At 61.6% G+C, this 57671-nt stretch carries 48 protein-coding genes and 4 pseudogenes (2 of these 52 cut by a window edge); 22 read left to right on the plus strand and 30 right to left on the minus strand.

Going from position 1 to position 57671, the window contains the following annotated elements; genetic code table 11:
* The 3 genes from SINAR_RS0110820 to SINAR_RS01000000133375 form a co-directional block, all read right to left on the minus strand.
* Positions 1-48 carry the 5' portion of an amino acid ABC transporter permease gene (locus tag SINAR_RS0110820; RefSeq protein WP_033057340.1) on the minus strand. It extends 609 nt beyond the left edge of the window, so only the first 48 of its 657 coding nucleotides appear in the window; it begins with the start codon at positions 46-48; its stop codon lies off the left edge, out of view.
* Positions 49-159: 111 nt separating this feature from the next.
* Positions 160-906, minus strand: a complete 747-nt coding sequence (locus SINAR_RS0110825; protein ID WP_033057252.1) for an ABC transporter substrate-binding protein — start codon at positions 904-906, stop codon at positions 160-162.
* A 58-nt stretch (positions 907-964) separates the two neighbouring features.
* A complete protein-coding gene (locus SINAR_RS01000000133375) occupies positions 965-2254 on the minus strand; it encodes an NAD(P)/FAD-dependent oxidoreductase (RefSeq protein ID WP_209439302.1) in 1290 nt (429 codons plus the stop codon).
* A 687-nt stretch (positions 2255-2941) separates the two neighbouring features.
* Between SINAR_RS01000000133375 and SINAR_RS0110835 the strand changes: the two genes are divergently transcribed.
* Positions 2942-3922, plus strand: coding sequence for an AraC family transcriptional regulator (locus SINAR_RS0110835; RefSeq protein ID WP_027999123.1), 981 nt, complete (start codon positions 2942-2944; stop codon positions 3920-3922).
* Between the two features lie 59 nt (positions 3923-3981).
* Positions 3982-5190, plus strand: a complete 1209-nt coding sequence (locus SINAR_RS0110840) for an MFS transporter (RefSeq protein ID WP_027999124.1) — start codon at positions 3982-3984, stop codon at positions 5188-5190.
* A 236-nt stretch (positions 5191-5426) separates the two neighbouring features.
* On the opposite strand, the gene SINAR_RS0110845 is transcribed toward SINAR_RS0110840, so the two are convergent.
* Positions 5427-6074, minus strand: coding sequence for a TetR/AcrR family transcriptional regulator (locus SINAR_RS0110845; RefSeq protein WP_013851159.1), 648 nt, complete (start codon positions 6072-6074; stop codon positions 5427-5429).
* A 200-nt stretch (positions 6075-6274) separates the two neighbouring features.
* On the opposite strand from SINAR_RS0110845, the gene SINAR_RS0110850 reads away from it, so the two are divergent.
* Positions 6275-7168 (plus strand): NAD(P)/FAD-dependent oxidoreductase, encoded by an 894-nt coding sequence (locus SINAR_RS0110850; protein ID WP_027999125.1) that lies wholly within the window; start codon positions 6275-6277, stop codon positions 7166-7168.
* Between the two features lie 21 nt (positions 7169-7189).
* Positions 7190-7663, plus strand: coding sequence for a methyltransferase family protein (locus tag SINAR_RS0110855; protein WP_013851161.1), 474 nt, complete (start codon positions 7190-7192; stop codon positions 7661-7663).
* Between the two features lie 206 nt (positions 7664-7869).
* On the opposite strand, the gene SINAR_RS0110865 is transcribed toward SINAR_RS0110855, so the two are convergent.
* Positions 7870-8781: an agmatinase gene (locus SINAR_RS0110865; protein WP_027999126.1), complete on the minus strand. Its 912-nt coding sequence runs from the start codon at positions 8779-8781 to the stop codon at positions 7870-7872.
* A 282-nt stretch (positions 8782-9063) separates the two neighbouring features.
* Between SINAR_RS0110865 and SINAR_RS0110870 the strand changes: the two genes are divergently transcribed.
* The 3 genes and pseudogenes from SINAR_RS0110870 to SINAR_RS01000000133380 all read left to right on the plus strand — a co-directional run.
* Positions 9064-9564, plus strand: a complete 501-nt coding sequence (locus SINAR_RS0110870; RefSeq protein ID WP_027999127.1) for a VOC family protein — start codon at positions 9064-9066, stop codon at positions 9562-9564.
* Between the two features lie 250 nt (positions 9565-9814).
* Positions 9815-10168 (plus strand): cupin domain-containing protein, encoded by a 354-nt coding sequence (locus SINAR_RS0110875; protein ID WP_027999128.1) that lies wholly within the window; start codon positions 9815-9817, stop codon positions 10166-10168.
* A 205-nt stretch (positions 10169-10373) separates the two neighbouring features.
* Positions 10374-10719, plus strand: a pseudogene (locus SINAR_RS01000000133380) (substrate-binding domain-containing protein); the annotation flags it as partial.
* Here the strand turns inward: SINAR_RS01000000133380 and SINAR_RS0110885 are convergent.
* The 6 genes from SINAR_RS0110885 to SINAR_RS01000000133385 all read right to left on the minus strand — a co-directional run bounded on the left by SINAR_RS0110885 (position 10710) and on the right by SINAR_RS01000000133385 (position 17363).
* The gene (locus tag SINAR_RS0110885) at positions 10710-11480 is read right to left on the minus strand and encodes a fumarylacetoacetate hydrolase family protein (protein ID WP_027999130.1); all 771 of its coding nucleotides are present in this window, start codon (positions 11478-11480) and stop codon (positions 10710-10712) included. The pseudogene SINAR_RS01000000133380 and the gene SINAR_RS0110885 sit on opposite strands and share 10 nt — an antisense overlap.
* A 26-nt stretch (positions 11481-11506) precedes the next feature.
* Complete coding sequence (locus tag SINAR_RS0110890; RefSeq protein ID WP_027999131.1) at positions 11507-12916, minus strand: amidase; 1410 nt, start codon at positions 12914-12916, stop codon at positions 11507-11509.
* Positions 12917-12964: 48 nt separating this feature from the next.
* The gene (locus SINAR_RS0110895) at positions 12965-14257 is read right to left on the minus strand and encodes a TRAP transporter large permease (RefSeq protein ID WP_027999132.1); all 1293 of its coding nucleotides are present in this window, start codon (positions 14255-14257) and stop codon (positions 12965-12967) included.
* Complete coding sequence (locus tag SINAR_RS0110900) at positions 14254-14949, minus strand: TRAP transporter small permease subunit (RefSeq protein WP_234710596.1); 696 nt, start codon at positions 14947-14949, stop codon at positions 14254-14256. The genes SINAR_RS0110895 and SINAR_RS0110900 overlap by 4 nt, the downstream gene beginning before the upstream one ends.
* Complete coding sequence (locus SINAR_RS0110905) at positions 14910-15974, minus strand: TRAP transporter substrate-binding protein (protein ID WP_336884849.1); 1065 nt, start codon at positions 15972-15974, stop codon at positions 14910-14912. Before SINAR_RS0110905 ends, SINAR_RS0110900 begins: the two co-directional genes overlap by 40 nt.
* A gap of 84 nt (positions 15975-16058) precedes the next feature.
* Positions 16059-17363: a pyridoxal-phosphate-dependent aminotransferase family protein gene (locus tag SINAR_RS01000000133385; protein ID WP_209439303.1), complete on the minus strand. Its 1305-nt coding sequence runs from the start codon at positions 17361-17363 to the stop codon at positions 16059-16061.
* A gap of 89 nt (positions 17364-17452) precedes the next feature.
* Between SINAR_RS01000000133385 and SINAR_RS0110915 the strand changes: the two genes are divergently transcribed.
* A complete protein-coding gene (locus SINAR_RS0110915; RefSeq protein ID WP_033057257.1) occupies positions 17453-18130 on the plus strand; it encodes a GntR family transcriptional regulator in 678 nt (225 codons plus the stop codon).
* 374 nt (positions 18131-18504) lie between these two features.
* Here SINAR_RS0110915 and SINAR_RS0110920 read toward each other — a convergent pair whose 3' ends face one another.
* From SINAR_RS0110920 to SINAR_RS0110930, 3 genes are all read right to left on the minus strand, one after another.
* Complete coding sequence (locus SINAR_RS0110920) at positions 18505-19530, minus strand: type I asparaginase (protein ID WP_027999136.1); 1026 nt, start codon at positions 19528-19530, stop codon at positions 18505-18507.
* Positions 19527-20930, minus strand: coding sequence for an aspartate ammonia-lyase (locus SINAR_RS0110925; protein ID WP_027999137.1), 1404 nt, complete (start codon positions 20928-20930; stop codon positions 19527-19529). The genes SINAR_RS0110920 and SINAR_RS0110925 overlap by 4 nt, the downstream gene beginning before the upstream one ends.
* A gap of 76 nt (positions 20931-21006) precedes the next feature.
* A complete protein-coding gene (locus SINAR_RS0110930; protein ID WP_027999138.1) occupies positions 21007-22470 on the minus strand; it encodes an alanine/glycine:cation symporter family protein in 1464 nt (487 codons plus the stop codon).
* Positions 22471-22672: 202 nt separating this feature from the next.
* Between SINAR_RS0110930 and SINAR_RS1000000137775 the strand changes: the two are divergent.
* Positions 22673-22843, plus strand: a pseudogene (locus SINAR_RS1000000137775) (helix-turn-helix domain-containing protein); the annotation flags it as partial.
* Positions 22844-22870: 27 nt separating this feature from the next.
* The gene (locus SINAR_RS0110935) at positions 22871-23488 is read left to right on the plus strand and encodes an XRE family transcriptional regulator (protein ID WP_234710602.1); all 618 of its coding nucleotides are present in this window, start codon (positions 22871-22873) and stop codon (positions 23486-23488) included.
* Positions 23489-23623: 135 nt separating this feature from the next.
* Here SINAR_RS0110935 and SINAR_RS0110940 read toward each other — a convergent pair whose 3' ends face one another.
* Positions 23624-24844, minus strand: coding sequence for a cytochrome P450 (locus SINAR_RS0110940; protein ID WP_027999140.1), 1221 nt, complete (start codon positions 24842-24844; stop codon positions 23624-23626).
* Positions 24845-25395: 551 nt separating this feature from the next.
* Here SINAR_RS0110940 and chrA point away from each other — a divergent pair.
* Together chrA and SINAR_RS0110955 are read left to right on the plus strand one after the other, a co-directional pair.
* The gene (gene chrA, locus SINAR_RS0110950) at positions 25396-26619 is read left to right on the plus strand and encodes a chromate efflux transporter (protein WP_033057258.1); all 1224 of its coding nucleotides are present in this window, start codon (positions 25396-25398) and stop codon (positions 26617-26619) included.
* 12 nt (positions 26620-26631) lie between these two features.
* Positions 26632-27390, plus strand: a complete 759-nt coding sequence (locus SINAR_RS0110955; protein WP_027999142.1) for a TSUP family transporter — start codon at positions 26632-26634, stop codon at positions 27388-27390.
* Positions 27391-27579: 189 nt separating this feature from the next.
* Here the strand turns inward: SINAR_RS0110955 and SINAR_RS0110960 are convergent, their stop codons facing one another.
* A complete protein-coding gene (locus SINAR_RS0110960) occupies positions 27580-29475 on the minus strand; it encodes a PhoX family protein (protein WP_027999143.1) in 1896 nt (631 codons plus the stop codon).
* Between the two features lie 381 nt (positions 29476-29856).
* On the opposite strand from SINAR_RS0110960, the gene SINAR_RS01000000133395 reads away from it, so the two are divergent.
* Positions 29857-32043, plus strand: a complete 2187-nt coding sequence (locus tag SINAR_RS01000000133395) for a putative bifunctional diguanylate cyclase/phosphodiesterase (protein ID WP_033057262.1) — start codon at positions 29857-29859, stop codon at positions 32041-32043.
* A 183-nt stretch (positions 32044-32226) separates the two neighbouring features.
* Here SINAR_RS01000000133395 and SINAR_RS0110970 read toward each other — a convergent pair whose 3' ends face one another.
* Positions 32227-32865, minus strand: a complete 639-nt coding sequence (locus tag SINAR_RS0110970; RefSeq protein ID WP_027999144.1) for a DUF1326 domain-containing protein — start codon at positions 32863-32865, stop codon at positions 32227-32229.
* 282 nt (positions 32866-33147) lie between these two features.
* Entirely contained in the window at positions 33148-33675 is a 528-nt protein-coding gene (locus SINAR_RS01000000133400) for a MarR family transcriptional regulator (RefSeq protein ID WP_050577486.1), read from the minus strand.
* Between the two features lie 529 nt (positions 33676-34204).
* On the opposite strand from SINAR_RS01000000133400, the pseudogene SINAR_RS01000000133405 reads away from it, so the two are divergent.
* Positions 34205-37475, plus strand: a pseudogene (locus tag SINAR_RS01000000133405) (adenylate/guanylate cyclase domain-containing protein).
* A gap of 359 nt (positions 37476-37834) precedes the next feature.
* Here SINAR_RS01000000133405 and SINAR_RS0110985 read toward each other — a convergent pair.
* The 8 genes from SINAR_RS0110985 to SINAR_RS0111020 form a co-directional block, all read right to left on the minus strand.
* Positions 37835-38491, minus strand: a complete 657-nt coding sequence (locus SINAR_RS0110985; RefSeq protein WP_027999145.1) for a redoxin domain-containing protein — start codon at positions 38489-38491, stop codon at positions 37835-37837.
* A 258-nt stretch (positions 38492-38749) separates the two neighbouring features.
* Complete coding sequence (locus tag SINAR_RS0110990; RefSeq protein WP_027999146.1) at positions 38750-39796, minus strand: ABC transporter ATP-binding protein; 1047 nt, start codon at positions 39794-39796, stop codon at positions 38750-38752.
* A gap of 23 nt (positions 39797-39819) precedes the next feature.
* Positions 39820-41535: a beta-fructofuranosidase gene (locus tag SINAR_RS0110995; RefSeq protein ID WP_027999147.1), complete on the minus strand. Its 1716-nt coding sequence runs from the start codon at positions 41533-41535 to the stop codon at positions 39820-39822.
* 3 nt (positions 41536-41538) lie between these two features.
* Positions 41539-42432 carry a carbohydrate ABC transporter permease gene (locus tag SINAR_RS0111000; protein ID WP_027999148.1) on the minus strand — a complete coding sequence of 298 codons (894 nt, stop codon included), beginning with the start codon at positions 42430-42432 and terminating at the stop codon, positions 41539-41541.
* Positions 42425-43366, minus strand: a complete 942-nt coding sequence (locus tag SINAR_RS0111005; RefSeq protein WP_027999149.1) for a carbohydrate ABC transporter permease — start codon at positions 43364-43366, stop codon at positions 42425-42427. The genes SINAR_RS0111000 and SINAR_RS0111005 overlap by 8 nt, the downstream gene beginning before the upstream one ends.
* 82 nt (positions 43367-43448) lie before the next feature.
* A complete protein-coding gene (locus tag SINAR_RS0111010; RefSeq protein ID WP_027999150.1) occupies positions 43449-44732 on the minus strand; it encodes an ABC transporter substrate-binding protein in 1284 nt (427 codons plus the stop codon).
* Positions 44733-44772: 40 nt separating this feature from the next.
* Complete coding sequence (locus SINAR_RS0111015; protein ID WP_027999151.1) at positions 44773-45777, minus strand: LacI family DNA-binding transcriptional regulator; 1005 nt, start codon at positions 45775-45777, stop codon at positions 44773-44775.
* A 366-nt stretch (positions 45778-46143) separates the two neighbouring features.
* Positions 46144-47205, minus strand: coding sequence for an endonuclease/exonuclease/phosphatase family protein (locus SINAR_RS0111020; RefSeq protein ID WP_027999152.1), 1062 nt, complete (start codon positions 47203-47205; stop codon positions 46144-46146).
* Positions 47206-47850: 645 nt separating this feature from the next.
* On the opposite strand from SINAR_RS0111020, the gene SINAR_RS0111030 reads away from it, so the two are divergent.
* From SINAR_RS0111030 to SINAR_RS0111045, 3 genes are all read left to right on the plus strand, one after another.
* Positions 47851-48336, plus strand: coding sequence for a GNAT family N-acetyltransferase (locus tag SINAR_RS0111030; RefSeq protein WP_027999153.1), 486 nt, complete (start codon positions 47851-47853; stop codon positions 48334-48336).
* Between the two features lie 398 nt (positions 48337-48734).
* On the plus strand, positions 48735-49214 hold the full coding sequence (locus SINAR_RS0111035) for a GNAT family N-acetyltransferase (protein WP_027999154.1): 480 nt from the start codon (positions 48735-48737) through the stop codon (positions 49212-49214).
* A 361-nt stretch (positions 49215-49575) separates the two neighbouring features.
* Positions 49576-50205: a LysE family translocator gene (locus tag SINAR_RS0111045; protein WP_027999156.1), complete on the plus strand. Its 630-nt coding sequence runs from the start codon at positions 49576-49578 to the stop codon at positions 50203-50205.
* 90 nt (positions 50206-50295) lie between these two features.
* Here the strand turns inward: SINAR_RS0111045 and SINAR_RS1000000137155 are convergent, their stop codons facing one another.
* Positions 50296-50466 (minus strand): hypothetical protein, encoded by a 171-nt coding sequence (locus SINAR_RS1000000137155; RefSeq protein WP_158500192.1) that lies wholly within the window; start codon positions 50464-50466, stop codon positions 50296-50298.
* Between the two features lie 54 nt (positions 50467-50520).
* Between SINAR_RS1000000137155 and SINAR_RS0111050 the strand changes: the two genes are divergently transcribed.
* On the plus strand, positions 50521-51213 hold the full coding sequence (locus tag SINAR_RS0111050; protein WP_027999157.1) for a redoxin domain-containing protein: 693 nt from the start codon (positions 50521-50523) through the stop codon (positions 51211-51213).
* On the opposite strand, the pseudogene SINAR_RS1000000136605 reads toward SINAR_RS0111050, so the two are convergent.
* Together SINAR_RS1000000136605 and SINAR_RS0111055 are read right to left on the minus strand one after the other, a co-directional pair.
* Positions 51213-51350 (minus strand): annotated as a pseudogene (locus tag SINAR_RS1000000136605) (electron transfer flavoprotein subunit alpha/FixB family protein); the annotation flags it as partial. The gene SINAR_RS0111050 and the pseudogene SINAR_RS1000000136605 overlap by 1 nt on opposite strands.
* Positions 51351-51435: 85 nt before the next feature.
* Positions 51436-54411: an NAD(P)-dependent oxidoreductase gene (locus SINAR_RS0111055; protein WP_027999158.1), complete on the minus strand. Its 2976-nt coding sequence runs from the start codon at positions 54409-54411 to the stop codon at positions 51436-51438.
* Between the two features lie 117 nt (positions 54412-54528).
* Between SINAR_RS0111055 and SINAR_RS1000000138280 the strand changes: the two genes are divergently transcribed.
* The 4 genes from SINAR_RS1000000138280 to SINAR_RS0111070 all read left to right on the plus strand — a co-directional run bounded on the left by SINAR_RS1000000138280 (position 54529) and on the right by SINAR_RS0111070 (position 57200).
* Positions 54529-55206, plus strand: a complete 678-nt coding sequence (locus SINAR_RS1000000138280; protein WP_336884850.1) for an MFS transporter — start codon at positions 54529-54531, stop codon at positions 55204-55206.
* Positions 55118-55930: an MFS transporter gene (locus SINAR_RS01000000133410; protein ID WP_336884851.1), complete on the plus strand. Its 813-nt coding sequence runs from the start codon at positions 55118-55120 to the stop codon at positions 55928-55930. Before SINAR_RS1000000138280 ends, SINAR_RS01000000133410 begins: the two co-directional genes overlap by 89 nt.
* On the plus strand, positions 55911-56081 hold the full coding sequence (locus SINAR_RS1000000137160) for a hypothetical protein (RefSeq protein WP_158500193.1): 171 nt from the start codon (positions 55911-55913) through the stop codon (positions 56079-56081). The genes SINAR_RS01000000133410 and SINAR_RS1000000137160 overlap by 20 nt, the downstream gene beginning before the upstream one ends.
* A 405-nt stretch (positions 56082-56486) precedes the next feature.
* A complete protein-coding gene (locus tag SINAR_RS0111070) occupies positions 56487-57200 on the plus strand; it encodes a DNA helicase (protein ID WP_027999159.1) in 714 nt (237 codons plus the stop codon).
* Between the two features lie 128 nt (positions 57201-57328).
* Here SINAR_RS0111070 and sucD read toward each other — a convergent pair whose 3' ends face one another.
* A protein-coding gene (gene sucD, locus SINAR_RS0111075) for a succinate--CoA ligase subunit alpha (RefSeq protein WP_027999160.1) crosses the window boundary here: on the minus strand, positions 57329-57671 show its 3' end. 557 nt of this gene lie beyond the right edge of the window; 343 of the gene's 900 nt are visible here — the last part of the coding sequence; the start codon falls outside the window, past its right edge; it ends in the stop codon at positions 57329-57331.

Here is a 57671-nt window from a genome sequence, read left to right on the forward strand (position 1 = left end):
GAGCAGAAGCGGCAGATATTCCGCCGCGCGGGTGGCGAAGGTATTCATGAAGAGCTCCATAATCGAAGCAAGCGGCCGACCGACTCGGGAAACCGGACAATTTTCGGCAGAAAAGAGTGGTTGAGCGGAACTGCGACGATCCGCCCAAGCCGCTCAGGGTCAGATGCCGTACTTGGCGAAGATTTTCTTCAGTTCGCCACCCTCCTTCAGCTTGGCGATCGAGGCATTGATCTTCTGCAGGAGTTCGGTGTTCTCCTTCGGCACGGCAAGCGCCACGTCGCCGGACTTCAGCGGCTTGTAGCCTTCGACCAGGCGGACGCCGAGAGCCGGGTTCTTGGCGATCTGATAGGCGACGATCGGCTGATCGCCGAAGCCCGCCTTGATACGACCGAGCTTCACGTCGCGCATGATGTCGGCGATGCTGTCATAGAGCTTGACCTCGCTGAACATGCCGAGCGACTTGAGCGAATCCGCGAAGGTCGTGCCGATCTGTGCTCCGACCGTCTCGCCCTTCAGCGCCTCGATCGTGTAGTTCTCGGGATTATCCGCCGCGACGAACATGGCATCGCCGTAGGAGTAGACGGTGTCGCTGAAGTTTACGACTTTCCGGCGTTCATCAGTTGCGAGCATGCCCGCCGAGACAATGTCGATCTTGCCGGCATTGAGGCTCGGGATGAGGGCCGAGAAGGCCGTGACCTCGAACTGTGCCTCGAGACCGTTATCGGCGGCGATGGCGTTGGCAATGTCGACCATGGCCCCGGTGACCTGCTGGCTCGAGGTGTCGACGAAGGTGAACGGCACGCCGGTGGTGGTCACGCCCACCTTCATCGCGTCGGCAGCGACAGCCGGTCCAGAAAATGCGAGTGCGAGGCCAAAGGCGCCGATCGCCAGTTTCTTGATAAGCATAGGTATTCCCCTTTCTTGGTCTTGCTTAGGTTCGTTAAGTTTTAGGAGTGCGATCGCCTCACTTTGCGGAGGTTTGCCGCTTGTCCTTGGCCTGCAGCCAGCGGTAGGCGATCCGCTGCCCGAGCCTCAGGAAGGGCGGGAGCGGATAACGTGCGGGTTCGCGGATCAGAAACGAGGCTTGTGTGTCGAACGGCCTTCCGGCCGCCAGCAGGGCCAGCTTGGTGCCGACATGGAGCGAGAAGGAAACGCCGCTGCCGGCATAGCCGCCGCCCCAAAAGACCTCCGACAGGCCGGGAACGCGATAGACGAAGGGGAGCGAATTGCGGCTCACCGCCACCCAGCCGCCCCACCAGTAGTCTATGGCGATGCCTTCGAGTGCCGGAAACTTCCGGACCATGGCATTCGTAAGGTACTGGCGATGTTTCGGGTTTCCCGCGTCGCTGCCGGCGATCGCGCTGCGTCCGCCGAAGAGCATGCGGCCGTCCGGCAGACGGCGATAATAGAAAAGCAGGCTGCGCGTATCGAACATGCAATTGCCCGAGGGGAGGCTCGCCGCGATCTGCTCGGGCGTCATCGGTTCCGTGACGATGATCTGTGAATGTACGGGCAGCACCCGCGCCGAGAGGCGAGGATGGAGCTTGGACGACGTATAGCCATTGGTGGCAACGACCACCTTACGGGCCCTGACTGTTCCGGTGGGCGTGACCAGCCGATGAACGCCGCCTTCGCTCTGCCAGCCGATGACAGGTGAATTCGTATGAACGGCGACGCCGTGCGAACGTGCCATTACATGGATGCCGCGGGCGAGCTTCAAGGGATTCATCGAAAAGCCGTCGGGAAAATGAAGCGCGCCAAAGGCTTCGGCGCCTCGATGGGCACCCTTGAGTTCGCCGGCAGGGACAAAACGCGCAGGGTAGCCGAAGGTCTCGTTGTAGAGGGCGGCCTCACCCTCGAGGCCAGATGCATGCGCCGCGAAAGCGGCGACTTTGTAAACGCCGTCCGGCTGCACGTCGCAATCGATGTTGCCCTCCGCGATCAATCGCCGAACCGTACCGAGCGCCGCACGCATCTCGCCGAAATATGCGCGCGCCACATCCTTTCCGTAGGTGTTGATCAGCGTAGTGGCGGGAACGCGGCCGCCGGAAATGCGGGCGAAACTGCCATTTCGGCCGCTGCATCCCCAAGCGGAGGAGCGGGCCTCCAGTACGATAGGCTTCATGCCATGGTCGCGGACGAGCGAGAGGGCGGCGGAGAGCCCGGTGTAGCCGGCGCCGATAACGGCCACATCCGCATCTGCGTCGCCCTCGAGCGGGCCATCATCCTCCGGTCCCGGACCACTTACTGCCATCCAATAGGAATCCGGATCGGGCTGTTTTGCGTTTGGATAGGCATGGACCAGAGGATCGTACACCAGATTCGTCCAAATTATATCGCGATGCGATTTATTAACATCGATTTCCTCCAGTCTATACAGTCAATATGATACCTGTCAATCGGTAAGCGACACCTCCGCGGCGTCACAAGGGGTCGTGAGCGTTCGGGGGATTACTCGTGGCGAAGTGCGGATCGGGGCCGGGGGCAGCACGCGCTTCGGGTGCTGCAGACCATCCAGCGCTGGTTTGGAGTGGCCATCCGATGAATCCTTCGATGGGCATGGAGGTAGTTATCACCGCTGCCCAAAAGGAATTTGAATCGCTTGATGCATCGACATTTGTGCGGCAATAAGATCTACGCGACTTCGCCGGATAAGCGACTCAATTAATGCGGAGTTGCATCTGCCGGACGGCGTCTTGCCTTCCGAGTGCTTCTTTGTTCCGTTGGGAGCAGGGCTTCTGACGGAGGTACGTGCCATCGGCCATCCCCGCTGTCTGCCCATGCGGCCAAAACGCACGGCACGTCCGCGCGTCAGCTAGGAAGAGACATTGGACTTCCACAAAGGCAGGGGCAGGTGCCCATTGCCAATGATGGCGCCGAAGGCGGCCATGGCACAGATGCCTTACTTGCATGCCGGACGCCTGGCATATAAATTGGCCCAATGTCTGATCATTCATCCCAATCTCCGGCACATATTCCTACGGACGCACTCAGCGAAGTTCTACAGGACTTTCGCCTGAGTGGGGTCAACTACGGCCGTTGTGAGCTACGCCATCCATGGAGCATCGCCTTTCCGCAGCAACAGTTGCTTCGTTTTCATTTCGTCAGTGAGGGGCCATGCTGGGTCCATACCGAAGCCCAGGGATGGCAGGAGTTACGAGACGGCGATCTGGTGCTGTTGCCACAAGGTGTCGAACACCGACTGGCCAGCAAGCCTGATGTCGTCGGAGACTCGCTTAAGAGCTGTCACGTCACCAAGTTGGGGGGCAATGTCTGCGAAGTGGTGCATGAAGGAACAGGAGCGACGAGCACCCTGTTCTGCGGTTCCATGGCTTTGGGTGCGAATGCCCTCAACCCTTTGATCGCTCTGATGCCACCGATCATCAAGGGCTGTGATGTTGCTGGCAATGATCCGATCGTCGGCCCCCTCCTCGCCGCCATGACGGCAGAGGCGTCGCAGCCCCAGATAGGCAGCGCAACGGTCTTGTCACGCATGGCGGACGTACTCGTCGCGCGGCTTATTCGCTGCTGGGTCAATTGCAGCGGAGCCTCGACCAGCGGCTGGCTCGCCGCGATCCGTGATCCTCATATCGGTCGTGCGCTGGCAGCCATGCACCGAGATCCCGGCCATGACTGGACGCTTGAGACCCTCGCTGGCGTGGCAGGTCAATCGCGCTCGATCTTCGCGGAACGCTTCAGCGCCATTTTGGGGGAAGGCGCGGCACGCTATCTCACCCGTCTGCGCATGCAGCTTGCACGAGAGCTACTCGGTCAAAAAATGTCGGTTGCCGAGGTCGCTTCTCAACTGGGCTATGAATCTGAAGCTTCTTTCGCTCGCGCCTTCAAACGCATCACCAGCGTTTCACCTGGCGTTGTGCGCCGCACCATTTCCGGACGAACGGACATGGAATTCGGACTTTAGGGCACATATCATCCTGAAAGACTCCGCTATGAAGACCTCCAAACCTCGGAGGTACTTCAATGACGGATACGACATCACAGCTTGACGGCCCCGCGATTAGCCTCGATTCTGCCGTTCCGAGTGAATGGAGCCCCACTACCTGGCTTGCCGTCATTTCAATGGCAGCCACAAGCTTCGCGCTGGTGTCAGCTGAATTCCTGCCGGCAGGCCTGTTGACGCCAATGGCGCGTGACCTTGGCATCAGCGAGGGAACTGCCGGTCAGGTTGTCACCGCCACCGCGTCCGTTGGCGCGGTGACGGCCTTGTTGAGCAATGTTCTCATCGGCAAACTGAACCGGAAGACTGTTCTGGTTGGCCTAAGTGCCTTGGCTATCGGCTCCAATCTTCTGGCCGCGCTCGCGACCGATTTTTGGCTATTGTTGTTGGGCCGAGCCGGGCTGGGCGTGGCGCTAAGTGGTTTCTGGGCGCTTTCAGTTGCCGTCGTGGCGAGATTGGTTGGCACCAATGCGACAGGTCGGGGCATGGCTATAGTCACCCTCGGCGTCTCTCTTGCCACCATCGCTGCACCATCGATGGGTGCTTTGATCAGCGATTGGCTCGGCTGGCGTGCCGCCACAGGCATGACGGCAGGGCTCGCAGCGGTTGCGATGCTGCTGCAGATACTCAGCTTGCCGACACTACCCGCAAGCACAAGCAACAGTCTTTCTGACGTCTTCCGGCTGACGAAACGGCGCACTGTTCAACTCGGAATGCTTGCCATCCTCTTGCTCATGACCGGACATTTTGCCGGCTCGGTCTACGTGCGACCCTTCCTCGAACAAGTGACGCTCCTCGACACGGGGCCGATTGCCTTGGCGCTCCTCGGGTTTGGCATCGCCGCTGTGATCGGAAATGTCGCCGGCGGCCGACTGGCAGACGCCAATATCCGATTGGCACTCGCTGTCACCGGCGTATTGATGGCGTTTGCGGCGCTTGCTCTCGTACTCTGGGGTGCACATAGCGGCATCGCCTTTGCCCTGGTTACACTTTGGGGTTTGGCTTTTGGGATGGCTCCGGTGGTATTGCCTACTAACTTGTCCCGGGGCGCAGGGGATGCCTTGGAGGCTGCTGGCAGCTTGATGGTCGTTTCATTCCAGGTCGCCATCAGCATGGGTGCGGTCTTCGGCGGCTACATCGTCGATCACCACGGCGCTTCCGGGCCGTTGATCATGACCGCCGCCTTGGCGGCATCGACCATCGTCCTGGCGCTGCTGCAGCCCCGAAGCTGACTCTCAGGACCGCAGCGAAGGTGAGCGGAAGGCGCGGCAGTTTGCGCCTTCATTTCCGCCATTCAGACCACCGTTGCAGCTTCCCGAAAGCTGACGGTCTGCTAAGCCGGCACTAAGGCCTCGAATGGGGTGGTAGCGGTTACGCCGCCTGTCACAGGTCCTGGAACACCGCCCAAGGCGTTGATGTCAATGCGGGCATCCAAAATATCAAGTACTCCTTCGCGGCCTCGTCTAGGCTATCCGCCCGCGTGGTCGCTGCCACCGTGCGCGGCGATGAACATGGCGACGGCCGACCGGCAATAGGATTCGATCTCGTTATCGTCCTCTGCTCTCGCCTCATCGAAGCGTGCGACAATCAGGAGATCGGAGCCTTTGAAAAGTGCGGCAAACAAGCGGGCGGACCGGAGAGGATCGGGCACGTTCAAAGCCGCCTTCGCGTCCAACTGACGCAACAGGGCCTCGATTTGGGCGGTGATATGGGCGGGGCCGGCTTCGTAATGGACCTTGCTCAACGACTTTTGGTTCGGCGTGTCGGCCATGACCATGGCTTCGACGTTGCGGACGTCCGGGCGCAACAGCGTGCGAAGCAGCGATGATCCCACCGCCATGAGCTGATCTTCGGCCGAGCCGTCGACGCCTTCAAAAAGGGCCTGTGGTATTAACTGCTGGCAGCGGGCCGCAAAGGCCGCTCCAAACAGCGCCTCTTTGTTCTCGAAGTGCCTGTAGATGCTGAGCTTGGATATCTTCGCTCGCTGGGCGACCTTGTCCAATGTCGTCGCTTGAAAGCCCAATTCCGCAAAGAGTTCGCCCGCGGCGTCGACTATGGTTTGGCCGAGCGCCTCGTTGGCGGGCCGGCCTCTCCTGCCTCGACTATTTTCGCTCACGATAATTACAGTCCTTGACAGTATCGTTATTCGTGAATTACGATACTACGCAGTCTCGGAAATTCCAAGAGGTGATTTTATCGTGTCCTCCAGATCAGGTTTGCCTTGGCCGCAAGGCGATATCCAATGCGCATCGCTGGACGATATTGCGCGCCAGGCACAGCCTAAGTCCCTCCATCCGCAATACGGAGCCCATCACCATGGATGACGTCATCATCGTCGGCGGCAGCTTTGCCGGTCTCGCCGCCGCCCTGCAGCTCGGCCGTGCCCGTCGGAAGGTCACCGTTCTCGATACAGGCCTGCCGCGCAACCGCTTCGCCGGCCACTCGCATGGCCTGCTCGGCCACGATCACAAGCCACCGCCGGATATCCTGGCCGAGGCGCGGCGGCAGTTGGCGCGTTATCCTGCGATCAATTTGGTCAATGCCCGGGCCGACAGCGTTTCCGGCGCTCTCGACGATTTCTCTGTCGTCACTGGCGGTGGCGAACGCCTTGCGGCGCGCCGCCTGATCCTGAGCTATGGCATCACCGACCAGATGCCCGATGTGCCGGGCTTTGCCGAAAGCTGGGGCACGTCCATCGTGCCCTGTCCCTATTGCGATGGCTTTGAAGTCGCCGACCAGCATTGGGGCCTCGTCTGGTCCGGCCCGCAGTCACACAACCAGGTCAGGCTGTTCCACGATTGGACCGACAGGTTGACGGTCTTCGCCGATGGTCACGACATTCCGCCCGATACCCGGGCCGATCTGGAGCGTCGCAACACACCCATCGTCGACGGCCGGATCACTGAAATCACCCGTCATGGGGGCCATAACCCCACCCTCAAGCTCAATGTCGGCCCCGATGTAGCCGTCGACATCCTGTTCGCGCAGCCGCGCAACAAGCCGTCCGCAAGCCTGCATGAATCACTGGGTCTCGCCACGGTCGATACGCCCCTCGGCATCGTCCTCAAGGTCGACGAGCGCCGCGAAACCAGCATGCCCGGCATCTACGCCGCCGGCGACCTCGCCAACCCCCTCATGGCCTCGGTCACCACGGCATCATGGCAAGGCGCGATGGCGGGTATCTTCGCCCAGCAGTCGATGCTGGTTTGAGAGCACAGATTGGAGATGAGCATGGCCGTCGAACCGGACAGCGCGGGTGTGCGCTTCCCTCCGCCCTTCGTCTATCTGGGAGCGCTGCTGTTGGGGCTTGCGGCGGAGCGGTTCGTCACCCTGCGCTCTTTCGGCATCGACTGGCGGTTGCTGGTCGCGACGGGCGCGCTGCTGTTCGTTGCCGGCGCGGCGATGATGCTTTTGGCGGCGGGGCTGTTCCGACGGCTGGGCACCAACATTCCGCCGTCGCAGCCAACGACCCTCATCGCAACGACCGGTCCTTATCGGTGGACCCGCAATCCCATGTATCTCGGCATGGCGCTTATCTATGCCGGGCTTGCGATCGGCTTCGACGGGCCGATCGCCTTCGCCTTGCTCCCGTTGGTGCTGATCGCGATCCAGACGCAGGTGATTGCCCGCGAGGAGCGCTATCTCGAAGCGAAGTTCGGCGACGACTACCGCCGCTACAAGGCCGAGGTTCGCCGCTGGCTCTGACTATTTGGTCACCGCTTGCCGCCACAAATGAGCCGTCGACGCACCGCACGCCGATGTCTGCTTTCGAGAAGGCAACCAAGAGCGGACAGACCGCCACCGGCCCCAAACACGTCATCCGGCAATCGGCCTGGCGACGACCGCGTAGTCCGCATAATCGCCGATCGAGACGATAACCGCGGCCACGGCATCCGTGGGCCACCCAGCTTTCAAGTCTGCCGCACGACGGTGCCGATCACATTAACAAGAAGGCGTGAGGCCGTGAGGGCGGACAGCCCGTCAATGTCGGCTGGCGGATAGAACTCGACCAGGTCGAAGCCTACGATTTTGGCTCGTCTGCCGAGACCTGCAATCAGATCAATCACCTGTGTGTAAGTGAGACCACCAGGCGTCCGTGCCGCCACGCCGGGCATGATGCCAGGATCGAGACCATCACAATCCAAGGTAACGATGACTTGCGCCCCTTGCGGAATCTCTCGAAGGGCACATTCAACACCCAGGGTGTGAACGTCACGTGAGGTGACGAAGCGGCTGCCATATCTCCGCGCCGCTTCAATTTCAGTTAATCGTGCGCTACCGACACTGCGCAGGCCAACCTGTACAATCCCGGCGACGTGCGGCATTTCGCTTGCCCGGCGCATCGGGCTCGAATAGCCGTAACTTTCGCCATCTAATTCGTCCCTCCAGTCAATATGGGCATCGATCTGTAGAATCCAGACTGGCCCATGATCGGAAAACCCCGCAAAAAATGGGATAGGCACAGAATCATCGCCGCCGATCAAAATCGGTACGGCAGGCATTGAAAGGACTTCGCGCGTCTTCATCTCGATACGTTCGCGATTGCCCACATTGTCCAAAATGGTGGTCTCTATATCGCCGATGTCGATGCAGGAGATCGGCTTGCCGTCAAACAGCGGCCCACCGAGATCAAAGTCCCAATGCTGGATCAGCGATGCGTCTTCCTGACTGGCAGCGCGGATAGCATCTGCAGCTAAAGCATAAGCGCTGCTATCCTTTCCAGGATAGGTACTGCCGTGGGCGGCCCCGAAGATCACCGCAACAGGTTTTTGGTCGTCGGCGGCTTGATAGGGAAAGCTGAGAAAACGCGGCGACACAGTCATTCCTGATCGATCCTCCTACTCAACCAAAGCTTCCGAAGCGGTTTCTTCACATCCCGGAGAGTACGGATAATGGAGGCTGGCGCAATGGCCGCTTCGTCCGCATCTCGACCGTTCGCGCTGGCCGCGGCGCGCGAATGCCTATCACCGATCTCTGACCTGGGGGCGTTGACCCGGTACGGTATTCCCTTCTTGAGTCAGAAATTGAAATCAGCCGTTGACCTCAACGTAACTTGAGGAAGCATCGTCATGTTCGTGAAGATGATTCGAGAGAGCACAATGAGCATGACGGCAGGACCTTACCCACCACAGAACGTCGGAACTGCAATCACGGGCGTCTACGAAACACACCTGCCGGTGCGCGACCTGGGTCGCTCGGTCGCATTCTACCGAGATCAGCTCGGGCTCGAATTCGCAAAAGAATTTCCACAAAGGAGGGTCGCCTTCTTCTGGGTCGGCTCAAAAGCGGAAGGGATGCTAGGGCTATGGGAGACTGGTACGGCGCCGCTTCAGATGAAACTGCATTTTGCCTTTCGTGCTGAAGAGGCGTTCATCGCCTCTTCATGCGAGAGCCTGCAGGCGGCCGGTATCCAACCGCTCGGTTTCAATGGTGAGATGGTGACGGAGCCGGTCGTGATTGGGTGGGTACCCGCACTCTCCATCTACTTCAAAGATCCTGACGGGCACAGCCTCGAGATCCTGTCCACCCTCGACGACGCCCCGGACGTGGACTTTGGGATTGGAGCCTACTCGGCTTGGCTAGCAAGCCGCGGCCAACGCAAATGAATGACCGTAGGGAGACATCCCATTGCGAACCCCAAGCCGACCGGGCTATCAAAGCTTGCTGCTTGGAGGGCAGCGCATAGGTTCAGTCGCATGGTGAGCGAGTTGGTAATGAGGAGGTCGGAGCCATGGGGCCATTCTACATTCTGCCCGCCGGCTGCCAGACCTTCTGCGACCTTCGAGGAATGTGAAGGATCGAGTCATTGTCCCGATTGGCACCGTTGGCTGCAACTCGACATCAAGAGGAACATGCATGCAAAGGAAGGCGGCACTGCTTAACCGTGCGGAATGGGCTGAAAAGGAGGAAGTTTGGAAAGGCGCGTTCGAAGGTAACGTGTTCGGGACCAACGTCTCGGTTATCTTCTATACCACTGATGAAGTCGGCCGCGGCCCAAAACTCCACAAGCATCCGTATGACGAAGTCTTTATCGTTCGCCAAGGCCGGGCCTTATTTACTGTGGGAGACCAGCAACTGGAAGCCACTGCCGGACAGATCGTCTTCGGGCCGGCCAACACGCCACACAAATTTATAAACCTGGGTCCCGGTCGACTGGAGACGACAGATCTCCATGTCACAGACAAGTTTATACAAGAGGACCTGGAATAACGATCGCCTATTCCAGCCGACCGCACGCTTCACGCAGGTCTTCCAAAGACGCATTGGGGTGATGCCTCGACTCTTCCGCGAGACCCACATGAGCAGGTGACCCATGGTCCGCCCTGGCACAAAGCAGGCAGTACCTCCCCTTCCCTTCCCTCCCCTCCCCTTTCCGCCGCTACCATTGGGGCTGCGCTCATTGGAGAACGGCTTCTCGACGGGCGTGACCATCGCCGACGAGCAGTGCGCCGCCTGGACGCGCACGAATGCGAAGGATCTGACCACGAGCTGGGTCACCGCCGGTCGCCCGATCGACGTGATCTTCGCCAACAATGACGAGATGGCGATCGGCGCGATTCAGGCGCTCAAGGCCGCCGGGGTGTCGATGGACGATGTGATCGTCGCGGCATCGATGCGACCCAGGATGCCCTTGCCGCGATGGCCGCGGTGATCTGGATGTGACCGTCTTCCAGAACGCGAAGGGGCAGTCGGCGAGTGCGGTCGATGCGGCCGTCGCGCTCGCCCAGGCAACGTTTCCCTGTTCCGACCTCTACAACTGAACTCTTGCGGTCCCCATGCCGTCGAATTCGGCAACGACCAGATCCCCCTTCTCCGCATCGAGGATGCCGACCCAGGTTCCCGTTGTTACCGTTGTGCCCGCCGGCGCCATTGCACCGTCCCTGGTGATGTGTCTGAGCCAAGCGCCCAAGCCCCATGTCGGCGTACCAAGCGCATGCGTTCCGCAACGCTCCACCGGATCCTGGCTCCCGATCGCAACCCTGCAAACCTGGCGCGACCAGTCGCGTGGCTTCCAGGTCTGCCATTCGCCCAGGATCAGAGAGCCATGGCATTGCAGGTCCGCGAGACGCAGAAGCGGAACGGCCGCCATGCACTCGGTCCAGCGAGAGTCGACGACCTCGATGGACACCGCCATGGCGTCGACCAGTTCCGTCGCTGCAGCCTCGTCAAGGCCGGCGGCAAGTTCGGCATCGACATCCCGTCCCAGACGCAGTGCGATTTCCGCCTCTATTCCGCGGCGGACGAACGGAAAGCCGTTCGCGGTCGCGGGGCTCGTCCACACGCCATGGGGCGGAAGCGGCGCGTGCGTCAGGACGGATTGGCGCGATTGGCCGCCGGACTTCCAATAGCGCGGCGAGGCATCCGGGAACCATCCGAGCGCCCTGGCGACGGTCGCCTGTACGGCATAGGCTTCGTCCGCGCCGGCCAGTGCATTGTCGAACGCGGCCGCCATCCGGGGTTGACCGTCTCGGCGCGCCGACAACAGGGCATCGGCGACGAGCTGAACGGAAGATGAGGACATGATGCTTTTCTTTCCGGTAAGTGTTCTCAGAGATCGGGCCGGCGGTCGGCCCAGGCGGCGGCGGCGGCTTCATAGGCTTCGCCGAGGTTGAGCAGAAGATCGTCCGCGCCATAGGCGCCGATGAGCTGAATGCCGATCGGGAGCCCGGTCGAGGAAGCACCGGCCGGCACCGCCAGCCCGGGCAGCCCGGCGGCATTCACCCAGCCGGTGAATACAGCGTGGCCCCGTGGACCAACCGCTTGGCCGGCGATTGTGGGTGGGTAGGCCTCTCGCGCCGGCCAGGGAAGGGCTGCCGCCGAGGGCGTGACGAGGACATGATAGGTCTCGAAGACCGCCGCGCATTCGCTGCGCAGGCGCTCGATGTCTTCGAGCGCGCGCCAGAGGCGCGACGCAGGGTGTCTCGCGCCTGCCTCGGCCATGTCCAGGTATTTAGGCGCCGCGCCATCGCGCCATTCGGGATGCGCTTCAAAAAGCCGGGCCAGACCGATTTGTCCGATGAGTGGCCAGGTCTCTGTCATAAACTCGAGGTTTAACGGCACTTCGCCCTCGTCGACGATGTGACCCAATGTCTCGAATAGCTTCGCCGCGGCCGCACAGCTGGCTGCGATCTCAGGATCGACCGGCGCTCCCGCGATCGTCGGCACGTAGAGAACGCGCAAGGGCTTTTGCATCGGCGCTCCCCGCGCCCCGGAGGCGCCAAACGAACGCCAGTCGATCGCCCGCGGGCCCCGTAGAATGTCGAACATCGCTCGGGCATCAGCAACCGTCCTGGCCAGCGGCCCCACCACCTCGAAGTCGAGCAGAAGCGAGGGCAAACCGCCCCCGCGTGCGACGGCGCCGATGGAAGGCTTCAGCCCGACCAGCCCACAATGGGAAGCGGGTCGTCGAATTGAGCCGCCGCCGTCGGTGGCAAGCGCCAGCGGCGTGATGCCGGCGGCGATGCCGGCGACCGCGCCACCGCTGGATCCGCCGGGCGTCAAGGCGAGGTTCCAAGGGTTGCTCGTCACTCCGAAAAGCCGGTTGTCGGTGTAACCTTCCAATGCGAATTCGGGCAAGTTGGTTTTCCCGATGATGAGAGCTCCGGCGGCCCGCAGGCGCGCCACCGGCAGTTCGTCGCGCCCCGATCGATAGGCGCGCAATGCCGGCGAGCCCCAGGTGACCGCCTGGTCCGCCGTCGCCAGATTGTCCTTGACGCTAACAGGTATGCCATCGAGCACGGAGAGAGGTTTGCCCGCCCTGTAGCGTTGGGTAGCGGCATCGGCCTCATCCAAGAAAACGTCGTCACGGCGGGCGATGACGGCATTGATCCGCGGATTGACGACCTCCAGTCGAGCAAGGCATGCCTCCGCTACGGCACGCGGCGTCAAGGTGCCGCTGCTATAGCGCTGCTGTAGTTGGATCGCGGAGAGACGCCAGGATTGCTTGTGTTCGTCCATCTTTCTTCATCGTCCTTTTCCGCGATGGGTCGTCATTTTCCTGTCTTTTCACATGTGAAGCGGCAGCCATGTCACGAGCCATGGCGCAGCGATCAGCAGCAGCGTGAAGAACAGCATGATGGCGGCGTACGGCAGGGCGCCCCAGATGGCATCCTCAATTCCACCATTGTCGGGGCGAATGCCATGGACCACGAAGATGTTCATGCCCACGGGCGGTGTGATCATGCCGAGCTCACACATCAGCACGATGAAGATGCCGTACCAGATGGGATCGATGCCCAACGCCATGGCGATCGGGTAGGTGATCGGGATGGTCGCGACCTGCATGGAAAGCACATCCATGAACATGCCGAGCACAAGATAAAAGACGATCAACGTCAGCAGAAGCACCGTTTGCGAGAGCCCAAGGCTGACAACCCACCTTGTCATGTTTTCGGCCACGCCGGTCAGGCTGATGGTCAGATTCAGGACGAATGCCGCCGTCATGATCAACAGGATCATACCGCTGATGCGTCCGCTGGAGATGAAGCAGTTGCGCAGCAAAGTCCAGTCCAGGCGTCCCGACCGCCACACGAAGAACAACGCCGCCAGCACGCCGAGCGCTGCGCTCTCGGTCGCCGTGGCGATGCCGAAATAGAGGCTTCCCATTACGATGCCAAACACGACGGCCGGAGGCACCAGGTTGCGCAGCAGCCGGATGCGCTCACCTATCGGCACCGTGGCTTCTCGCATGGTTTCCCGGCTCCACATGGCGGTCACCGCGATGTAAAGCATGAACGCGCCGGTCAGAAGCAGGCCCGGAATGATGCCTGCGATGAACAGCTTGCCGATGGAATTGTTGGTGAGAGAACCGTAGACGATCATATTGACGCTGGGCGGAATGAGGATACCCAGGGCTCCGCCTGCCGCAAGCGATCCGAGCGAGGATCGCATGGAATAGCCGCGTGCCCGCAGCGACGGGAGCGCCACGGTTCCGACCGTGGCCGCCGTCGCGACAGAAGATCCCGAGGTGGCCGCGAACATGGCGCAACTGCCGATGTTGGTATGAAGCAGACCACCGGGCAGTCTGCCCAGCCAGGCCGACAGTGCACCATACATTCGGTCCGCAATGCCGGAGCGCAGCAGCAGCTCTCCGAGCAGCACGAACAGGGGGATGCACGTCAGCAGATTGTCGTTCTGGACCCCCCACACGACCGGGGCGATCGAATCGAGGAAGGGGACGCCATACGCCGCGACGCCGCCAACAACGCCGACGACCGCCATGGCGATGGCGATCGGCAAGCCGATCAGCATCATGGCGAGCATCGCAAAGAAGCCCAGGGCAATGAATGGCACACTCATGACGCTTCTCCCCCGCGGCGCAGCGCCAGGTCGTCGAGCTCCTCCTTGAGTTCTTCCTTCGCACTCTTGGGAGAAAAATCGACCAGCAGGCGGTCGGTGTGTCCGCTGAGGAAGAGGCGGATGGCTTGCATGGCATAGCCGCTGGCGACGAACGCGAAGGCGATCAGCCCGGTGAACCAGAGCGACTGCGGATAGGCCAGCGGTGTCGCCCATGGCGTGGGCGCTGTGCTTCCATATTCAAACGTGTCGAGCAGCACCTGATAGGCAAGCCAGCAGATGAAGATGCCGAAGCCGGCCAACGAGACGATCGCCACAAGGTTCAGAACCGCTCGCAGGCCTTCGGGTAAGCGTTCGTGGAGCACGTCGACGCGGATGTGCGCCCGCCCCATCACCGCCAGGCTGAACGCTAAGGTGGAACCCAGTGCCAGCGTGTAACCGCCGAGTTCATCGGCGCCCTGTATGGAGAAGTTGAGCAGCTTTCTCGCAAGGGTTTCTGCCGAGACGACGACCGAAAGCCCGAGGAAAATGACTCCGAAGAGGAGAGCAAGGACCGTTTCGATGCCTTCCTTGAGGCGCTTGGCTGCAGCGCCGTCCGATTTTTCGGGTTCCGGGTTAACTGCCCGAGGCAGATCGTTGGAGGACGCGGTACTCATCACTGAATCCCGAGAACCTGGCCGACGGAAGATTTCCATGACGCAACGCAGTTGGGATCGGCCTTGTTGCAGACCTCGGCCCAGGAAGGGAGGGAAATTTTTGAGACCGCTTCCTTGAGCAATGCACGGTCGGCATCCGAGACGGGTACATCCACAAGGTTGAACTTCTTGCCTGTCGTGCAAGGATCCTTGCCCGCATTGCATTTGATCGCGTCAGCAAAGAGCGTCTCGGAATATGTCCAGATGTCATTGGTGAGACCCGCGACGGCCTCGGTCAGCCTGGCCTGCTGCTCTGGCGTCAGCTTCTCCCAGGTTTTCAAGGAAATCACATAACCGTTGACGGCCAGCTGGAAGCCGATGGACAACTGATGCGTGCTTACTTCAGGCCAGCCTGAAGAGTTGGCCGAACTGGCGCCGCTGATGGCACAGTCGACGACACCCAGCGACAGCGACTGGTAGGTGTCGGCGAAGGAAATCGGAACCGGTGTTCCGCCGACGGATTCGATGAATTTGGCCAGGTTCTGGTCATAGGTGCGCACCTTCAGGCCCTTGACGTCGGCGAGCTGCTTGATCGGCTGGTTACAGAACAGGATTTGCGGCCCGAAGGGAAAAACCGCGAGCAGCTTGACCCCGAACTGCTTTTGCAAGCGCGCGTCGGCGATGGGCAGATATGCGTCAGCCACCTTGCGCCCGGTGGCATAGTCGGGATTCAGGCCGACGAGGTCGAAGCCCAGGAGGGCAGGCTCGTCGCGTGAGTTCTGCGGAAAGCGAAGCGACGCCATTTCGAAGAGTCCGGACTTCAGCACCCGCAGCTCCTCGGTATCCTTGATGCCGAGTGTATCGATCGGCTTGTAGTCCATCTCGATCGCCAGGCCGGTCGCGGTCTTGAAATTCTCGAAGAAGGGCCTTTCCTTGTTGGCCTGAACCAGGCCCGTTGCCAAGGGCTGACCAATGACCCGGATCTTCAGCGTCTCCTCGGCCGAGGCCGGCAGGCAAAGGCTGACGGCCAATCCGGCCGCCGCGGCAATCTTTAGAACGCGTTTCGACATCGTAGTCTCCTCCATGATCCGATGCGCCGATTCTGGTTCGGCCCGAGGTTCGCTTGTTATTGGTTCCCCTGCGCCCGTTAAGGTGGGCGCCTACCCTGTTCAACCCGCCAACCGCGTCTGCAAGGCCTGGTTCGCGGGGGGAGCATGTTCGTGCGGATAGCGCGCAACAGGCTTTGCCGCACCCTGCAGATAGTCCAGGGCTGCCGCTACGCCATCGCCCTTGAGCTGAATCCCCGACATGCGCAGTCCCATCTGACATCCGCCGAGCGTCGCGACCAGCGTCAAGTCGTTGCAATCGCCCAGGTGACCGATGCGGAACATGAGGCCCTTGACCTTGCCCAGGCCCGCTCCCAACGACATGTTGAAATTCTCGTAGATGAGCTTGCGCACGAGATCGGCATCGACGCCCGACGGCATCATGACGCCGGTCAGGACGGGCGAGTGGCAAGCCTCCTCGACGCACTGAATCTCCAGACCCCAAGCGCGAACGGCGGCACGGCAGGCGGCGGCCAGGTTCTGATGGCGTTCAAAGACGTTGTCGAGGCCTTCATGCGTGATCATATCGAGGGCCTCCGAGAGGCCATACAGCAGATTGGTGCTTGGGGTGTAGGGCCAGTACCCCGTCTTGTTCATCTCGATAATCTCGTCCCAGGCCCAGAACGATTTTGGCAGCGTTGCCCGCTTGGCGACTTCGAGGGCCTTGGGCGACACGGCGTTGAAACTTATGCCGGGGGGAAGCATCAAGCCTTTCTGGGAGCCGCTGATGGTGACATCGACCCCCCATTCGTCGTGCCGGTAGTCGGCCGAGGCCAGGCCTGAGATCGTATCCACCATGAGCAAGGCAGGGTGGCCGGCGGCGTCGATCGCCCTGCGCACCGCGCGAATGTCGGACGTCACGCCGGTCGAAGTCTCGTTGTGGACGACGCAAACCGCCTTGATCTCATGCCGGACATCCTTTCTCAGACGGGCTTCGATCATGTCCGCCTGCACTCCGCGGCGCCAACCCTCCAGGCCGGACATGCCCAGGAACTCGGGCTGCAGACCCAGCCGTTCCGCCATGTTCTTCCACAGCGAGGCAAAATGGCCCGTTTCGTACATCAGGACGGCATCGCCCTTGTTCATGGTGTTGCTGAGCGCAGCCTCCCACGCGCCCGTCCCGGAGGCCGGATAGATCACCACGGGATGCTCGGTCTTGAACACGCCGCGAATGCCGGCCAGCACCTTGCGGCCGAGGGCGCCGAATTCGGGGCCGCGATGATCGATGGTCGGATAGCTGATTGCGCGCAGGATGCGGTCCGGCACCGGGCTGGGACCTGGAATCTGAAGATAATGGCGGCCGCTAGGGTGAAAATTCAGGTCTGGCACAACGCGCTCCCTCCTCGATTTTTGAGCTGTGTTATACATAATACAAAACACAATCCTTTAAAAGCAGAAAAAGTTCAGTAGGCTGGTTTGCTTCGCCGGCTCTTGTATATATAATACGATTCATGACCATGTTTTCGCCTTCCGACATCACCGTTCAACGCGACACACTTCAGCAGCGCGTCGCCATCCGTTTGCGCGAATTGCTTGTGCAAGGGGGATTCGAGCCGGGCTCGAAACTCAACGAGCGCGAGCTTTGCGAGCAACTGGGCGTGTCGCGCACGCCCCTAAGGGAGGCGATACGCCTGCTCGTCGCCGAAGGCCTGGTCGTGCTCGATCCCGGCCGTGGCGCGTTCACGCCCACATGGTCGAAGGACGATATTTCCGACACCTTTGAACTTCTGGCAGCGCTCGAGGGCCTTGCCGGAGAACTCGCCGCGCAACGCATCACGACAGAGGAACTGGCGGAATTGACCGCGCTGCAGCATGAGATGCAGGCGGCGTACGAACGCCGCGATTTGCCAACTTACTATCAGTTGAATGCCCGTGCCCACGATCTGCTGAGCGAAGCGGCGCGCAATCCCGTCCTCCGGGAAACCTGGAAACAGGTTAACGGTCGCATGCACGCGCTCCGGTTTCGCTCGAACCAGGACGAGAGCAAGTGGATCAAGGCGCTCGATGAGCATGCGCAGATATTGGCTGCACTGAAGGCCCACGACGGCGCCGCTGCCCGCCAGTTGCTGGAACAGCATCTGCGTCGCAAACGAGATGCGGTCCTGAGATTGAACCTCGCTGAGACGACGCGTTGACTTGTTGGAATGAGTCTCGGCCGTCATGTGCGACCGTGGCATTTCGCTGGCTCGACACAACGGTTTCATCGTCGATGACGTGAGGATTTGCGCGACGAGCGGGAACTGCGGCCCAAAGCCAAGTTGAACTGGGCCGTCGACGCGTTGCTGCTTGCTGGACCGGGCGATCGCGTGCTCATTTCCAGGACGGTACGGCAAGATCTGTACCGATTTGCGCAACGTCGGCTCGCCAAGGCGGCTGCGCGAGCGGCGGCATCCAGTGCGAAGGGAATGCCCCCTCCCCGGCTGAAGTGTCGCCTTGCAGCCGATATGAGAATCGCGTGTCGATGAATGGGACCCGGGGGGTCCCGATCGTCTGCTCAGGCGCAGATCGACTAGGCGGTCGTCGTGATCTCGCCGCAGAGCGGCTGCACCATGCGGGCACGGATTTCCTCCGGCCCCAGTCTTTCGGCGATCAGGACATGCAATTTGGCAAAGGCGGCCTCCAGCGTCATGTCACCGCCCGAGACGACGCCGATGCGGGCCAAGGCGGTGCCTGTGGCATAAGTGTCCTGCGCGACGGCGCCAAACACGCATTGTGTGGTGTTGATCACGGTCACGCCGCGCGCCACCGCCCCGCCAAGTGCCGCAAGCAGCCGCGCGTCGGCCTCCGGCACATTGCCAACGCCGTAGCTGCGAAGCACCACCCCGCGGAGATGGGACGAGGAGAGTGCCACCTCGACGACCGGCGACGAAAGGCCCGGATGGATGGTGAGCACCGCTACCGCCTCCGGCTCAAAATGCTCCGGCAGGAAGAAAGCCTTGGCCTCGGCCGCAAGGAGCAACTCACGATGCAGCGCGATTTTAATGCCGGCTTCGGCGATCGGCGGATAGTTGGGCGAATCGAAGGCATCGAAGCGATCGGTGGCGATCTTGCGACTGCGGTTTCCCCTAAGCAGCTTTCGCCCAAAACAGATGCTCACCTCGCGGATCGGATGTTGCGCCGCAAGGATCAGGGCCATCTCCAGATTTTCCAGCGCATCGCTGCGCGGCGCCGTGAGCGGAATCTGCGCGCCGGTCAGGATGACCGGCTTGTCGAGGCCGCGCAGCATGAAGGAGAGCGCGGAAGCCGTCCAGGCCATGGTGTCGGTGCCATGCAGCACGACGAAGCCGTCATAGGCCTCCCAGCGGCGGACGAGTTCGCCGGCAATGACCGGCCATTGCGCCGGTTGCAGATTGGCGCTGTCGATCAGCCTGTCGAGTTCGACGACATCGCAATCGGGCAGCGGCGCAGCGGAGGCCGTTTCGCCGAGCCTGCGCTTGAGCAGCGGGCCGAACCCCGCCATCGGCTTAAGACCGCCGGGAGTGGCCTCCATGCCGATGGTGCCGCCCGTGTGGAGAATGAGGATGCGGCGCTTCATCCGACCTCGGCTCCGGGTCCGAGCATCGCCTCGGGGCTGAGCAACCTCTCGAGCTCCTGCGGCGTCAGCAGCCCCTCGGCGGCGGCCAGTTCGCCCACGGTGGCGCCGGTCGCCAATGCCTCGGCGGCGATGCGCGTGGCGTTCTGGTAGCCGATGCGCGGCACCAGGGCGGTGACGATGCCGATGCTGCGTTCGACATGGCGCCGGCACTGCTCGCGATTGGCGCGAATGCCGCGGATGCAGCGTTCTTCGAGGATTTGGCAGGCGGTTGCCAGCATCTTGATTGAAGAGAACAGATTGTAGACGATCAGCGGCTCCATGGCGTTGAGTTGGAGCTGGCCGGCCTCGGCCGCGAGCGTGACGGCAAGGTCGTTGCCGATCACCTGATAGGCAACCTGGTTGACCGCTTCGGGAATGACGGGATTGACCTTGCCCGGCATGATCGAAGAGCCGGGCTGCATGGCCGGAAGCTCGATCTCGCCGAGGCCGGCGCGCGGTCCGCTCGAAAGCAGGCGCAGGTCGTTGGCGAGCTTCGAGAGCTTGATCGCCAGCCGCTTGAGCAGGCCGGAGAAGAGCACAAAGGCCCCCATGTCGGAGGTCGCCTCGATGAGATTGGCGGCCGGCAGCATCGGCTTGCCGGATATCTCGGCAAGATGGCGGACGACCAGAGGCGCATAATCGGGATGGGTGTTGAGGCCGGTGCCGATGGCCGTGCCGCCCAGATTGACCTCTGAGAGGAGACGCAGGATCTCGCCGATTCGTTCGATGTCTTCGCCGAGGTTGACGGCGAAGGCGTCGAATTCCTGACCAAGCGTCATCGGCACCGCGTCCTGAAGCTGAGTGCGACCCATCTTCAAGACGCCTGCGAATTCCTTGCCCTTGTCCGCAAGCGCTTCCTTGAGCGCGCCGACCGCCGCGACGAGCGGCTCGGCGGCGAATTGCAGGCCGAGGCACACCGCGGTCGGATAGGCGTCATTGGTCGATTGCGACTTGTTCACATCGTCGTTTGGATGCAGGTGCCGGTAAGCACCTTTGGCATGGCCGAGCTTTTCAAGCGCGAGATTGGCGATGACCTCGTTGGCATTCATATTGGTCGAGGTGCCGGCCCCGCCCTGGATGAGGTCTACGACGAACTGGTCGTGCAGCCGACCGGAAGCGATCTCCTTGCAGGCGGCGACGATCGCCTCGGCCTTGTGCGGGGCGAGCAGGCCAAGATCGCAATTGGCGCGGGCGGCAGCGGCCTTGACCATTGCGAGTGCCGCTACGAAATGCGGAAAATGGGAGATTGGCACGCCGGTGATCGGAAAATTCTCGACCGCCCGCAGGGTCTGAATGCCGAACCAGGCATCGGTCGGCACCTCCCTATCCCCAAGCAGGTCGTGTTCGATACGCATGGTCATGTCGTTGGCTCGCGAAAATTGAAAACGACGGGGCCGGGTTGCCGCGGCCCCGGGTGAGTGCTGAGAGCGGGGTGATCTAGACGCGCGCGCTCCCGCTCGCTGCCACCGCATCTTCGGGCTCGTAGCCCCAGGCCTCGGCTTTCCAGGCGTCGCGATCTATCCCAGGATAGCTGAATATTTCCGGATTGAAGACCGGTTCGGAAGTGCCCTCCGCCAGTTGCCTGTCGTAATCCTGCATCAGCTTCAGCGCAGGCTTGAAGAGCATGACGAGCGCCAGCAGGTTGACGAGCGCGAGCAGGCCCATGGTGACGTCGGCAAAGGCGAAAATGGTGCCGAGGTCGGAGGTGGCGCCCCAGCCGCACAGGCCAATCACCGCCATCCGGTAAAGAATGATGAGCGGCTTGTTGCGCCCGCCGAACCAGACGAGGCTGTTCTCGCCGAGATAGTAATTATAGATCATCGTGGTGAAGCCGAAGAGCATCATCGCAACGCTGACGAAGACGCGCCCCCACTCGCCGATATGGCTCGCGAGCGAAGCTTGGGCGAGGGCCACGCCGACCATTTCCTCTGCGCCCGGGCGGTAGACATCGCCGAGCAGAATGATGAAGGCGGTGCAGGAACATACGATCAGCGTATCGATAAACACCGAGAACGCCTGCACGACACCTTGCGATGCCGGATGCGGCACTTGCGCCACGGCCGCGACATTCGGAGCGCTGCCGAGACCGGCTTCGTTGGAGAAGAGTCCGCGCCGCACGCCCATAACGATAGCAGCGCCGATCCCGCCGCCGACCGCCGGCTCCAGGCCGAAGGCGCTCTTGACGATCATCAGGAGCGTGGCGGGCAGAGCATCGATGTTCAACGCAAGCACGACCAGCGCAATGGCGATGTAGCTCAGCGCCATGGCTGGCACCAGCACATCGGCGATGCGGGCGATGCGCCGGACACCGCCGGCGATGATGATGCCGACGAGGATGGCGATGCCGGCGCCAGTGGCGATCACCGGCAGGCCGAAGGCATCGTTGAGCGACGTGGCCACGGAATAGGACTGCACGCCGTTGAAACCGAAACCGAAGGTGACCAGCAAGAGCACCGAATAGACACCCGCCAGCCACTTCCATCGCTCGCCGAGGCCACGGGCGATGTAATAGGCCGGGCCGCCGCGATAGCTGCCATCCGGCTCAGCCCTCTTGTAGGCCTGCGCAAGGGTGCATTCGAAGAAGCTCGTCGCCATGCCGATGAGCCCGACGAGCCACATCCAGAATATCGCGCCCGGCCCGCCAAGCGTGATCGCCACCGCAACGCCGGCAATATTGCCGCCGCCGACACGGCCCGCAACCGAGAGCATCAGCGCCTGAAAGGAGGAGAGATGGCCATCCGACCCTCTGGCAAAGGCCTGCCCGGAACCAAGAATGCGGAACATCCGCCCGAAATGGCGAAACTGGACGAAACGCGAGGCAAGCGTAAACCACAGACCAATGCCGATCAGCACAACGATCAGCACCTTGCTCCACAGAAGGTCATTGAGAAAATCGAGCATAACATCCTCCCTTTGGCGCGCGCGGCAATCGTCGGCGCGATGATGGCCGACCGGCCGCGCCGGAAAGCCTGAGATCTCCCTGATGCGGGCTATGCCCGTTGCCACTCCCTTTGACAATTTGCCGGGTTGTTGCCAATTGGCGCATTCTGGTGCACGATTCGCGCCAGAACGCGCCGTTGCTTTTTGACGCTGAGAGAGACCTATGCACGAGAATTTCGCCGCCAACCTACGGCTTCTGTGCAGCTATCGCGGTTCGATCGCTGAGGTCTGCCGACAAGTGAAGATCAATCGACCGCAATTCAATCGCTATCTCGGCGGCCGCCACTTGCCTTCCGCCCATATTCTGCGCCGCCTATGCGATTTCTTTGGTGTCGAGGAACACGAGATACTGCTCCCGGCCGTGCGTTTCGCGGAGCTTGTGCAACTGCGTCCTCGCGCGCGCGTCGAAGTGCCGGCGGCAACTCCCGAGGCCGCTCACCTGAGCCGCCTGAAGGAGATTGGGAGCGCCGGCTTAGATAAATATCTCGGCTATTACTTTGAAAACTATTACTCGATGGCCTATCCGGGACGGATTTTGCGTACTCTCGTCCGTTTCGAACAAAGCGAAGGTGGTATCTTTTACCGGCGCAGCGAGCGCCTCGTAGAGCGTCCCGGTGAGAAAGCATATCGCGGCGTCTATCGCGGCATGGCGCACTTTCTGAGGGACAGGATTTTCCTTGTCGATTACGAGACGCTGACCGGACTGGAAATCAGCCAGACTATCCTGTTCCCTTCTTTCAAGAACCGCATCACCCGCCTGACCGGCCTCAAGCTCGGCGTCTCCGGCAGCGGCGAGCGCATGCCCTGTTGCGCGCGGGTGGTATATGACTATCTCGGCCTGGCAGTGAATCCGCGTCAGGCGCTATCTATGTGCGGCCTTTACGAGCCGGACGATCCGCGGCTTGACGCGGCGCTGCGCGCCGCTGTCACCAACGACATCGCCCCGGGTCAAGTGCTGTTCCGCGCCAACTTCATCTGAGAATGACTCGTGGTCTCGCTGCCCGTCGCTCCGGCCGGTCTCTCGGGGGCTGCCCGGAATCCCCGAAATATCGAGCGGCGGCCGTTCGGCCTCTGGGCAATACGAAAGAGCGACCCTACCAGCCGACCCATCAGCTCACGCCGCGAGCTTCACGGGCAGTTGTGCCAGCGCGCGAATCCCAAGGCGCTTGCGCCACCTGATGCTTGATACGTCGCCGTTCAGGCTCACGTCTGGAAAGCGGGTAAGGATGCGGTCGAACGCGATTGCCGCCTCTGCCCGCGCGAGTTGGAACCCGAGGCAGAAATGCACTCCAGTACCGAAGGAGAGATGCGGATTCGGGTGGCGCGTGATGTCGAAACGGTGCGGGTGCTCGAACTTGGCAGGATCGCAGTTGGCCGCCGCCAGGAACGCGGCGATCATGTCACCGCGGCGAAATTGCTGTCCCTGCCAACTCATGTCGCGCCTCGCGAAGCGCGGCTTGGTCATCTGCACCGGCGATACGTAGCGCAGGCACTCCTCGACACAGGTGGGCAACAGGCTTCGATCATTCTGCAGCCGAAGCAATTGATCCTCGTGCGACAGCAGCGCAAAAAGCCCGCCGGCAATCAGATGCGTGGTGGTTTCCTGCCCTGCTCCGAAGAGCAGGAAGATCATCGAGACAAGTTCGTCCTCGCTGAGCGTCTGCCCATCCGTTTCGGCATCCCGCAACGCGGCGACCAGGCCGTCAGGCAACGCTCCCCCTCCCCGGCGCGAGACGCGGCGGAGATAACGCACCACACGGACAACGCCGGGAACGGCGCGGATGACGGCGCCAATATTGGCAGTGTCCGTCAGACCGCCGAGCCATCTCTTGAAGCGATCGTGATCCTGCTCCGGCAGGCCGAGCACCGCGCAGATCACCGAAAGCGGCAGGTCCCGGCAGAACTCGGACATGAGATCGGCCTCCCTCTTGCCATCCAGGCGATCGAGGAGCCGATCGGCGATTTGCGTGATCGTCGGCTTCATGGCTTCAATCGAACGACGCTGGAATGCCTGGTCGACGAGCCCCCGCAGACGGCGGTGCTCGGGGTCGTCGAAGCCGATCATGTTCAATGCCAGAAGGCTGATTGTCCTCGGCAGAAACTTCAGAATTCGCGCCTGTGTCCTGCTCCCCGCATTTGCGGGGTCGCGCGCGAAGCTCTCGTGATCCTTCAACAGCGCCGCACAGGCGTCATGTGTGACCGCGAACGACGTGCGGCCGAGTATCGGCAATTTCATGCGAACGACGGCGCCCTCCGCTCGCATGCGGTCGAACGTGGGGAGGGGATTTGCGTGGAACTCCGGCGACAGGACATCGAAATCATGCGGCTCGATCATACTCGTCACTCCGAGAGCTTGCTGGAAGGGCCATCGCGACTCGGGCGAAGCCGCTCGGCAAGGCAGTAACCTATATGGGAATCAGCGCTGGAGATGTACATGAGGGGCGGCTTGAGTTCGAGCAATCCTGGGCGGCCGGTTCCTCCAGCAAAAGCGGCCGCTCCGAGCCTATGCGTTGGACTTCTTGAATTCCCACGCCGCATGTCGCGAGCGTCACCCAGCCGGAAACCGCCGCCGCAGGCAATTCCTTTCAGTCCGTTGCATTCCGGCGGTCGATTGTCGATAACGACAATTGCTATCGATTTTCGTTATCAAGGCAGCCCATGTCATGAAACGCCGCGACCTGTTGCCGGGATTGGTGAGGCTGCATGTGCTTCGACACGCCGGTGAACAGAAAATCTACGGCCAGCGGATGATCGAGGAACTGCAGCACGGCTGTCGGCTTTCGGCGGCACGCTCTATGCCCAGGCTGTGCAAGATGTAGCGGGACGGTTATCTCTTGTGAAGGATTGGCACTCGCGGTTCGAGAGTCACTGGAGAGACAATGACAAATGAGTAACCCGGCAACCGACGTGAAGGCAATGACAAACCGGCAGGGGAGCGCGGGCGAAGTCTTTGTCGCTTTTCTGAAGTTGGGGCTCACATCGTTCGGCGGGCCGATCGCCCATCTCGGCTACTTCCGCGACGAACTCGTCGTGCGCCGGCGCTGGATCGACGAGAAGGGCTATGCGGATCTCGTGGCCCTGTGTCAGTTCTTGCCGGGACCGGCGTCCAGCCAAGTCGGCTTCGCCCTGGGTCTCCTCCGTGGCGGTCCGCTCGGGGCGGCGGCTGCCTGGGCCGCCTTCACGCTCCCATCTGCGCTGCTGCTGGTGCTGTTCGCCCTAGGGGCAACCGCCTTCGGCGGTCCGATCGGCTCCGGCGTCATTCACGGACTGAAGGTCGTGGCGGTCGCAATCGTCGCACAGGCTGTCTGGGGCATGGCCAGGAATCTCTGCCCGGACAGGGAACGCGCCAGCATTGCCCTTGCCGCCGTGTTGATCGTGATAATCTTCGCAGGCTCGCTTGGGCAGATCACTGCAATCTTCGCCGGCGGCCTCGCCGGACTGTGGCTGTGCCGGGCCAAAGGAGAGGCAATTACGGGGCATGTAAGGTTTCCCGTGTCGCACAAAGCGGGCGCGGTCGCCCTGGTTCTGTTCTTCGCCCTGCTCGTCGGCTCACCTCTGCTAGTGGCGGCGACTTCATCGCAAGCTCTCGCCGTCTTCGATTCCTTCTTTCGGGCGGGATCGCTGGTGTTTGGCGGGGGGCACGTCGTGTTGCCGCTGTTGGAGGCGGAGGTCGTCCGCCCAGGTTGGGTGACGGCCGATCAGTTCCTGGCTGGATATGGAGCGGCACAGGCTGTGCCGGGGCCGCTCTTCACCTTCGCGGCCTACCTCGGCACGGCGCTCGGTCCGGAGCCGAACGGGCCGCTCGGGGCAACCATTGCCCTCATCGCCGTCTTCGTGCCGGGCTTCCTTTTGCTGATCGGCTTTATTCCCTTCTGGGATGCATTCCGGGCGCAGCCGACCGCCCAGGCTCTCATGCGCGGCGCCAACGCCGCGGTCGTCGGAATCCTTGGTGCAGCACTTTACCAACCGGTCTGGACGAGCGCGATCATCGGGCCACACGAGTTCGCGCTGGCGCTGACATGCTTCGTTCTTCTCATGGCCTGGAAGTCTCCGCCTTGGGTCGTGGTGATCGTCGCCGCAATCGGCGGAGTGCTGATCGGCTTCGGGTAAAGGCAATTCGACGTGATGGACTATCTGCTCCTCGCCGCCTCGGGATTCATCGCCTGGATCGTTTCGACGATTGGCGGCGGGGGTGGCGCCATGCTCCTGGTGCCGCTCATCGGGTTCATCGCCGGTGCACAAGCCGTCGCTCCGGTGGCCGCAGTCGCCACGCTTGTTGCGGGAGGCGGACGCGCTTTGGTGTTTTTCCAGGACATCGAGTGGCGCGTCGTAGCCTGGGGACTGCCCGGTGCAGCCCTCGGCGGCATCCTCGGTGCTGCGGTCTTCTCGAACACTTCGGCGGAATGGCTTCAGATAGTCATCGGCCTGTTCCTGATCTCCACAATATTCCAGTACGGATTCGGCCGGCGGGAAAGGACCTTTGCAGTTGCGACCTGGTGGTTCTTCCCGGCAGAGCTCGTCGTCGGATTCCTCTCCGGTCTGATCGGCGCCATGGGGCCGATCCTGAACTCTCTCTACCTCAATGCCGGCATAACCAAGGAAAAGATGGTCGGGACAAAGACTGCGATCTCCTTTCCCATGCATCTCGTGAAGATCGGCGCATACACCGCTTTCGGAACGTTGACGGGTGAACTGCTGTTGTTCGGCATTGCGGCCGGACTGGGAGCCCTCGTCTCCAACTGGGTGGCCAAACGCATGCTGAAGGGCATGAGCGAACTGAACTTCCGAGCGATCGTTGTCGGCTTCATGGCAATCAGCGGAGCACTCATGATCTGGGAGCAAAGAGAGGCGCTGCTCCAGACTTTTGGGGGAAGCGGCTGAAAGGATCCCGCGGCGGGCAATCCCCGAAGCCTAACTTCCCAGACGGCCGCGCCAGCATCGGCGGGCGTCCGGCTCAGCACGCCTGCGTTTTCGAACCAGTGATACCGGCAAAGAAACCGCAGCTAAAAACATTTCAGAGGAGAGAGGCGCCGGAGCCGGCGCCTCAAACATGGTCAAGCGTCCAGTCGATCAGCCGATCAGGGCGTTGTTGTCGCGCTTAATGGCGATTACCGTCGAGCGCGGCAATTTGCCATCGCCGTCCGGGAAGGGAGCGTCGGGGTGCTGGATGCCAACGAACATGGTGCGCTTGTCCGCGGACCAGGTCATGCCGGTGACTTCGGCACCCTTCGGGCTCGTGAGGAAGCGCTCTATGCGGCCGGTGGCAGGGTCGCCCGCGAGCATCTGATTGTTGCCCTGACCCAGGAATTCGCCTTCGTTGGTGTCTTCACCGTCCGTCTGGATCCAAAGGAGGCCGGTGGAGTCGAACATCATGCCGTCCGGCGAGTTGAACATGTTGCCGGAGTTGATGTTGGACGAACCGGCATAGGCGTCGCCCCTATGGACGTCCGGATTGCCGGCCATGACGAACAAGTCCCACTTGAACTTGCCATCGGCATGGTCATCGTTGTCCGGATACCAGCGGACAATCTGGCCATATTCGTTCTTTTCGCGCGGGTTGACGCCGCCGACAGGCATTTCGTCGCCCCCGGCATTCTTCTTGACGCCACGATTGGTGTTGTTGGTGAGTGCACAATAGGCTTCGATCGCGACGGGGTTGATTGCAACCCACTCCGGACGGTCCATGGTGGTAGCGCCGACCTTCGAGGCGGCCTGCCGGGTGAAGACGCATATTTCGTCCATCTTCATGCCGGTCGTTTCGGGAGTGAGGGCCAGCCATTCGCCATTGCCGTCGTCGGAGAACCTGGCGACATAGAGCGTGCCTTCATCGAGCAGCTTGGAGGTATTGCCGCCTGGGACATAGATGCCGTTCGAGACATATTTATAAAGGAATTCGCCACGTTCGTCGTCGCCCATGTAGACGACCACGCGACCGTCGCGTGCGATCACGACAGCGGCGTTTTCATGCTTGATGCGGCCGAGCGCCGTGCGCTTGACCGGGGTCGACGACGCATCCGACGGATCGATTTCCACGACGTAGCCGGCGCGACGCGGTTCGTTCGGGTTCTTCGAGACGTCAAAACGGGGATCGAAGGCCTCGTAGCCATAACGGGTCTCGGCTGCGATGCCATAGCGCTTGAAGTCGTCGGGCATCGCGAAGTTCGGGTCGGTGGAACCGAAGTAGCCGTTGAAGTTTTCCTCACAGGTGAGATAGGTGCCCCACGGCGTCCTGCCCGCGCCGCAGTTGTTGAAGGTCCCGAGACAGTCGGTGCCGCTCGGATCAGCTTCAGTCTTGAGAAGATCGGATCCGGCGGCTGGACCGGAGATCTTCATCGGCGTCAGATGAGTAATGCGGCGGTTGAAGGGGCTGTCGAGCACGATTTCCCAGCCGTTCTCACCTTCGGCGACCTCCATTACGGTGACGCCCTGCAGGTTTTGCAGGATCTTCACGTCGTCGGCGCTCTTGGGCATGCCCTTTTCATTATTCGGAAGATTGGTTTCATTGTTGACGTATTCGTGGTTGACGGCAATGACCTGATGGCCGCCGACCACGAACAGTTCCATGCCGTCGGTGTTTTCACCGAAGACTTTGTCGGCGTTCTCGACGCTGACGCCGTTGGCCGGGTCGAGATCCGGAACATTCGAAAACAACGGCTGGCCCCACTTCGCGAGCGGCTTCCAGGAATAGCCTTCCGGAACGTGAACCGTACCGTCGGTGGCGATCGGAATTGGCTTGAACGGGAAGCGGGAAGCGGCTTCCTGAGCCTGCGCCGAGGTGGAGTTCATCAGGCTGCCGAGCGTGCCCATGGCTGCAGCGGCGGAGCCGATGGCGAGTACACCGCCAAGAAAGCCGCGGCGTGAAATGGCCGCTTCGATCACCCGATCGAAGTCGGTTTCGGCCGGAGGCGGATTCTGCAGTTCGTCCCATTCGTCCCAGGACAGCTTGTTCTTGTCGATCTCGGTCACGGCTTTCTCCATCGTTGCTTATCCGAACAATTCCGACGATGGGGCGTATCGTTGTTAAATTACATTCATATGACGGGAGCGACAGCCTCGCTCTCAACGTCAGCAAAGCCTGGACTACGGCACTTGGTTCGAACCTGGACCCCGAAAGGTGATCCAAGCGCACAGAAAGGCCCGCAACCGGCAAGATAAATCGCGGTGTCGTTGAGCCAGACCGCAATCCGCTTGAATGCAGATGCCCTCCCCCGTGATAGCGCGTTAAGCCTCCATTAGCGTAGCAGCATGTACGTTCACGACGCAGCGCGCCGCGGGCATGATGCCTCCTGCTTCTCCGGCCTGACGGACCGAGGAATTCTTACAATAATCCCCCGCAGGTATCATCCCATGCACAGGAATACACTCTCGGAAAGCCGCCAGACACAGCTACTGGTGCTGCTCGTCGCTGCTGTGTTCATCTTGGTCGCCGCCGCACTCGCCGGACTGGTTGCGGGCTCGATCGCTACCCTCACGACGACGGCCGATGACATCGATGACCAAAGAGCCCTGCAAGCTACGTCGGGAGCGGTGCAGGCGCTTCGCAAGCAGATGGCGGCGACCCTGCGCGACAACGCGTACTGGGACGATGCATATGCCGAGGTGAGCGCCGATACGCGCGCCGACTGGATTATTGAAAACTGGGCGTCGACCTCCGCCGACTACCCTCTTTATGACACCGCCATCGTTGTCGATAGCCGGAATCTGCCGGTTGTCGCATACCGCAAAGGCGTTCCGATGGACGTCATGCCGAGCGAATCCGTTGACGACTTCCAAGCATTGCTCGACGCGGCGAGACGGGTGAAGATGTCCGACGAAGTTCCGGTGCATTTCGCACGCTCCTCCGCCGGAACCGAACTTATCGGCGCGGCCGCGATTCAACCGTTCGAAAGCGATGAGTCACTCGACCCGGGAGATTTCCATGTGCTCGTATTCGCAAAGCTGATTACCCCGGCCGTCGTGGCCGAGGTGTCCGGCAGTTTCGCAATTGCGGACCTGCGTCTTGAATTGAAGCCTTCGGCGGGACGATTGGCCGTTGCATTGAAAGATGTGTCGTCCAAGGATATCGCCTATTTCACCTGGCCTTCGATGGCCCCAGGCACAAAGAGCTACGAGAAGATCGACGGCGACCTGCGAACCGCAGGCGCGATTTTAGTCCTGTTTCTCTGCGCCATCGGTTTCGCGGGTGGCATAACGGTCCGCAATCTGCGCAAAAGCGAACACGCTTCGCGACATCGCGCCCTGCATGATCCTCTGACTGGGCTCTTGAACCGCGCAGGACTCCTTGAGAACGTCGCTGCTGTTTCCAGCTGGGTACGACTGAACGGGAAGCAGGTGAAGCTCCACTTCATCGATCTGGACGGGTTTAAGGCGGTCAATGATGCCTGGGGGCACGCGGTTGGAGACGCCCTCATTGTCGCCGTTGCCCACCGGCTGCGCGACGCCTTGCCGAATGACGCATTTGCTGCTCGCCTGGGCGGTGACGAATTCGCGGTTGTGACCATCGACGAACTTGGTGCTGAGCTTGTCCCGGGCTTCGGCGGGCGGCTTCAAGAAGCCCTGGCGAGCGTCTTCGAGATTGACGGACGGTCGATCGAGATCGGCTGCAGCATTGGCGTCGCGGTATCCGCGCTCGGCTCGGTGCAGACCGACGAACTCATGCGCCGAGCCGACATCGCACTTTACCGTGCGAAAGATCTCGGCCGCGGCATGACCATCGACTTCGACAACAGCTTTGACGATGACGCCCTCCAACAGGCGGAACTGGAGAGCCAGTTGCGCACCACGCTGCTGAAGGGCGGTATATCGGTGCTGTTCCAACCGCTAATCGATGCTCGCTCCGGCGCAGTGACCGGCGTTGAAGCGCTAGCGCGCTGGCATAGGGAGGATGGGATCGCAATCGGTCCCGATGTGTTCATCCAGATCGCCGAGCGCGCCGGCATGATTGATTTGCTCGGCATGCAGGTGTTGAGGACGTCGCTGAACGCCGCCGCGGCGTGGCCGGCGCTCAATCTCGGAGTCAACATTTCTCCGCTGCAGCTTAAGAACCCGCGCTTCGTCGAGCAGGTCACAGCCGCAATCAAAACTGCGGATTTCGACCCTCGCCGGCTGACGATCGAGGTGACGGAGGGCGTTCTAATTTCCAATCCAGAACAGGCGCGTCGCGCAATCGACGGGTTGAGGAAGATCGGCGTCAAGGTTGCGCTGGACGATTTCGGTGCTGGATATGCCAGCATCGGATCACTCCGGCGCTTTGGGTTCGACCGGATGAAAGTGGATCGCTCGCTGGTGGCTGCTTTGGAAGTCGATCACAACGCCGGCGCCGTCCTTCAGGCTACGGTCGCTCTCGCCAATGCGCTGCAAATCCCTGTCACGGCAGAGGGGATCGAGACGGAACAGCAGGCGACGGCGGTGCGGCTGTCGGGCTGCGACGAACTTCAGGGATATCTCTTCAGCAGACCGGTGAGTGCCGACGAAGTTACGGCACTCTATGGCGCAGCCGATGCGAGCTGCAGCGCGAGCCACAGCAGTCGCTGACCTCTGTGGCAAGGATAGCCAAGACTGCCGATGTCGCGGCAAGACATTGCGGACTGTCCGAGGCGCAGCCGCCTTGGCGGGACGGGCATTGAACTGGCATGGACGGCCATATAGACATTTTGCGACGAATGAATTCGCGACCTCTATCGTCCACCTGTCTCGGCCGTCATTTCCTCCTTCGGATCACATTCTCGTGCGGGCCACACCAGTGCCGGTATGGTGGATGAAATTGAACTGACCGTAGGTGTCCTTCAGGTTCAACTCGATCGGCCTGGATGCCTTCGCCGATGCACTGGCGATTTCTGCGATCTCGAACTCTATCCCCGCCGGTAGATCGATACGCACCCGATGCGGCTCTCCCGTAGCAGGGCTGATGATTGGGCGCGCGGTTGATTCCAAAACGCCCGGGATCACGACCCGTGCTGTCCTCGCCTCGATATCGGCTTCGAATTCGATAGGCTTGAAGATCGTTTCGTGTACCGTGTTCGACATGGCGCGGAACACCCACCAATGCGTGGTGGCCTCCTCGGTCTCTCCGCCATGCAGCACTGTGGTCAACGCTTGGCGCTGCTTCTCGTCGGCACGTTCGTCAACGATCGCTAGCATCGTCCCGTTACCCTCGAAGATTGCCCCGGGCCACTCATAAAGGACACCCCAATGAAGTCCGTCGAGATTGACGTCGCCGAAATGGCCGCGCTCGATCCGACCGAGTTCGAAGCCCCGGCACCCTCCATGAGTCGGACGCAGTTCGAATTGGCAGGGGCAATTGTAATCGCAGTTGCAATTGCTGAATGCGAGGGCGTCGATTCTCCAGTCAATCATGGTGTTCTCACGAACCGCGATTCTATAACTCGAGCGCCAATGGCGTAGCCGTCCTCTCGCTCAGTGGCACGCCCCTGGACGGTCGACTGGCCCGGCTTAGCGGCGACAGTCTATAACGTTTGGCGGCGTCGCAGAAGTCGACCGAAAGTACTAAGAATTGATGCAGCATGACAGTTGTGTCGGATGCAGAAGAGCTATTGAGCAGGACGACGCCCGTACGAGCGCAGTCTTGGCGTTTGCGAGTTCCCGTCGATCCCTGATGCCAAGCCGCGGAGCGCTTTGTCAGATGCCGTGGCGAACGGCATTGCTCCAAACGAGCTCGAGCTGAAGCAGCGTCTGGAAGGCCGTCTCAAGATCCCTCCGTTCCTGCGCAGCCCGGCTTAGCCCACGTTCGTAGGATTTTCCCGCCTCCCGCAGGTCTGCACACAGCTTCTTGCCCTTTTCCGATAGCCGAATGCGGGCAGACCGTTTGTCCCGCTGCGACGCGATCCGCTCGATATAGTCCCCCCCGGCAAGCTGCTTCAGGTGGTAGGAAACATTGGAACCCATGTAATGGCCGCGGTCCAAGAGCTCGCCCACCGAGAGTTCCGTCCCTCCGATAGCCAAAAGAACCATTGCCTGCGCTGGCCCGATGTCGTCCACGCCGAGCATCGTCAATTCCGCACGCAGCACCCCATAAAACCGCCGGCTTGCACGCTCCATGACACGGGCAAGCTCGAGATAGCTGACCAGGGGGTCTTCGCCGCCGCGATGTGGCTCAGGAGGGCTGGGGGCACTTGTCAGCGCGTCGCTCCCACGCTGTGCTGCCACGGTGGCTCCCAGATTTACCGACGGCAATCCCTGATTCATCCCTCACTCCATTAGAGAATTGCGCAGTCCGACGCCCCTAGCAGCAGTGGAGGAACGCGAGCAGAGATCCGCGCACGCCAGCAAAACGCTGCGGCTTCGAACCCTGACTTCGCGCCATAGCAATGCTGTCACCGTTGCCACACGTGTTTATGCGTTTTTTAGCAGGAAGACATAAGCACGTTGGGGAAACGAGCGTAACCGTAGAAACTTGGGGCTTTCTGCAGGGGCATCGGAGCCGTTGCGATGTCGCGCGGGGGGCTTACGACTGCGTCCAATTGCTCGGCTGTTCGTTTCGCTGATGGATAGCGGTCAGCAAGCGGCCCGGTTGGCAGGGGCCGTTCGGGTCGGATACCTCGTCACCAAGCATCACGCCAGCGTCGTTTTGTTCACGCTGCTTGCCCCTTTTCCCTTACGGGTCCATTCTCATTCCCCCTATTGGAATGTTTCGGAAGCCGGTCCGAGGCTCTCGATGGGTCTACGGGGTCGATCGATGAACTGTGAGGGCTGCGGACTTGAGATCCAGAGCGGCTTTGCCTTCTGCCCGAAATGCGGGATGAGGCAACCAGAACCCTGCCCTGGCTGCGGTTATCCGTGCCCGTCCGACTTTGCTTTCTGCCCAAAATGCGGCGCTCCCACGAACAATGCGGGCGCAGCGGGGGACCCTACCAGCCGCGCCGGCTCGGCGCCGAGCGGGAAGGTTGGGCAACCGGCCCTGGCCGCCGTCGACGCCGACCGCCGTACGGTCACCGTTCTGTTCGCGGATCTCAGCGGTTTCACCGCACTGTCCGAGCAAATCGACCCGGAACTCATGCAGGCCCTGCAAAACGAGCTGTTCGAGGAGCTTACCGAGGCAGTGCAGACGTTCGGCGGCTTCGTTGACAAGTTCATCGGCGATGCCCTGTTAGCACTGTTCGGCGCGCCGGTCGCGCATGAGGAGGACCCGGAACGAGCGCTTCGCGCCGCCCTCGACATGGTCGAGCGAGCTTCGCGCATGCGCGAGCGCTGGCAGGCGCGGGCCGGCTCGCCGCCAGTCCTCCATATCGGCGTCAACACCGGACCGGTGGTCACCGGCGGCTTCGGCGCGGGAAGCGCCAAATCTTATTCGGTGACCGGCGACACCGTGAATACAGCGCAGCGGCTGCAATCGATGGCGTCACCCGGCGAGGTACTGGTCGGGCCACTGACCCAGCGCCTCGCCCGGCATGCCTTCTTCTTCGAAAACGCTCGGCGAGACCACGCTGCGCGGCAAGTCAGGAAGCATACGGGTTTATCGCCTGCGGGGTTTGCGCGAAGCCCCGCGTCCGGCGCGTGGCTTGGAGGCACTGGGCCTCAGCGCTCCGCTGATCGGCCGAGATGCCGAGCTTGAGCGGATGTTGGCGAGCCTCGATCTGGCGTGCCGGGGTTCGGCCCAACTAGTGCGGCTGGTCGGAGAGGCCGGCATCGGCAAGTCGCGGCTGGTGAACGAGTTCATCGCCCGCATTCACGACGAAGAACGCTTTGCCGCTGTCGCGATCAGGAAGGCGGCCTGCTCCCCGCTCGGAGAGCAGTCCTATGGTACGCTTGCTGCCGTCGTTCGAAGCGCCGCCGGTATGCCGCAAGGCGGCCCCGTAGCTGAAACCAGGGCAAAGCTTTCCGACCTGCTGGGCGAGCTCGGCCTGGACGACGATGAGGCCGCCCGCCTGACGCCGCTTCTGTTCCATGTCCTGGGTCTCGGCGATCCCGACGGCGCCCTGCGCCATGTCGAACCCGAACAACTGCGCAGGCAGATCTTCTTTGCCATCCGCACCATCTTCGAAAGGCGGCTGGCTCTCGGGCCGCTGCTGATTGTGGTGGAGGATTTGCATTGGGCCGACGCTGTATCGCTCGAGGCGCTGCGGTTTCTGATGGACCGGCTGGAACGGCCGCGGCTGATCCTGGTGTTCACCCATCGCCCGACATTCGACGCGGAACAACTCGATTCGAGGCGGATCAGCCACACGACGCTACGTCTCGCTCCGCTTGACGACAATGATGGGCGCAGGCTGCTCGCCGCCCTTTTCGGAGAAGGCTGTGACCAGACGTTGAACAAACTCGGCAACCGGATTCTCGACCGTGCCGGCGGAAACCCGCTATTCGTCGAAGAGATCGTGCGCGGCTTCATTGAGAGCGGGGTTCTGGTGCGCGACGGGCTTCATTGGCAGGCTGCCGCGAGCGAAACGGCAGTTGAGATTCCGGCGAGTATTCAAGCTATGCTGCTCGCCCGCATGGACAGGCTGCCGTCCGAAGCGCGAAGGCTGGCCCAGGAGGCGGCGGTCCTCGGTCCGCGCTTCGACGCAAGGCTGCTGACCGCAGTTTCAGCCCACCCAAGGAAAATCGAGGCGGGGCTCGATCTGCTCTGCGATGCGGAGATCATCGAGGAGGTGGCCGACATCGGTTCAACCGCGTCGCAATCCTATCGTTTCACTCAGGCCCTGCTCCAAGACGTGATCTACCAAAATCTCCTCCTGCAGCGGCGTACCGAAATGCATGGGCAGGTCGGGACCGCGTTGGAACAATTATGCGGGCAAGAGCCAGAACGCCTTGAAGATGTGCTGCTCCTCGGCCATCATTTCAGCCTGAGCGCGAACAAGGCAAAAGGTGCGCGCTATTTGTGTTCGGCCGGAGACCGGGCCCGTACGATCTACGCAAATGACGACGCTATCCGACATTACCAGCAGGCGCTGACGGCGCTCGCCGATGATCCGGAATCCGAGGAGCTCAGGCTCTCTCTGCGCGAGCGCATCGCCGACCTTTGCGGTTCGGCGGGCCGGCGCGGGGCAGCCCATGAACACTACCGGACGGTGCTCGAGGCTCGCCGGGCCAGAGGCGACCGCGCTGGGGCGGCGCGGATATTGCGGAAGCTCGGCCGGCTGCTTTGGCAAGCCGGTAAAAGAAGCCAGGCTGAGGCACACTATGCCGAAGCGGCTCTGTCGCTCGAAGGAACGGACGCGCGAATCGAACAAGCGCTTCTGCTCCAGGAGCGTGGTCGCCTGGCATTTCGCATCGGCGAGCACTCCGCCGCCGTCAAATGGGCGGATGAAGCGCTCGAACGGGCCGAGTCGCTGCCGATGGATGCCGACGAGGGGACTAGGTTGGAGGCGGCGCACGCAACGGCTGAGGCGCTCAACACAAAGGGAGTCGCGCTGGCGCGGCTCGCACGAAGCCGCGAGGCGGTGCTCGAGGTGGAACGGAGCGTCGACGTCGCCGAGGCCGCCGGCCTGCTTAGCGCCGCCTGCCGCGGCTATACGAATCTTGGCGTGCTCTACACTGTGATCGATCCGGCGCGGGCAATCGAGGTGTGTCGTCGGGGGCTGGAAGTGGCTCGCCGCATCGGCGATCTCGGCTTCCAAGCACGTCTTCTCGCCAACCTCGCTGTCGCCAGTTGCACCTTCACCGACCGCTGTGGCGACGAAGGCGTTCGCGCCGCTGAGAAGGCAATCGAGCTAGACCGCGCACTCGACCAACGCGAGCATCTGCCTGTCCCGCTCATTGTTCTTGGACAGATCCATCAGTGCCATGTGGAGCCGGAGCTCGCGGCACGCTGTTACAACGAGGCACTGGAGATGGCGCGGGAAACAGGCGAGCCGCAAATGCTTTTTCCGTGTTACGAGGGCCTTGCCACACTGAGTCTCGAGGTCGGCGACATGGCCGAGGCCGAGCGGTATTTTTCCCTGGCGCAGGATGTATGCAACCAGCACGGGCTCGACCCCGAAGGATTGGTCATCTTGCCGTTTCTCGATTAGCCGGGTGGAGGAACTCTGTCCGGGCGTCACCCCGATGGCCGCAGCCGGGCGACCGTGTGCCAAATATTGTTGCCCGATGCGATTACCAGTGACGGGAAGAAGGCTGTCTTGATCGGCCGGTCTGCATTGGCCATTCTTCAGGCGTCACATCGCTGCATCGGCGCGAATCGATAGGATTTTGAGCGGAAAGCGGCCGAAGCGCATGCGGCCGCACAGGTACTCTATCCCGTTGGTATTCGCGCCAAGCGGAACGAGGCTGCTCCACGGTGGCATTGATGAAGCTGGCGAGGAGCGGTGCGGTTCCATCGGCTTGCTGTTTTGGTGCGAGACGGTACTGGAAGCCCATGAACGAGGGGTGGTCAGGCGGCCAACGCGCGCGCTGCGGTCAGGATCTCATTGGCAGAAGGAAACTTGCCCAGCCCGGCTAGTCCATCGCGCGCGCACTCAATGTTAGCCCAGCGGACGAAGCCGTCCCTGTCGATCAAAAATTGGCCCTTCAGTTGCGGCCACTGGCGCTCCATATCGGCCTGGTCCGTTTCGTTCTCCCTGTAGTTGTCCAGCTTTCCAATGGCCTCGGCCGCCCGCGTGATCGGCAGCGGTTGTGATAACAATCCGTCCGGGTTGATCAGGGTCGTTTCCAGCGCCCTCAGAAACTCCGGTGTCGGTATGGGTCTTGGGACGCCGTATGCCTGATGCGTCGAGAGTTCGGGATCAGCCGCCAGACGAAGGCGTGTGGGCCGGTATCGGAAATAAAGCTGGGCGTTGTCCGGCCGGGTTGCCACAACTCCGAGCGTTTCAACGCCTGCAGACTTAAGCGCAGGCTCGGATGCTGCGATCTGGGCGATTGCTCGGCGGCAGAAAGGGCACCAGAGACCGATGAACAATGCAAGAAAGAACGGGGTCCTTCCCCGATAGTCGGCCAAGGAAACCGTTCCGCTGCCGTCCACTGCGGGTAGAGCAAAATCCGGAGCGGGCTCGCCTGGCGAAACAGGTTGGGAAATCTGGGTGATGTTCATGGGAACGACTCCTCCTAACGGCACCACCATGAATTCAGCGCAGATCGGCGAAAGATGCTGGAAGAGTTTACATGTCTAGGCGTCACTAAGACAATGATCTCAAGGTTGCTATAGAGCGACAATCTGGATGAGATCACCTTTGCCGCATGTAACTATTCGCCCTTTTGAGCGAACACCCTCGCGACGAGCCGTGCACAGGGCCCATGAACGCCATGGCTTCACCCTGCGATGCCGCCGGTACCGTTGCCTGCGAGCCCGTTACGGTGTGCGTATGCCCTGCGATGTAAAGAGATGAATCCTTCTCATGTCGGGAGCGATCTTGATGGGCTGGCCAGGCTGTAGGTCGACCCGGTCGCGCAGCACGATGTTCACGTCCGAAGACCCGAGCTTCGCAAGCACATGCGTTTCCGATCCGGTCGGCTCGACCACGATCACGCTAGCCGGCGCACCCTTATCGACGATGGAGAGATGCTCCGGGCGGACGCCGTAGACCGCCGCCGTCGCGCCTCGATAGCCCTCAGGCATTGGAAGCGCCGCCCCCCCATCGGTGACGAACTGCCCATTGAGGATCGCCCCTTCGAAGAGGTTCATCGCCGGCGAGCCGATGAAGGTCGCAACGAAGGTGTTGGCCGGCCGACGGTAGAGCTCGAGCGGCTTGCCGACCTGCTCGACCCTGCCGCCGCGCATGACAACGATCCGATCGGCCATCGTCATCGCTTCGATCTGGTCGTGGGTGACGTAAACCGTGGTGGTTTTCAGCCGCTGATGCAGGTCCTTGATTTCGGCGCGCATGGTGACGCGCAGCTTGGCGTCGAGGTTGGAGAGCGGCTCGTCGAATAGGTAGACCTGCGGCTGGCGCACGATCGCCCGTCCCATTGCCACGCGCTGACGCTGGCCGCCGGAGAGCTGTTTCGGCAGCCGATCGAGCAGAGGCCCGAGCGCCAGGATGTCGGCCGCTTCGCGCACGGTCTTTTCAATCGTCGCTCGGTCCTGGCCCTTCAGTTTCAGCGCGAAGCCCATGTTGTCCGCGACGGTCATATGCGGATAGAGGGCATAGCTCTGGAAGACCATGGCGATGTCCCGCTCTTTCGGAGCGACGTCGTTGACCACGCGACCACCGATGCGGATTTCGCCGCCGCTGATGTCCTCGAGCCCCGCAAGCATGCGCAACAGGGTCGACTTGCCGCAGCCGGAGGGGCCGACGAGAGTGACGAATTCGCCGTCTTCGATGTTCATGGAGATGTCATGAATCACCGGAACGGCACCGTATTGTTTGCGAACCTGATCGATCGAGACGGATGCCATGAATTCCTCCCTTTGATTGCGCGTTAGAGCTTGAGCTGCCAGATGCTAGCCGAGGCGACATTGTCTTTGGGTGCCGTGAGGCGGGCGGAACGCACACTCGCGAATCCGGGCAAGCGCTTGGTCCCGGTCCATCGGCCGTTGTCGGCAAAGACCTCGATCGAGCCGACGTCGAGGAATATGCGCAGCGTCGAGGGCCTCGCCCCGGCCGCGATGTAGCGGGGCAGCAACTTGCCGTCCGGAACGTCGTAGAGGATGCTCAGGCCCTCTGCATCGAGCCGGACGCCGAGGTCGACGTCGGGATGGTCGAATTCGAGATCGAGGCCGGCGCCGGGCGCGGTGAGATCGATGACGATCTCGACGGCTCCGTTGGTGAGCTCGACCTTGTCTCCGGCGAGCAGCCGGTCCTCGTCGACCAGATCCTGGCGCAAGCTGTCGACGGCATCGACCGGCGGCGTCAGCAAGACATCGTGATCAAGTAGCACCCGGCGCGGGAGTGTCATGGCGGTTGGAAAGTCGATCTTCTTCGAAATCTCAGTCCAGTTCGCCAGCCACGCAATGCCCACGGGGCCGGAATGATCGACGAAGGCCTGGAACGCATAGGCATCGGTTGCAAAGTCGAGTTCCTGCTCGAATTCCTTGACGAAGGTACGGCCGTCGAAGCGGCCGACCGTTGCAAGGGTTATATTGCGTCTCGCCGTCGCCGGATCGCGGCTGGTAAGCAGCCCGAAGATCAGTGCCCAACGGGTTTGCGGATCGTCGGCGGGACCACCGAGCGGCACGATGCACGGGCATTCGGCTGCCGTCATGCCGAAGCGGTTTTCGCGGTGAAGAATGCCGACGAAGCTCCAACCCCCAGCGGCATCCGGATCGGCGGTCTCGTAGAGCAGGATCACACCCCCCGCGTGATCGCGGCTGCCGACGAGCATCTTCCAGCGGCCGTCCGGGCCTTTGACTACATAGGGGTCACGGAAATCGAGCGTCAGGTCGAGGCCGGCGGGACGTACCGGCAGGATGATCTCCGCCGGGCCGGCGTTGATCTGGTCGCGGCTGACCGCGGTCAACTGGATCTGCTCTTCCGGCTCGCGGTTCTTGACCTGTTCGGTGAAGAAGACACGGATCCCCTCTCCAGCAAGCGGAATGGCCGAGCCGGAGAAGGCGCCGCCGCGGCCGTCGGCGCGAGCGGAGAGTTCCGCAGACGGAAACAGGAACATCGGCAGGTGCTTCCAGCGGAGGTAGTCGTCAGAGACGGCATGGCCCCAATGCATCGTGTTCCAACGGAGACTATGGGGGTAGTGCTGGTAGAAGAGATGAACTTTGTCGCCGAAACGGCCGAAACCGTTCGGGTCGTTCATCCAGCCGAACGGTGGACGGAAATGATAGCTGCCAGGCACGGAGGGTGCGGAATTGGCCTCCCCGCTGTAAAGAACGGCGATGCCCTTCTCCAGAACGTCCGCCTCCGAAAAGGCATAGACGACGGAGAGGCTCGTGCTTGCGGCGTCATAGCTAAAGGAGGTCTGGCCGGCTGTTTCGATCATCAGCGCCCGGAACTCGTACTCCTCGATGTTTCTCGCCGTCAGGCGGCCGATTTCCTGTCCGTCCCGGCTCGCTGAGAGTTCGGCCGGCGTAACCGGATCGACTGCCTTCAGCCACGCATGGAGCGTCGTTCCGGCCGGCAGGGTGGCGCTGAATGTCTTGAGGCTGCCGCCAAAAGGCGAGGAGAGGATTGCATGGCTTGTCATCGATCAACCTTTCACGGCGGAGCCAACAAAGGAACTTACGAACCAGCGCTGGAAGGCGAGATAGAGGGCGAGGATCGGGATCATCATCAGGACGGAGGCCGCCATGGCGCGGTCCCAATAGATGCTGTCTTGACCGAAGAAGGTGGCGATGGCGACGGCGATTGGCCGGGCATGGTCGGTCTGCGTCACCAGGGTCGGCCAGAGATACTGGTTCCAGCTCTCGATCCCCATCAGAATCGAGACGGTCGCGAGCGCCGGCAGGCTCAACGGCAGGAAGATCGAGCGATAGATGCGGAACACCGAAGCACCGTCCATCTCGGCCGCTTCGAAGAGCTCCTTCGGAAGTTGGGCGAAGAACTGGTAGAACAGGAAAATATAAAGCGGGCTGGCGATCCAGGGCACGATCTGCACAGCGAACGTATCCGTCATCCCGGCGCGCGACATCATGATGACGAGCGGCATGATGATGCTCTCCTGCGGGATGACATAAAGAGCGATGACCAGCGACAGGACCACGGCGCGGCCGCGCAACGTACCCCACGCCAGCACGAAGCCGGCCATCGAATTGACGATCAGACCGGCGCCCACCGTGCAGCCAAGAATAAACAGCGAGTTCAGAAGGTAGCGGCCAAAGGCGAGCTCGCCGGAGAGGTTGCTTACCTCGGCGAAGTTCGAAAGCGTCGGGTTGGAGACCCAGAAGGCGCGAAAACTGCCCATATCGGCCAGAATCTGGAAGCGGTCGTCCTTAAGGCTTGCGATCAGCAGCATGAACAGCGGCGATACGATCACCAGCGCGATGACGAGGATGCAGGCGGTCTGGACAAGGCGCAGCGAACCGATCGCGGAGCGCTCGCGCTGTGCCTCGCTCTGCAGTGTGGGGATGGCGAGATCAGACATCGAAACGCCTCAGGAGCTGGCGCTGAACGAGCGCGATGACGAGAACGATGAGGAAGAGAATGACCGAGACGGCCGAGGCATATCCAAGCTTCTGCTCTTCGAAGCCGGCGCGCACCATGTAGTGGACGACGGTCTCGGTGCTGCTCCTCGGGCCGCCTTGGGTCAGGATCGCAACCTGGGTATAGAGCTTGAAGGCCTGTATCGTGGTGATCACCAGCACGAAGACATGCGTCGGTCTGAGACCCGGCATGGTCACGTGCCAGAAGCGCTGGAAGGCATTGGCGCCATCAATCCTGGCCGCGTCGTAGAGCTCGTCGGGGATGCCCTGCAGACCGGCGAGATAGACGATCATCTGAAAGCCATAGGCCTGCCAGGCCGAGAGCAGCACGATCGAGAACATCGCCCAGTCCGGATCGCCGAGCCAGTCGATCGGCTGGATGCGACCGCCGGAAAGAAAGCCGATCACCTGGTTGAATGGCCCGGTCGGATATTGGAAAAGCGTTCCCCAAATGACGCAGACCACGACCATCGAAGTGATTGCCGGCAGGAAGAACAGGCCGCGGAAGAAATTGCGCAGCGGCAGCTTCTGGTGGAGCAGCAGCGCGGAGGCGAAGGCGAGGCCGCATTGCACAGGCAGGATCCAGAAGGTGAAGCGCGAGACGTTCCAGAGCGACGTCCAGAACAGATCGTCCTTGAAGACGCGCAGGAAATTGGTGAGCCCGATGAAGCGGACCGGCGTCGGTCGCGGCACCAGTGGCTGGTTGGTCATCGCCGTCCAGAATGACAGGAGGAACGGTACGACGAGGAAGATCGTCAGCAGGGCCACGGCTGGCATGAGCATGCCGATCTCCTGATACAGGCGGGCCCGGTCTCTCCGCCGGGCGGGGCGCGTCGCGACAGCCGTCGCCGGCAGCGCCGGTTGCTGCAGGGTCATGATCTCTCCTCACATGAAAATGGTCGCCTGCCTATCGGGTGCCACGGCCGCACGGCTTTGCCGCCGCGCGGCCGCACGCGGGCTATTGCTGTTCGCCGAAGGGCGGGTAGCCGTCGTTTTCTTCGATATCCTCGTCGATCTTCTCGGCCGCCGCGGTCAGCGCCGCTTTGACGTCGCCCCCATTGAAAATCTCGTCCACCGCTCCCATGAAGGCCGAGGTGATGATCGGATAGGCCGGATGTGGCGGCCGTGCGACCGCCGTCTTGGATGCCTGCTCGAAGGAGACCGCCATCGGACCGCCGTTGGCGTAAAGCGGCGAATCGGCGGCGAAGCTCTTCAAGCCGGGATAGGCGGAATCCTCCCTCGCATAATCGCGGAGTGCCTTGTCCTTGAGCATGAAGCTGACGAACCTGCCAGCGACGTCGGGATGCTCGGACGCGGTCGTGATGCCCCAGATCCAGGTGCCGTTGGGGCTCGCGCCCTTCGGTCCAAACGTCGGCAGCGGCATGACGACGATGTCGTCCTTCATCGAGGCTGCGGCTTCCGCATAGAACCAGTGACCGCCGAGCGCGAGTGCTGCGGGGTGTCCCTCCGCAAAGAACTGGTTGGTGCCGGAGGATTGCGGCACGACCCAGCCGTTCTTCACCCATTTCTGCATCATCGTCAGCGCATCGACGCAAGCATCGCTGTCGAGCGTGCCCACGGATTTCCAAGCCTTGCGGTCGATGAGGTCGCAACCGGCCGATTGCAGGATGGGACCGTAGGCATAGGTGATCCACTCGGTCTTTATGCCGTATCCACGGAACGTGTCGATCGGCCACTTGACGCCCTCGAGCTTCGAGAGCTTTTCGAGGTAATCCTCGAACTCCTCCCGCGTCCAGGCGTCGTCCACGCCCTTGGGGATGCGGGCTCCGATCGCCTCGAGATATTTCCTGTTGCCGTAGAGCACGACCGAGGAGTCGGTGAGGCCGACGGCATAGAGTTCCTTGTCCACCGGATAGGTGCCCTGGGCGATGTTGGACTCGGTCATGTCATCGAGGATGTCCTTGTCGATCAGCGGCTTGATGGGCTGCAGGTAGCCCGACCAGACGTAGTTGGCGAGGAACGGCGCGTCGAGTTCCATGACGTCCGGCAACTGCTTTGACATGACGGCGGCGCTGAACTTCTCGTTATAGGCGTCGTGCGGCGCATAGATGAGCTCGACGTCGACGTCCGGGTTGGCGGCCTCGAAGCGCTTGGCGACTTCGCCATAGGTCGAGACCCAGCCGGGGTCCCCCTGGTGCATCACGTGAATGACGGTTTTTGCTTCGGCAAGGCCTCCGAGCGCGACAGATGCCATAAGGAACGAAAGTAAACGATTACCCATCACTGTGTCTCCTCCTCAACGGGTTTACATGGCTACTGATCTATACGGATGACCGCTCTACCAATTGGAACGGAAGCTTGTGCAAACGGCCCGGTGTCGTATCGCTGCCAAGCAGGATGTCGGCGGCCAGTCGGCCCATCGCCCGATGCGGCAGGGCCATGGTCGTCAAGGGCGGATCGAGACGCGAGGCGATATCGACCTGGTTGTCGAAGCTGGCGACGGCGACGTCGTCGGGGATCTGCGCGCCAACGCGGCGCAGCGCCGCATAGGTCTCCATGGCCACACGGTCATTGCCGCACAGGATCGCATCCGGACGGTCCGGTCCATTCATCAGCTCGGTAATGTGGGAAAGAACGAGGCTATGCGCTCTGTCGCTGTAGATCGCGCGGCGCACCGCCGGCAACACCCGGGCGCCGGCGCCGTCGAGCCCCGCCTCGGTCATCGCCTGTCGAAAACCGGCCTCGCGCAACTCGCCGGCAAGCAGGCCCGGCAGGTTGATGAAGGCGATGTTCTGTCGTCCGGCCTCGACCAGGTAACTCGTGATGTCACGGGCGGCGCCAAACTCATCCGGTACCAGTGAGGTGACCCGGTCGTTCGCTTCGCGGCAATTGATCATCACACCGACTGTTTCAACAAATTCCTCCGGCAGCGCGACGATCTTGTGATACATGGCGGCATAGGCGATCGCCCGCGGGCGAAAACGGCGTACCTCCTCGATCACCGCGCCAACGTCGCGGCTGCCGTTCAGTGTCATGGCAAAAACCGCCATGTCAGAGGCTCGCGCCGCCCCGTCGAGGCCGCGGATGATTTCCGTTGCGAAGGGCGAGGTGATCAACTCGTCGGCAACGACGCCGATCAGTGGCATCCAGCCCTGCCGCATGCTGCGCGCGGCGAGATTGGTGACGTAGCCGAGTTCCTCGGCGATCTCCTTGACGCGTAGCCGCGTCTGCTCCGACATACGTGCCGAGCCGCCATGCAGCGCACCGGAAACGGTCTTCACGGAGACGCCGGCGCGCTCGGCGATGTCATTCAAAGAGACGGTCACGGCTTCACCTTGGGTTATCGATTACCCACGTCTAGCATTAGCAGGGGCTCAGGTCAAATGATGCCGGCGGAGTGTTGAACGAGTTTCTGTTGCGACGGCACGATCCTGCTTGGGCATTGTCGCGAACATCGCGAAAGAGAACCGGGCCGGAACCCGGCTTTAAACCGGCGTCACGACGGTTCTGCGCTTCTGCCCGCTCCAGCTCGGCTGCGATCTGCTGACGCTCGCCGGCGCCCACGCGCGCCGCCAACTCCGCTCAGCTAAAGAGATCCGGCCACGTTGCTACGCGACCGACCAATCCCCATACATGAGCCGGCCGCACTGACTTAAATTCAGGCCGCGCGAGGCACCACGGCTTGGCCGTCGTCATGCCGTACCGTCGGCGATCTCCTGCGCTTCGGCTTTGATCGGCTTGTATTTGAAAGTGGCGCAGATAACACCGTGATCGCTGGTGCCGGCTTGCTTGTGGTCATCGGCATTGAGATGGTCATTGTTGACCGTCATGCCATCGAACATCCACACCCGCCGCCGTGAGTTGTCGTAAAATTCCTCGCTGACCAGAATGTGGTCGAGCGACTCCATGATGTCCTGATGGACATGGGTGTAGTAGACATCTCGTGTGCTGCGGTACTCCTGCAGGGTCTGGGCGGTGTAGAGGCTGACATCGCCGCCGCCAAGGGAATCTCCGACCAGATAGCGCGGCTGCTCGGTCAGGATGTTGGCGGTGTTGCTGTGCTGACCATCATTGATGTCGCCGAGTACTACGACGGGAGTGCGGGTCCCTTTCATCTGCTCGGTCAGCATGAAGCGTAACGCCGCGGCCTCGGCCGTTCGGCGGATCGTCGAGATCGCCGCACCGATGCTGGTCGCGTGCTTCTTGTAGATCGCCTCGTCGGCCTCGAACCAGTCTTCCCGGAAGACCTTGGTTGGCCCTTTCGATTTGAAATGGCAGACATAGACGTGGATGGGTTCGTGATCCTCGCGCGGCCGTACCAGAAAATGCAGCACCGGGCGCGAGAAGCTCGGGATGGAAACGCTGATCGCCGGCGTCTGAGGATCGTCACCGGAACTCTTCAGCGTGAACCTTTCCGGAAAGCGTTCGATCCATTCAGGCTCGCCGATCATCAGCCCCTTGCGTACGATAGCGGCGCAGACGATCCGTTTGCCGTTGGCATTCTCCGGGACGATCAAATCGTACTCGCCGGCTATCCCGGACTCGGTGAGCGCCCGTTCGATAGACGCCGAGTGCCACAACTCCTGAAACCCGAAGATGTCGGGATGCAACAGGCGGATCGTGCGGCTGGTCCAGTCGATCTTGCGATCATACTCCTCCTGCGTCCAGCCGGTTTTGTCGGTGTAGATGGACAATCCCGGCTCGTTGAGATTGTAGAGATTGAACGTGCCGATGCTCATACGTTTAAGTTTCATAAGTCCCCTCCATTGCGTCTTGTTCAAGTTCCTGCCGGTCAACTGTATCAGAGCCTGAGGACGGCTGAATGACGAACCCCAAATGCGGCGGGGACCGCGGTTCGTCGCTTGGCATGTCAGTAATCTCGAGGGCAAAACCTCCATGAAGCCGACGGCGAGACCATCGTTCAGTCAGCGGCGCCGTAGTGGCTGCCGAACGTCGACTTCCCGCAGTTGGGCCGCCAAGCCGATCAGATCGTCGGCATTCGAGCAGATTCGTTGGCGGCTCGCAGGAGCGCGACCGTCGAACGCAATTCCTGGATAAGGTTTCGCCCGCCTGTGCCGAGCGAAGGCTGATCCGGACCGGGATGGCGATTCGCTGAGCGGAGATCGACCCGTTTGCCGGCCCTCGCCATCCTCGCACTTCTGGTTTCGGCCGACCCACGACACTGATGAGGGCAAATCTCGACCAGGTCCTCGGCAGCCTGCACGCTAGATGGCACGGTTTGCCCCTCTCAGCGGCCATTCAAAAAGGCGGCGCACTCGGGCATGAGCTAATCCTGCAGCCGCAGTTGCAGCCCGTTGCAGCATGTCTTCGTTTATGTAGACTGCAACCTACGCCATAGGTCCTTCCCGCTCCCCGCTTGACGCTTTCACGAGAACGCGATGCCCCGCCTACAGACGCAGCTCTACGCCATCTCGGATCTTCGTGATCAGCCCGACTTCTGCTCCACGGTTGCGGAGCGCGTTTGGCGGGCCTGGTGGGAAGAAGCAGGCCACCCGCTCGAACGTGTGGCCGAGCATATGGAGGAAATGCTGGATGATGGAACGTTGCCCTTCGGCCTCGTTGCCCACGGTGGAGCAAAGTATTTGGGATCGACCCTGATCATCTCCTGTGACCTGGACGATCGTCCGCAATATGCGCCTTGGGTGGCTGCCGTATGGGTCGAAGCCGAACATCGGGGTCAGGGGATCGGCAGAGCTCTTGTCCGTCATGCAGCCGAGTCGGCGTTCAGCTTGGGTTACGACATCGCCTATCTGTGCGCGTTGCCGGAAAAGCAGTCTTTCTACGAAGCATTTGGCTGGCATCGCCTCGAAGAAAATGTTGGCCCCCATGGGCTCACGGTCCTTACATTTTCGCGGGGAGTCTAACTCCGCCAAGTGAAAGCGAGCCCCCGCGTCCAGGACCCATTTTGGACTTCACCCTCCGGGGGCAAGTAAACTTCAAGGATTCGGAGAGAGAAACTTTTAGTGCGTCCGATCGTGGTCATACCGACAAGACCCGGTCCTCCAGGCTCCCCGGCAGATCCTCAGCAACATCAATGGAAACCAATCGGTGCAGGGACCTTACGCGGGTTCACAGCGATTGTCCGTTTGTCGTCCGTTTCCGGATTCCACCCTGCCTGCGACGGATCTGGACCGGAAAGATCGATTCTGAACGGGCGCCGGACATGACGAACGGGACGATTGAGCCCAAACCAGACCTTGAGCCTGGATTTCACTTATGGTCAGTAGGAGCAGCAAGTAAAGGGGGGATCGGCTGACAGAGCATGAATTTCAGAAACGCGATAAAAACTGACGCCTCAAGCTTAGCCGCCATCTCGATTGAAGTGTGGCTTGGAACATACATCCGTAAGGGAGTTAACGCCTTCTTCGCGGACTACGCTATGTCCGAATTCACGGTTTCTCGATTTGAAGCGATCCTGGGAAACAAGGACGAACAAATCATCGTTTCAGAGAACGAAGAGGGCATCGACGGCTTCGTTCGGATCACATCCGGAAAAATGGCACCTGTTCAGGGCTGCTCCACAACGGAAATCAGCACTCTGTACGTTCAACCGAGGCACCACGGGAAAGGAATCGGTAAGGGCCTGCTGAACGAAGCGTTGCGCAAATGCGCCGACGACGGGGTCCCGTTGTTGTGGCTGGCCGTTAATTCGGAGAACACTTCTGCCATCAGTTTCTACCTGGCGCAGGGTTTCCGGAACGTCGGCCAAACTCACTTTCGAATACAAGAGCAAGCTATCTGAACGAAATCCTCTCGCGTCCAGTGTAGGTTGGGGTAGCCAGGCAATTTGCCGAACTGGGTTTGCAGCCGCCCCTCTTCGTCGGCAGCCTGAGGTTCATGCATTTGTGCGACGTCAGCTCCTGGGGCTTCGTTGGAATGCCCCGTTCCTCGACGTAGACTGGGCTCGCAACAACGATCATCCGTTGATAGGGGCTGATGCTGACGGAGATCATGCCTTGTGACACGATCTCCCAAGTCGAACGCCCGCGTCGAACCGATCGGCGACGATGTCCGTCGCGACAAGGATGAGGGAAACGTGTGATCCCTTGTTTTCGCCACCACGATGTGGCTTCTATCAGAGAAGCGAAGCAAAGGGGGACATCATGCCGGATCTGACCATGTGGGGACTGTTTGTCGTGGCTTCGCTGGTGCTGCTGTTGACGCCCGGCCCGGCCGTGCTCTTCATCGTCGCACGATCGATCCAACAGGGTCGAACTGCGGGATTAGTCTCGGTGATGGGCATTCACCTCGGGACCATCGTGCACATTGTTGCAGCGGCAATCGGTCTCTCCGCCCTCATCGTCTCGTCGGCGCTGGCCTTCGCCATCGTGAAGTATCTCGGCGCGGCCTACCTGGTGTGGATAGGCATCCGCACCTTCATGGCCAAGGAACTCGACCCCGAACTACCGGTGGTCGCCGCAGAGCCGCTGCGCCGAGCCTTCCGCGATGGCTTTGTGGTCAACCTCTTTAATCCGAAAACGGCGATCTTCTTCCTCGCCTTCCTGCCGCAATTCGCCGATCCCGCACGGGGCGCGCTGCATTGGCAGATCCTCATCCTCGGCTTCACCTTCATGGGGCTAGGCATCATGAGCGATGCGGTCTTCGCGCTGGTAGCTGGCACCGCCGGCGATTTCCTTCGCCGCAGCCGGCGCTTTCAGCAATTTCTGCGCTGGTTCTCCGGTACCTCGTTCATCGGCCTTGGGGCAACCGCAGCATTGGCGACGAATAAGTAATCGACCCGGTTTCCGGCGCGCTGCGCCGATTGCGGACGCTCGACGATCTCGCTCCCCGCCTCGCAGCGAGGTCGCGGCAGGGAGCGCCGATCAGCGCCTTGCCAGATAGAGTGAAGACATCATTTCCAGTATAGTCAGAGTTTGTGGAACGTCGGTGATGCGTTCAGGGTGACCGAGGCGGGTTAAAAGGACAGGAATCCCGGCTTGGACGGTCGAATGGCGTGCCGAACCATACTGCGCGGCCTCTTCACCGCGCGCCATGCTGCCTCCGACGGGTGATGCGTTGTTCGCCTGGACACGATAGAGGAACATTCCATGGGAGACCGAAAGCGTCCGCTGCAAACCGGAGAACCAGCGCCCTCGTTCGTGCTTCCCGCGGCCAACTTCGAAGGAATGGTCTCTCTCGCCAGTCTGCGCGGTCGCCCGTTCCTGATCGGCTTTTTTCGCGGGCTGCACTGCCCGTTTTGCCGGCGTCAGGTGGAACAGCTTGCCGGCGTACAGCCGGCCCTGCTGACCGCCGGGATAGAGACCCTGGCCGTTATCAACACTCCGGTGGAACGCGCCCGTCTTTACTTTCGACACCGTCCAACGCCGGTAGTGCTTCTGTGCGACCCGGATTGCAGCACGCATGGGGCTTTCGGCGTGCCGCGTGTGGAGTTTCTGCCCGATGGCAGCAGCGAGCGTCCTGAATGGCCCCACCGCACAACCGTGGCGCAGTTCGAAGCCGCCCGCATCAACCCTGCCGGCGAGCTTGCGGAACCTGTGCCTCCTATGGAAGCCAATGTTGTGCTCAACGCCAGGGACGGCTTCGAGCTTGACGAGGCTGACAATGCGATCCTGGCGAAGCACGGCACTCAGCTCGTCGGGCACTTCCTCGTTGACGCAGCTGGCCTTATCAGCTGGGCGCAAATTGAGGCGACGGATGGACCGAACAACCTTTGCATATTCCCGACCGCGGCGCAGATCCTGGCGGCTGCTGATAGCCTGGGACGCCAGACGAGGCCGTAGTCGGCGACCGGCAGGATGATTTCCTTGAACTTCTCCGAGGAGCCGAGCGCCCGGCCGCCGGAGATGATCTTCGCCGAGGTCAGTTCCGGCCGGTCGGAGGACGACAGCGCATCGGAAACATGGGCAGAGAGGCCGGGCTATCCCGGCCTGAGTGCCGCTTGCGATGGGCAAGCCGTAAGCCTGTTGCGGCTCCGGCGGCCCTCGTCAGGGGGGCAGCGTGCCTCACTCCTCCGCCGGCCCGTAGAGACCGAGCTGCTCCAGCAGCACCCGCTGCCGGTTGACATTTTCGGCGAGGAGGCCGGTATAGCGATCGATCATCCGGCCACGGTGGCTCGGATCGGAAACGCCAGAGAGCGCGCCCAGGATCGCCGCGACCTTTTCCGACGTCTGCCGCAGTTCCTCCAGATGCTCCGCCCTGCCGCCGACTTCGGCGACGACCTGCTTCGTCACCCGGCCGATGCCGGCTGGCGTCCGGCTGCCGGCCGACACGTAACCCTCCGGCAGATCGCCCTTGAGATTGGTGACCGACTTGAAGCGGATGACGTCGAAGATCTGGTCGACCGCCTGCTTCGCACCGGTTACCCGCGAAGGATGGTCGGTGTCGGCAGCAGCATGCGGCAGCAGCTCGAGCTTGCCCTTGTGCTTCTCTTCGAGCGGCAGGTAAGGCAGCATCGGTCCGCTGAGCTTGCCGGTGGCGGCGTCCCTGAAGAGGTCGGCGTCGATCGCCGCGTGCGCGATCTTGCCGGACGAGAGCGCCTCGTCGAGGGCCTTGGCATCGACGACCTCGCCCCGGTCGTAGTTGACCAGCACCGCGCGGTCGTTCATAGCGCCGAGCACCGTCGCATCGACAGTTCCGGCGTTGGAATAGACGCCGGTCGCCGCGTCAAGGCGGCCGAGGCCGATGTGGACGGAGAGCACGTCGGCACCGGACGCCGCCGCGACCGGGCTTGCAGCGTATTCGAAGCCTTCCGCTTCGATCCAGCGCTTGTGATGCTCACGGGCGTAGATCGCCACCTTCATGCCGAAGGCCCTGGCGAGCTTGGCGACTTCGCGACCGATATTGCCGTAGCCGAGAACGGCGATCTTGCGGCCCTCGAGCTTGGCCGTCGGAAAATCCTTGAGCTGGCGGCCTGTGTCGAAGTCACCCTCGGTGACCATGCGGTGCAGCCTGTCGACCGGCAGGTCGGGAACGACCTTCAGGATCGCCTTCATCGCCATTTGGGCGGTCGCCCGGCTGTTGATACCAGGCGTGTTCATCAGGGGCGCAGTGCCGCCCTCACCATTGCCGCCGCCCCAGGAGGCCGAGCCCATATTGCCGGTGCCCGCACCGATGCGCACGCCGCCGAGCGGAAAGACCGAGGCCTTCGGAATGAAGGTCGCCGCCGCTATCAGCGCGTCGTACTGGCCCTTGTCGGTCTGCGGCAGGATCTCCGCCTCGGTGCTGAGGTTCGGCTGATAGAAGAAATGGATGCGGCCCTTTTCAAGGCCTGCGCGATCGCCGACCGCGCCGAGATGGAAGATGCCGCCCTTTTCCTCGATATAGGTCCTGACCTCGCTATGGTCAGGCTCGCCGTCAGCGCCAAAGCGCAGGCCGACCAGATCGGCGATCAGCACCGTGTAGGCACGGTTCGGATCGTCCTTGCGGACGGCGCCTTCGGTCTTGGCCGGTGCCTCGAAGGTCACGCCGTGCTTTTCCAGCTCCTCTTCGAGAACGACGATCTTGGCGCGCAGATAGGCATATTGGAGATTCTCCAGCAGCGCGACGACATCTTCCGGCTCGCGGATGCCGCCGACCCAGGCGCGGTAGTCGCCGGGCGTGCCTGGAAAGGCATTGACGTACCGGGCCGCGTCGAGGCCGGGCTCGTACTCGCCGTTCGGATGGGTAATGCCCTCATACCCGAGCAGTTGCTTCGAACGGGCGATGATGCGGGCATGGATGTCGGGATCGGTGATGCCGTCGTCTTCGACCTTCAGCAGCGTCACCGCCGCGCCGCGCCGCTCGGAATCGTTGACAGTCAGTGACAGAAGCGGATGCGACGCGACCCATTCGTCGATCACCTTGCGGTTGGCGGCGGAGCGGCGGTTGAGGTCAACGACGGAGCCAACGCGCGCCTCCGACTGCAGCAGGCCAAACGTGGTCTCGGCAAAGGCGAGCGCGCTGTACGTGTTGATAACGCCGCCAAGCATGCGGTCTTCGGCAGCATCGTAGAACGGCCCTGCGTCGACGGAGCGTTTGGCCGAAAACGGCTGCCTGGGATCGATCGGCGGCGCGATCTTCAGCTGGCGCGGGATCGCCCAGGCAGGGTCTTGCTGGTTCCGCTCGATCAATGCCAGGGCATGCGGCGTGAAGGAGGCGACAAAATAGCCGGAAACCCCGCCGATTGCCTTCTGGAACGGCATGAAAAGGCAGCACTTCGCCATGACGGCGGAAACCAGTTCGGGCTCCCACGGCATGGCGCCGAGCATCGAGGTGGCATCGAATACTGCGTGGCGGTTTGCCGGATCACCGTCTATCCACCGCAAGAGTTCGCGGATCTCGCGGCTGGTATAGGCATTGGCTCCGGTCGTCTCGTGGCCGACTCCGACGAAAATCGAGACGTCGAGGGCCGAGAGCTCTTCGGCCGCCGGGATCACGCCTTCCGAGGAGGCGAAATGGATGCGGCTCTCGCAACCTTTTTCAGCAAAGCGCTGCATCTCGATCAGCTGGGTGGCCCAGGACTGGCGGAAGAATCCGGCGGCCTTCGACGGATCGCTCTCCGGCCGCGGCGTATCGACATAGATGCGTTGGGAACCGTCGTTGGCGTTCATCAGGTGCTGGACGCAGACGGTGAAGCCGCTGTGGCCGCCGCCGAGCCCCACGGCCATGCGGTTCGTCTTCGGAAAACCGAAATAGCGATGGATCGCCCGCATCATGTCAGTCAGAATCTTGTCCGCCGGATAGCCGCGGTGCATGCTGCGCGAAATCTCGGCAGTGGTGAAACCGCCGATATCGTTGCCCCTGTCGTCGAATTTGCGATAGGTCTTCTCGATCCAGGCATCGAAGGCGATGCGCCGCAGACGGCTGTCCACTTCGTCGGTGGTCGCATCGGTGATCGGGCCGACGCCGAAGAACGGATTGGAAGGCAGCCTCGGCGCGCCCGATTTGGTCAGTTGGAGTGCCTTCAGTCGCTGTTCCTGCATCTGCGCGATATTCATCATGATCTGCCTATCTGTTTGCGAGGCGTGAGGATGCGGGAATAGTGGATCGAACACTTCAGAAACGAGACCTCATATGCGCCGAACAGCACGCGGAATGCGTCATGGCTTCGCCTGCGATTGGCGGTCTTTCGGCCTTCGGACCGTCGTAAAGGCTCCAAGGATGTGCGGAAACGATGCGGTGTGCCAGCGAACCGCCTCCGGAACATCCGCCTGAGGTGCGAGGAATCGCAGAAACCGCTTTCCGCTGTAATCAGAGAGCATAGCGCTGGCTTCCCGCAAAATAACGCTAACGTAGAACGAAGCGAGGCGAAAACATCTCCGGCGGAAGCCGCCAAGCAGCTTGGCATCAGCCGCCCTGCCCGGCGCTACTTCGCTCTTTCACCCTCAACGCCGCAAGCCATCTTGGGAGTCCCAGCCGCCAAGAGCCCCCCATCGCGCTTCGCCATCCTGGTCGCGCTGTCTGCGCTCTCAGTACTTCCGGTGAACATCATCGCGCCCTCGCTGCCGAAGATCGCAGGCGAATTCAATGCCGGTTCCGCACTGATCAATCTCGCCGTCGCAGGCTATGCCGTTGGCACTGCCCTCGTCCAACTAATCTCCGGCGCGATTTCGGATCGTTTTGGGCGCAAGCCGGTGGCGCTGATCTCGATCGTCCTGTTCATCTTCGCCTCGATCGGGTGCGCATTTGCGCCCCAGCATCACGATCTTGCTTGCCTGCCGTGCTGCGCAAGCGGCAATCGCCGCCTGCTTTTCGGTCGCGCTCGTTGCGATCAAGGAGACATCCACCGACCATGAGGGCGCAAGCAGAATGGGTTATGCGGCGATGGCTTGGGCAATCGCGCCAATGCTCGGCCCAACCATTGGCGGAACCCTCGATGAGTTGTTCGGCTGGCGAATGGTCTTCGTCGTCCTCGCTCTCGTCGGCGCAGCCGTGCTAATTCTTTCGATGCGAGAGCTGAAAGAAACTGCGTCGCTGTCGACCAGACCGACCGGAACGCTCTACGTTTTCCTTGCTGGCGCGCCTCTCGCCATCGGCGGATCAAGCGCAGTACTTGGCCTCTATATGGGCATGATTCCGGCCGGGTTCATCTGCGGAAGCTATCTGACGGGTCATCTTGGCGCCGCGATACACCGAACCACTCTGTTGATATTGGCTCGCCTCCTGACTTGCGCTGGATTGTTGGCCGGCCCCATCCTCGCATTTCTCGGCGTCACACACCCACTCGCATTCTTCGGCCCTTGTATGTTCATCGGCATAGGCAACGGGTTGACCCTGCCTGCCGCAAACATGGGAGCGATGTCGGTGCGCAACGGTCTCGCTGGCACCGCCGCCGGGTTGGCCGCCGCCATGTCAATCGGAGGTGGGGCATTGATCGTTTCCATCGCAGGTCTGTTCTTGGGAGGGGCGATCGCCGTCGAAAGCCTCTTATGCGCGACGCTCGTTACCGCGCTGTTCGCATTGTTGGCGTCGATATTTGCCGCTGTTACAGAGCGGCGGCATGCCGGCACAGTTTCGTAGCAAGACGGAAGTCGGCTGCCGTCTCGAGGAGGAGTTCAAAATAATCCGGAAACGTCCGACCGTGGCGGCGAGCGCCGTCGTCCTTGATGAACAAGGCCGCTTCCTGCTGGTCCAGCTGCTCTATCTCAGGCGCCATGGCGTCTATCCGTAGCCTTGGGCGGACGGTCCTCGTGACGCTTCATGCGCGATGACGTCGGACGTGCGTTAAATAGACACCAGAGGCACTCAATGTCGCTAACCAGCGCGCTCGAGGCTGCTCGCGCCTTCGACCCATTGCAGCGATCCGAACTTGCTCGCGCTATGGCGCGCATTGGCCCTTTGCTCTCTCCGAGGGACGCGAAAGATCGATGCTGCCATACGCCGATAGAACCGGACCGACTTAGACGCTTGTGACGAATCAGCGGGTCCGCTATTCTCTGTCGCACAGGCTTGGCCCACGCCTCCTCCCTCCGTTGGGGAAGTATCGCACATACGGGGTAACGAGATCATCGAACCATCTGATTCGAGCGTCGCATAAGGAGGGGTTGCGTTTCTGGCTCGGAATGGAGGTTCCATGATACGGTTGTCTGCCCCCATCTACCAGCTGAAACGTCGGGCCAAATCTCTGGCCCGAAACGAAAAAATCGCCTTGCATAAAGCCCTGGATCGCATCGCGCTTGAGGAGGGCTTCGCCGGATGGAGCTTGCTATCGTCTCGCTCCGCGATGGATCCGCCCTCAAAAGCATTGCTATCCCGGCTCGTGGATGGCGACCTTCTGTTGTTGGGCGCTCGTCCTGGACACGGCAAGACCTTGCTGGGGCTAAACCTTCTGATGGATGCTGTCCGTGAGGGAAGGAGGGCCATTTTCTACACCTTGGAGTACACTGAATGGGAGGCAATGGAGCGTATCCGATCACTGGACGAGGGTGATCACGACATTGGCGACAAGCTGGAAATCGTGACCTCGGACGAGATCAGCGCCGGTTTCGTCGTAAAGCATCTTTCCGGATCGCCTCGCGGGACCGTTGCGGTCATTGACTATCTGCAAATCCTCGATCAGCAGCGAAGCAAGCCTCCACTTCCGGACCAATTGCTCGTCCTACAGGAATTTGCTCGCAATACTGGGGTCATTCTCGGCTTCATCTCGCAGATCGACCGTTCTTTCGACCCCGAGCGCAATCCCGTTCCAGGCATCGGGGACATTCGCCTGCCCAATCCCATTCAGTTGGGCATCTTCTCGAAAGCCTGCTTTCTACACGACGGAGCGGTGCGGTTTCAGGATGTGGGCTGAACTCATCTCCCGCCGGAACACCGTGGAGGCGTTCCGGCAGGATTCGCAATGCGGGCTTCTGTCCGCAAATGCCATCACTCACCAATATCCGTCTACTTGCTTCTCCCGCTGGCGACGGGGTTTTCCATTCAGGCGGCCTTGCCCATGGCGGACAGCACTTCCGCCACGGTCTCGCCGAAGGACGACGGGGTCGGAACGATCGCGACGCCCGCACTCTTCAGTATCTCGACTTTTTCCTGCGCCGATTCTCCGAAGGCGGAGATGATCGCGCCTGCATGACCCATACGGCGTCCCTTCGGGGCCGAAAGGCCTGCGATATAGGCGATCAGCGGCTTCTTCATATGGTCGCGCGCCCAGAGCGCGGCTTCCGCCTCCTGCGGGCCGCCGATCTCGCCGATCATCAAGACCGCGTCGGTGTTCGGATCCTTTTCGAACAGTGCCAGCATGTCCTTGAAGGACGAGCCGTTGACC

It is taken from the genome of Sinorhizobium arboris LMG 14919 (assembly GCF_000427465.1).
In the GTDB taxonomy this organism is placed as follows: Bacteria; Pseudomonadota; Alphaproteobacteria; order Rhizobiales; family Rhizobiaceae; genus Sinorhizobium; species Sinorhizobium arboris.

Coding starts and splice junctions, on each gene's coding strand:
- SINAR_RS0110890 (WP_027999131.1), bottom strand. CDS start 12,916: ATGGACGAACACAAGCAATCCTGGCGTCTCTCCGCGATCCAACTACAG.
- SINAR_RS0111050 (WP_027999157.1), top strand. CDS start 50,521: ATGGGAGACCGAAAGCGTCCGCTGCAAACCGGAGAACCAGCGCCCTCG.
- SINAR_RS0110870 (WP_027999127.1), top strand. CDS start 9,064: ATGACGGCAGGACCTTACCCACCACAGAACGTCGGAACTGCAATCACG.
- SINAR_RS0110900 (WP_234710596.1), bottom strand. CDS start 14,949: ATGGAAATCTTCCGTCGGCCAGGTTCTCGGGATTCAGTGATGAGTACC.
- SINAR_RS0111045 (WP_027999156.1), top strand. CDS start 49,576: ATGCCGGATCTGACCATGTGGGGACTGTTTGTCGTGGCTTCGCTGGTG.
- SINAR_RS01000000133375 (WP_209439302.1), bottom strand. CDS start 2,254: ATGGCAGTAAGTGGTCCGGGACCGGAGGATGATGGCCCGCTCGAGGGC.
- SINAR_RS0110895 (WP_027999132.1), bottom strand. CDS start 14,257: ATGAGTGTGCCATTCATTGCCCTGGGCTTCTTTGCGATGCTCGCCATG.
- SINAR_RS0110970 (WP_027999144.1), bottom strand. CDS start 32,865: ATGATTGACTGGAGAATCGACGCCCTCGCATTCAGCAATTGCAACTGC.
- SINAR_RS0110840 (WP_027999124.1), top strand. CDS start 3,982: ATGACGGATACGACATCACAGCTTGACGGCCCCGCGATTAGCCTCGAT.
- SINAR_RS0110865 (WP_027999126.1), bottom strand. CDS start 8,781: ATGACTGTGTCGCCGCGTTTTCTCAGCTTTCCCTATCAAGCCGCCGAC.
- SINAR_RS0111020 (WP_027999152.1), bottom strand. CDS start 47,205: ATGAAACTTAAACGTATGAGCATCGGCACGTTCAATCTCTACAATCTC.
- SINAR_RS0110850 (WP_027999125.1), top strand. CDS start 6,275: ATGGATGACGTCATCATCGTCGGCGGCAGCTTTGCCGGTCTCGCCGCC.
- SINAR_RS0110905 (WP_336884849.1), bottom strand. CDS start 15,974: ATGGAGGAGACTACGATGTCGAAACGCGTTCTAAAGATTGCCGCGGCG.
- SINAR_RS0111005 (WP_027999149.1), bottom strand. CDS start 43,366: ATGACCCTGCAGCAACCGGCGCTGCCGGCGACGGCTGTCGCGACGCGC.
- SINAR_RS1000000137160 (WP_158500193.1), top strand. CDS start 55,911: ATGCCGGCACAGTTTCGTAGCAAGACGGAAGTCGGCTGCCGTCTCGAG.
- chrA (WP_033057258.1), top strand. CDS start 25,396: ATGAGTAACCCGGCAACCGACGTGAAGGCAATGACAAACCGGCAGGGG.
- SINAR_RS01000000133385 (WP_209439303.1), bottom strand. CDS start 17,363: ATGTATAACACAGCTCAAAAATCGAGGAGGGAGCGCGTTGTGCCAGAC.
- SINAR_RS0110835 (WP_027999123.1), top strand. CDS start 2,942: ATGTCTGATCATTCATCCCAATCTCCGGCACATATTCCTACGGACGCA.
- SINAR_RS0110930 (WP_027999138.1), bottom strand. CDS start 22,470: ATGCTCGATTTTCTCAATGACCTTCTGTGGAGCAAGGTGCTGATCGTT.
- SINAR_RS0110990 (WP_027999146.1), bottom strand. CDS start 39,796: ATGGCATCCGTCTCGATCGATCAGGTTCGCAAACAATACGGTGCCGTT.
- SINAR_RS0110875 (WP_027999128.1), top strand. CDS start 9,815: ATGCAAAGGAAGGCGGCACTGCTTAACCGTGCGGAATGGGCTGAAAAG.
- SINAR_RS0110885 (WP_027999130.1), bottom strand. CDS start 11,480: ATGTCCTCATCTTCCGTTCAGCTCGTCGCCGATGCCCTGTTGTCGGCG.
- SINAR_RS0110995 (WP_027999147.1), bottom strand. CDS start 41,535: ATGACAAGCCATGCAATCCTCTCCTCGCCTTTTGGCGGCAGCCTCAAG.
- SINAR_RS0111000 (WP_027999148.1), bottom strand. CDS start 42,432: ATGTCTGATCTCGCCATCCCCACACTGCAGAGCGAGGCACAGCGCGAG.
- SINAR_RS1000000137155 (WP_158500192.1), bottom strand. CDS start 50,466: ATGGCGCGCGGTGAAGAGGCCGCGCAGTATGGTTCGGCACGCCATTCG.
- SINAR_RS0110920 (WP_027999136.1), bottom strand. CDS start 19,530: ATGAAGCGCCGCATCCTCATTCTCCACACGGGCGGCACCATCGGCATG.
- SINAR_RS0110985 (WP_027999145.1), bottom strand. CDS start 38,491: ATGAACATCACCCAGATTTCCCAACCTGTTTCGCCAGGCGAGCCCGCT.
- SINAR_RS0111030 (WP_027999153.1), top strand. CDS start 47,851: ATGCCCCGCCTACAGACGCAGCTCTACGCCATCTCGGATCTTCGTGAT.
- SINAR_RS0111055 (WP_027999158.1), bottom strand. CDS start 54,411: ATGATGAATATCGCGCAGATGCAGGAACAGCGACTGAAGGCACTCCAA.
- SINAR_RS0110915 (WP_033057257.1), top strand. CDS start 17,453: ATGTTTTCGCCTTCCGACATCACCGTTCAACGCGACACACTTCAGCAG.
- SINAR_RS0110940 (WP_027999140.1), bottom strand. CDS start 24,844: ATGATCGAGCCGCATGATTTCGATGTCCTGTCGCCGGAGTTCCACGCA.
- SINAR_RS01000000133395 (WP_033057262.1), top strand. CDS start 29,857: ATGCACAGGAATACACTCTCGGAAAGCCGCCAGACACAGCTACTGGTG.
- SINAR_RS0110855 (WP_013851161.1), top strand. CDS start 7,190: ATGGCCGTCGAACCGGACAGCGCGGGTGTGCGCTTCCCTCCGCCCTTC.
- SINAR_RS0110925 (WP_027999137.1), bottom strand. CDS start 20,930: ATGACCATGCGTATCGAACACGACCTGCTTGGGGATAGGGAGGTGCCG.
- SINAR_RS0111010 (WP_027999150.1), bottom strand. CDS start 44,732: ATGGGTAATCGTTTACTTTCGTTCCTTATGGCATCTGTCGCGCTCGGA.
- SINAR_RS0110825 (WP_033057252.1), bottom strand. CDS start 906: ATGCTTATCAAGAAACTGGCGATCGGCGCCTTTGGCCTCGCACTCGCA.
- SINAR_RS0111035 (WP_027999154.1), top strand. CDS start 48,735: ATGAATTTCAGAAACGCGATAAAAACTGACGCCTCAAGCTTAGCCGCC.